This window comes from Pseudomonas imrae (genome assembly GCF_046352735.2).
GTDB classification, from domain to species: domain Bacteria; phylum Pseudomonadota; class Gammaproteobacteria; order Pseudomonadales; family Pseudomonadaceae; genus Aquipseudomonas; species Aquipseudomonas imrae.
In genome coordinates this window covers 4,693,578-4,749,734 of sequence record NZ_CP110853.2, presented here as the reverse complement: position 1 = coordinate 4,749,734, position 56,157 = coordinate 4,693,578, and the positions used below count along the sequence as shown (strand labels likewise).

The following is a 56,157-nucleotide window of genomic DNA, read 5'->3' as shown; positions in this document are numbered from 1 at the left end:
TTTCGATCTTGTCCAGGAGCATGTTGACGGCGCTCAAGCCCAGCTCATAAGTGTTATGGCTGATGCAGGGGATAGGGTCGCCGAAGACGCCGGCATAGGGCACTTGGTCGATGCTGAAGAGTTCGATATCCGATCGGCTCAAGCCGTGCTGGCGCATGGCTTCGAGGGAGCCCAGGGTGATCAGTATGTTGAGCCCGAAGATCGCGTCGGGGCGCTTGCCGCTCTTGAGGTAGGCGTTTACCGCTTCTCTGGCGGGTGCCTGGGTGTAATCACCGTGCAGAACCTCCAGGGTCGTTGGTTCGCGGTTCTCATCCAGCGCACGCCGGATACCTTCGATTCGGGACAGGGTGATATTGGACCTTTGTGGCCCACCAACGACCAGGAAGCGCCGATGCCCTTGCGCCAGAAGCGCACGTGCGCCCTGATATCCGCTTTCCTGATTGTCCAGGTAGACCCCGGCAAAGGGCGCGCCAGCCAACTTTCGGTCGATCTGGACCACAGGAATATCAGCCATTTCCAGTTTTGGCAGGTACGCGGGGTGGTAATCATCGTCATCGGAAATCACCGACAAAATGATCCCGGCCACCTGATAGCTCAACAGCGTATCGACCGCCCGTGCCTCAAGCTCCGGCGACCCATCCGTGTCGAACAGCAGGAGCGAATAGTCCCTTTTCTTCGCTTCACGGGTGATTGCCTTGATGGTCTCGCCGTAAAAGGGGTTATCCAGGCTGGCGGTGATCAGGCCAAAGAGGCGGCTCTCGCGGCTTTTGAGATTGCGCGCAAAAGCGTTGGGCACGTAGTTAAGTTCACGTGCCACTTTCAAGATTTGCGCCAGCGTCTCTTTTTTCACTTTTTCTGGCTGATTGAGCGCACGGGAAACGGTCACGGTCGTCATATTGACGCGTCTGGCTATGTCCGTAATGGTGGCCTTGCCTGGTTTTGTCATAACGCTTCCTGTCGACGCTGGCGAGAGCCCTGTATCAGTTTGTTTTTCTTGGTCAGGGCCGCCCAAAACTGAATGTGCGGTTATTGTAAAGGCAAAATCGGTGTGCTAGCTTGAAATAAATGTACACGTTAACATTCTGTCCTGCATCGATTGAAAGCGGAGTATCGATTCCCCTTTCTGCCCAAGCGGGAAGTTGTCGCAGAGAAAAATGTTAACGTATACATTTGGTGCCTTATAAAAATAATCAAAGGTAAACGCCATGAATCCATTCAAGAAAAGCAACCTCGCTGGCCTCGTCGCAGGCATCTTCTGCAGCTCGATGTTCGCCGCCTCGGCACAGGCCGATGCGCTGAAAATCGGCATGTCTTTTCAAGAGCTGAACAACCCCTACTTTGTAACCATGAAGCAAGCACTGGAAGAGGCCGCGAAAACGCTCGGCGCTGAGGTGATCATCACCGACGCTCGCCATGATGTTTCAAAGCAGATCAGCGATGTCGAGGACATGATCCAGCGTGACATCGATATTTTGCTGCTCAACCCTACTGACTCCGTCGGCGTCCAGTCCGCAGTTGTTTCGGCACATGAGGCGGGAGTGGTGGTGATCGCTGTCGATGCCCAGGCACAGGGCCCGCTGGATTCGTTCGTCGGGTCCAAGAACTACGATGCTGGCTATCAGGCGTGCAAATACCTTGCAGAAAAAGTCGGTGGCAAAGGTGACATTGCAATTCTCGACGGCATTCCGGTCGTCCCGATCCTTGAGCGAGTGCGTGGCTGTGAAGCAGCGGTCAAGGAGTCCAAGGGGCTGACTATCGTGGCCAAGCAAAACGGCAAGCAGGAACGGGATACAGCACTCAGCGTGACCGAGAACATCCTGCAGGCCAACCCCGCGCTGGTGGGGATTTTCAGCGTCAATGACACCGGTGCCCTCGGCGCACTGACGGCGATTGAATCAAGCGGCCTGGACGTCAAGCTGGTGAGCGTCGACGGCGCTCCAGAAGCGATCAAGGCTATCCAGATGGCAGACTCCAAATTCCTCGCAACCTCTGCCCAGTACCCACGTGATCAGGTCCGGTTGGCCCTGGGTATTGCATTGGCCAGGCACTGGGGCGCGAATGTCCCGGCGTCCGTTCCCGTGGACGTCACTTTGATCGACAGGGCCAAGGCTGCCAGCTTCAGCTGGTAAGCGGTTTTCCGTTGGCTCCATGGGAACCCCGGGTTCCTGTGGAGCAGGTCTCTCGATCGTTGAGGTCATGCGTCATGTCCAGTCTCCTTGCACTTGATCACATTTCAAAAAGCTTTCCGGGTGTCAAAGCGCTGACCGATATCAGCTTCCAGCTTCGGGAAGGTGAAATTCATGCGCTGCTCGGTGAAAACGGCGCAGGCAAGTCGACCTTGATGAAGATCCTGTGCGGCATTTACGCGCCGGATGCCGGTTCGATCACCATTGATGGCCGGCCAATGCAGTTTCATAACTACCACGATGCGATCGGTGCCGGTGTCGGCATCATTTTCCAGGAATTCAGCCTGATTCCCTATCTCACGGCCACCGAGAACATCTTCCTTGGCCGGGAGCGCACCAACTGTTTCGGCATGCTCGACAAGCGCAGCATGGGCGAGCAAACGCTGGCGATTTTTCAGCGCCTGGGGGTGCGGATTGATCTGACAGTGCCTGTGGAAAACCTGAGTGTCGCCGAACAGCAGTTTGTGGAAATTGCCAAGGCGTTGTCCCTCAATGCCCGCATCTTGGTCCTCGATGAACCCACGGCAACCCTGACACCCGGTGAAGCGGATCATTTGTTCAGGATCATGCGCGAGCTGAAAGCCCAGGGCGTGGGGATGATTTTCATCTCCCATCACATGGATGAGATTTATGAGATCTGTGACCGCATCACCGTATTGCGTGATGGGTGCATGGTGGGGGAGTGCGAGGTCAGCACCACCGCAATCGATGATCTGGTAGAGATGATGGTCGGCCGTAAGATCGACCAGAACTTCCCGCGCAAATCGAGCCATGGCGACTGCCAGGAAGTCGTTATTGACGCGCGCGCAATTCAGCTGAACCCAAGTGCTCCAGTCAATAGCTTCAAGTTGTACAAAGGCGAAATTCTCGGCTTTGCCGGGCTGGTAGGTTCTGGCCGTACCGAGTTGGTCATGGGGTTGTTGGGAGCCAGGTCAGTCCATCATAAAGACGTGCTGGTCAATGGCCGGCCCGAATGCCTCAAGTCGCCAGCGGACGCACTTAATTGCGGGATCGGACTGCTCCCGGAAAGCCGCAAGACCGAGGGTTTGATCCTGCCCTTTTCGATCCGTGAAAACATCACCCTCAACAACCTCGGCAAACACTGCGGCAAATTCGGGCTCATCGATCGCGGCGACGAGGGCCGGGTCGTGGATGAGTTGATGCGCAAGGTGCGCGTCAAGGCCCCTGACCACAACTGCCCGGTAGGCAATCTCAGCGGTGGCAACCAGCAAAAAGTGGTGATCGCCCGCTGGCTCAATCATGAGTGCAAGGTCCTCATCTTCGACGAGCCCACACGCGGGATTGATGTCGGGGCCAAGGCCGAGATTTATCGTTTGATGCGCGCACTTACTGAGCTGGGTGTGTCGATCATCATGGTCTCTTCCGAGCTGCCGGAAGTCGTCGGCGTCAGTGATCGCGTTGCAGTGTTTCGCCAGGGCCGGATTGTCACCACGCTCTCGGGCGATGCGGTGAATTCCAACGAAATCATGCTGCATGCCACAGGAGGGAGCGTCGATGAGCAACGTCACTGAAACCAATGTTCAGAACCAGGAGCATTCGAAGATGAATGTGCAACTGAACAAGTGGCGCAAGTCACCTGTTTTTTACCCTTTGATCGGCTTCGTCGTGATTTTCGTCGCGATGGCCTTGGCCAATGACAACTTTCTCACCGCCAGCAACTTGAGCAACGTGCTGCGCCAGGTTTCGATCATCGCGATCATTGCCGTGGGAATGACGTGCGCAATCCTGACGGGCGGGATCGATCTTTCCGTGGGGCCGGTCATGGCGTTGTCGGGGACCCTGACGGCGGGCTTGATGGTCGCAGGCTTGCCGCCTGAGCTGGCCATATTGGCAGGCTTGGCCGTCGGCACCTTGTTCGGGGCCGGTAATGGTGTGTTTGTGGCGTACGCCAAGATGCCGCCAATCATCGTGACGTTGGCGACCATGGGCATCGCTCGAGGCCTTGCATTGATCTACACCGGCGGCTACCCCGTCTCCGGTCTGCCACAAGGCTTCTCCTTTTTGGGCCGGGGCGAAGTACTTGGCTTGCAGATACCGATTTTGGTGATGGCCGTGGTGTACATCCTGGCGTACGTGCTGCTGAACAAGACGCCCATTGGCCGCTACATCTATGCCATCGGTGGCAATGAAGAGGCGGCGCGTCTGAGTGGCGTGCGCGTGGCGCGTTACAAACTCCTGGTTTATATGCTCAGCGGGCTGACTGCCGCGATAGCGGGCATCGTTCTGACCTCGCGCTTGATGAGTGGGCAACCCAACGCAGGCGTCGGCTTCGAGCTGGATGCCATCGCCGCCGTAGTCTTGGGTGGCGCTGCCATTGCCGGTGGGCGCGGGGCAATCATTGGCACTCTGATTGGCGCCATGATGCTCGGCGTGCTCAACAACGGGCTCAATCTGATGGGTGTGTCGCCCTACATTCAGAACATCATCAAGGGCGCGATCATCCTGCTGGCAATCTATATCGGTCGCAGCCGCGGCAAGTAAATTTGCACGGCCATCCGTTGTCCCCGGTCGAGCTGCGCCCATACAGGGCGCAGCGCGGGAAGGTTTGGCTCAAAAACAAGGTCAGCACGGCGAGGAGCAGGATCATGAGTTACGTGATCGGAGTTGATATCGGTACCCAAAGCACCAAGGCGCTGTTGATGTCCACTCAGGGCGCCATCATCGCCCAGGCTTCGGTGAGCTACAAAGTCGAGCAGCCGCGCCCCCTCTGGGCGCAGCAGTGGCCCGACGTCTGGCTTGAGGCTGTGTATGCATCGGTGGCGGCGGCGGTCGCGCAAGGCCAGGTGCCGGCCAGCGAAATCAAGGCCATCTGTGTCAGCAGCTTGTACGGTGGCTCGGGTATCCCGGTCGACGCCGATATCAAGCCTCTGCACCCGTGCCTGATCTGGATGGACCGTAGGGCCAACAACGAGGTGGAGTGGGTACGCCAGCATGTCGATCTCGACCTGCTCAAGCAAATCAGCGGCAACGGTGTCGACAGTTACTACGGCTACACCAAGATGCTGTGGATCCAGCGCAACAGGCCAGAGGTCTGGGCCAGGACTCGCTATCTGCTGCCGCCCAACAGCTATGTGCAGTATCACCTCACCGGTGAATTGACCGTTGACCACAGTTCGGCCGGCAACATTGGCGGTGTCTACGATATCCAGGCACGCAGTTGGTCGGTACCGTTGCTCCAGGCGCTGGGCATTGCCCCTGATCTGATGCCGCAGCGTCTGGTGGAATCCAGTGACATCGTCGGCCATCTGCTGCCGGATGCAGCCCGGAGACTTGGGCTTGATCCTGGCACGCCTGTCGTCGCCGGCGGTGTCGACGCGGCAATGGCCACCCTCGCCGCTGGTGTCATTGAGCCTGGCAATCATGTGGCGATGATTGGCACCAGCATGTGCTGGGGCTATATCAACCAAAGTACCGATGCCGGCCATGGCCTGATCAGCATGCCCTACGTGCACAACGGCGCTAGAGACCTCTACATCTTTGGGGGGGCTATCACGGCTGGCGCCTCGGTCAGCTGGTTTCGCGACCAGTTCTGCGCCCAGGAAAAACAAGCAGCAGGCCTGCTGCAAGGGGTCGACGTTCACGAGCTGATGGAACTTGAGGCCGCAAAAACCCCGGCTGGAGCGCAGGCCCTGGTGTTCCTGCCATACCTGATGGGCGAGCGCAGCCCGGTCTGGGATGCGAAAGCGTCCGGTGCCTATGTCGGCCTGTCGTTATTCCATACCAAGGCCCACATGTACCGCGCAGTGCTCGAAGGTCTTGCCTTTGCCTTGCGCCACAACATGGAGTGTGGCCAGCAAGGCGCTGTGCGACTGGACCCTGAGCTGATCGTGGTCGGTGGCGCCGCCGCATCCGATCTGTGGATGCAAATCATCGCCGACGTCACCGGTTATCCGGTGCTGACGATCGAGCAGGAAGTCGAGGCGCCTTTGGGCGGCGCCATGTTGGCCGCGTTGGCCATCGGCGCAATCGACAACCTGGCACAAGTGCGCGACTGGCGAACCCTGCGCCCGCGTGCGCAACCTGATGCACGGAACAAGGCCACCTATGACCTGATGTTCGAGCAGTACTGCAACATCTACCAGGCGTTGAAACCCAGCATGCATGCGTTGGCCCAGCTCAGCCAGTAACCAGGGTTTTATTGGCCCACGTCCACACGAAAAACCGGGAGACACCATGTCCACTTTGCTTGCGCAACTGAGAACGCTGAGTACCGTAGTCGCCGACACGGGCGACCTCGATGCTATCCGCCGCTTCGCCCCCCAGGATGCCACCACCAACCCATCCTTGATTCTCAAGGCGGCGCAGTCTGGCCAGTACGACGCACTTGTCGAGCAAACCGTCGCGGCCGTAAAAGACCTTGAAGGTACGCTCGACGAGGCCATCGACGAAGCCAGTGATCGTCTGGTGGTGGCCATGGGTTGCCTGATTTTGCAGCACGTGCCGGGGCGCGTATCAACGGAGGTCAACGCGCGGCTGTCTTTCGACACGCAAGCCAGCCTCACCAAGGCGCGCAAGCTCGTATCGCTGTATCAGGCGTGCGGCATCGGTCGTGATCGAATCCTGATCAAACTGGCCGCTACCTGGGAGGGTATTCGCGCTGCGCAGGTGCTGGAGCGTGAAGGTATCCAGTGCAACCTGACGTTGATCTTCAGCTTCGCCCAGGCGCGTGCCTGTGCAGAGGCCGGGGTGTTTCTGATCTCGCCTTTTGTCGGCCGTATTCTGGACTGGCACCGCAAAGCCAATCCTGAAATTGACTACCCAGCGGCGCTTGAACCCGGCGTACTGCAGGTTCAGGAAATTCATCGTTATTACCGTAGGCACAATTATCCGACGGTGGTCATGGGCGCCAGCTTTCGCAACAGCGGTGAAATCCTCGCCCTGGCCGGTTGTGACCGCCTGACCATCAGCCCCGGGTTGCTTGAACAATTGGCCGTTAGCGAAGGTGTCCTGACGCACAGCATGGTCGAGTCCCTGGAGCGAGCAGAGCGGCCTGAGCCGCTGACCGAAAGCCAGTTTCGCTGGCAGCTTAACGACGACGCGATGGCCACGGAAAAATTGGCCGAAGGTATCCGAGGCTTTGATGCCGACCAGTGCAAGCTTGAGGCCCTGCTGCGCGAGAAGCTTGAGCGGAGCGCGTCATGAACAATTACGACGCGTCAACGCTGTAAGTCGCCCACCCGTACAGGAACGATGAAATGTTCAGCGATCTCAAAAATAAAGTAATCCTGGTCACCGGAGCCAGCAGCGGTATTGGTCGATACTGCGTGCGAGAACTGTGCGTGGAAGGCGCCCACGTAGTGGCTGTCGGCCGCAATGCCGAGCAGTTGCGCCTACTGCGTGAAGAAACGGCCTGCGACATTATCATCGCGGATCTGGAGCAGCAGGCAGGCCTGGACAAGGTCGACAGCGAACTACGGGAAGTAGACGGGCTGATCAACTGCGCAGGACTCGCGCTGCTGGATCCGCTCACTGACATGATGGGTGCAGACTTCGACAGAATGATGGCGGTCAACGCCCGCGCGACGGCCTTGGTGAGCCAGCTCGTGGCCCGTCGGATGATCCAGCAGGGCCGCGGCGGGTCGATTGTGAATGTGTCCAGCCAGGCAGCATTGGCTTCGCTTCATGACCACCTTGGATACTCGGCCTCAAAAGCTGCCATGGATGCGATGACGCGGGTCATGTGCGCTGAACTCGGGCCCTTTGCGATCAGGGTGAACAGCGTGAACCCAACCGTAACCCTGACACCTATGTCAAAAGTAGGCTGGAGTGACCCGGACAAGGCGCAACGAATGATCGACCGGATCCCCCTGGGACGATTCGCCGAACCGGAGGAGGTTGTATGGCCGATCCTGTTTTTACTCAGCAAGGCGTCATCCATGGTTTCTGGAGTCGTACTGCCGATTGATGGAGGTTTCACGGCTGGTTGAGCGGCATGAACGACAAAAAGCCTGCGTTCAAGGCAGGCTTTTCATCAAGGAGACAGGCTTAGTTCTGACGCGCGGTCAGTGCCGAGTAGCCATTCATCAAGTTGCGGTAGTTGGGGATGCGCTGGGACAACAGATTGCCCAGGCCTTCGATATCGTTACGCCAGTCGCGGTGCAGCTCACAGGCCACCGAGAACCAGTTCATCATCTGCGCGCCCGCCTGCGTCATACGGCTCCAGGCCGCCTGCTGTACCGTGGTGTTGAAGGTGCCGGAAGCATCGGTCACCACGAACACTTCAAACCCTTCCGCCAGCGCCGACAGGGTCGGGAACGCTACGCACACATCGGTCACCACACCGGCAATGATGATCTGCTTGCGCCCGGTGGCTTTGATCGCCTTGACGAAGTCTTCGTTATCCCAGGCGTTGATCTGGCCAGGGCGAGCGATATACGGCGCATCCGGGAACATTTCCTGCAACTCCGGAACCAATGGACCGTTGGGCCCTTGCTCGAAACTGGTGGTGAGGATGGTCGGCAGTTCGAAGAACTTGGCCAGGTCGGCCAGTGCCAGCACGTTGTTCTTGAACTCGTTGGGCGAGAAGTCCTGAACCAGGGAAATCAGGCCGGTCTGGTGGTCGACCAGCAGCACAATGGCGTCGTCTTTGTTCAAGCGGTTGTAGGTTGCAGTGCTCATGGTTGAATCCTTTTTTGTTTAGGTTGGTAGGACGTTGCGTTCAACATGAGCACAGATTAATGGGCGGCCTCTGCGGGATAAATGGGCTGAAATGCGTAATATAGTCAACCTGAAAGAGACAATTCCGCGAGCCTGTAGCTTCAGGATTTGCCTGCAGCCCCTGCGTCGAGCAGCCGCTCGAACGAGCATTGGCCCTGAGCCTCTTCCAGGCTGGATTCAAACGCAACCAGCCCAGAATGCACAGCCTGCAGTGCTTCTATCTGCGTCACCAGCGCGTGTTTTTTCTGCGCAATCGCCTGACTTGCCCGCTGCCACGGCAACTCATCGCCCCGGTACCCGTGCAAAATTCCCTGCAACTCCTTGAGCTTGAACCCCAACTGCTGCGCGCACTTGATAAACGTCAGCAGCTCAACACTTTGTGCCGAATAAACCCGATACCGGCCCTCTCGCTGAGGCGCTGGCAACAGGCCGATTTCTTCGTAATGACGAATTGCCTTGATCGTTGTGCCCGATAGCTGGGCGGCTTTACCGATGTACATGCATATCCTTGTCTAAAAGAGCGTGCCCACTGTTTTCAACCACTTGTCGCGCTGCGCTGCGCTGGATCCCAATACCGGCCCGAACATCAACGTCTTGATCGGCTTGACCCCACAAAACTCAAGAGTGGTCTTGCGCACCTGATGCACCGCGGGCATGCGGTAAAACCAACGGTAATACCACGGCGGTGTATCCAGAACCACCAGCAAATGCGCGGTTCGACCCAGCAGGAGCTTGTCAGGAAATGCCTTTCCTTTGCGGTATTTAAAGGCAAAGTCGGGAAGGAAAATTCGGTCGAAAAAACCCTTCATCAACGCCGGAACGCCACCCCACCAGACAGGGAAAACAAATGTCAGATGCGTAGCCCACAGAATGTCGGATTGCGCGCTGAGCAAGTCGGGTTCCAGGGGTTGGTGCTGTGTGTAGCCGTGGCGCAGAACGGGGTCGAAAGCCAGATCACCCAAACGCAGAACGCGAACGTCATGACCGGCGCGATTGGCGCTGGTGACGCAGGCTTCGGCGAGGGCGGCGCAGAGGCTGGTGCTGGAAGGATGGCCGAGGATGACAAGGATACGTTGGCGCATGGGGGAGGGGCCTGAAAAGAGGGTTTCAGGGTGGGGGGTGACCTTAGGGGGAGAGTCAAGGGAGGAATCCCCCCCAGTCGATTTGTCAGGGCCTCCGCCCAAATATTGTGAGGTGGTCCTCACTAATCCTCAAAATAATCGCGGTCCAGCGCCGGTAACTTCAATAGTTGCGATGTAACGCCCACCTCGTGATCCATCATTAAATTGACCAGTCGGTGACCATCCACCAGCACAATGCCCTCCACAGATTTGGAAAATTCGATGGCATGGGCGGTGAAGCCGGAGGTCGTAATGAACACTCCGCGTTTGGCTTTTTGCCCCGCCAGTGCCCCATAAAATGCCTGCAACTCAGGCCGGCCCACAGTGTTCTGCCAACGTTTAGCTTGAACATAAACCTTCTCAAGACCCAGCATGTCGAGAGAGATCACGCCATCAATACCGGCGTCGCCCGAGCCACCGACACGCTGTAGGTCATCCCGACTCGTGCCATAACCCAAGCGATGGAGGACATCCAAAACAATCACTTCAAATCGGGTTGGTGTAACTTGTAGTAGGTTATCCAGAAGATCAACAGCTGTCGCCTCTCGAAGCTCCTGCAGAGCTTGCGCCAAGCGATCATCAGGGCTGGCAGTGGCTGATGTTAGATCTGTACTAACGTGTGGAAAGTTATCTAGCGGTGAAGCATCAGGTGCAGGCTTGAGCTTCACATTCATGTAACTGATAGCTAGCCGTTTCACCTCTGCATCTGGTAGTGGCGCGGGATTCTGTTCGGAGTAGGTCATACCTGCGTCTGTCAATTCCCAATATCCACGCTTCGCACTGCTGGAAAACCCTGCGCGCTTGAGCCTGTCGTGAGCCCAGCCAGCCCGATTTCTATAGATAGCTTGCCCGCTGGCGATCAATTCCGAGCGTTGATCATCGCTCAGATGCAACGCTGCTGCCGCTGCTTCTTGAGCGTCTCGTGCGCGGGCGCCCGCCGGTTGTTTGGCCAGAAAACGCAAAATGGGTTCGATAAACTGATCGTAAGTTGGAACGGGCATGGATGCTTTCCTTTAGCGGCCATTTGGAAAAGATAGTGATGGCAGTAACTTTGGGAGGGAGCATTGGCTATTGTGATGGGTTTCGCAACTGCGGTGAGGTGGTGGTAGGTCGCCGATACTGGGTGGAGGGTTACCCGTTGGATTTGGGCGCTATTTGTTGCGGCGTTAAAAAGCCGGCTTGTGGCCGGCTTCTCGGGGACTTGCTCAGCTTATTTTTGGTAAGCCTCACCAGCCTTCAATCGTTCACCCAGGCTTTCGCCTGGTTGATTAGTGGGGCATCGGCGGGAACTCCTCCGCGTTGCCGGGCAGGGTGGTTCGGCGTTGCGCCGTCCCCTGCCAAATGTGCGGCGCATGATACCGATGTTCGTCTCAGTTTCCCACCTCCGGATCTGATTTAGAGCTGTCCCAGCCCAGTAAGTGGTCATCCAGCGGGACTGGTGGGCGGCGGTTGTTGAGGGTGGACCACCAGAATACCCAGCCGAGGATCTGCAGGTTTTGCTCGAAGCGTTGTTCGTATGTCAGGAGTTCGTCGGGATGTTCGCTGCTGTTATGGCTGCGCAGGCGCAAGCCTCCGCCGGGACGGTTGTAGAGGTATTTGATGCGCAGCATGCCGTCGTGTTCGAGGGCGTAGATCTCGCCGTCGATGACTTGGGTGCGGCCGCGGTCGATGGCCAGGGTGGCGCCGTCCTGGATGATGTCGATCATGCTGTTACCGACCATGTAGGCACCGAGGGCGCGTTCAGGGGCGACGTTGAGGGTTTCCAGGGTTTGCAGTGACAGGCGAATGTTGGGTTGTGAGGTGAACGAAGTATGAAGGGGGATTTCTACGTCGATTTTTGGGCCGGCCAGATAGTTGCCGCTGTCTTCGCGGCTGATCGGGCTTGTGCTGCCCGAGTTCTGGGCTTCTATTTGGAAGTTTGCGGGTGGATGTTTGGGGCCTTCGCCGCTGCGCAGCCAGCGGCTGTTGACGCACAGTAGTTCTGCGATTTCGTTGAGTCGGGCCATGGGTACACCGCGCTTGAACCAATTGTTCACGTGCTGGGGCGTGACGTTGCGGTTCTTGGCGAAGTCGGAAGCGGAAAGATTAACTTCCCGAAGTAATACTCTTAAACGATCACCTGATGTATTCATAAACGCAGAGTTTACTGGCCGGAAAAATAGAACAAATAAACGATGCGTTGAGTCGGTGTATGTAGGTGTTTCCTTATTGAGGGGCGGGTCCTGATGATCTTTTTGTTGGTTAAACGTTGGTGCGTGTTTTGTTTATTTTTTGAACTAAGCGTTTATGTTTTTCCCGCAAAAATCTATGGTCCCACCCCATCTTTGCAATACTGATTAACGGGTGGTGTGGTTGGCTTGCTTAAATCTATCCGGCGTCTGTTTGGGGCATGCCCCAGCACCACGATGAGAGTCGCGCCTGGCGATCCTTAAAAGCCCATCGGCTTCTGAAGCCGATTTTTGTGTCAGGATCTTCGCCTGGCCGGTGTGCCGTTCACATCATCTGTTGTTCAGCTATCGCCCAAGCGATACGCGTCAGCTCTTTGTCCAACTGTTTGATTTGTTCATCCAAATAGACGAAGTGATCGTGCAGGCGCTGTAACAATACCGTCAGACGAACGGGAAGCTCATGCTCAGCCAAAACAACCGCCAGACGCTTCATGATGGCCAAGTCTTTGGGCAAGCTGACGCCAAACTTCAGTAGGAAACCGTGCATCTGATTAGCGGTTTTGGTGCGCTCATGCACCAACGACTCGTGCATCCGGTACAGCACAGACAGGGTTTGCAGGGGGGCAGTTTTAGGTGTAACGAAGCGCATCGATGGGCGTGAAGCGGCTTCGAAAGTCGCTTCAGCATCGACGGAATTATTTTTGTTGCCCTTGACGAAGAGCTTAACGAACTGTGGAGAAATCAGCTTTGCGACATGTCCCATTGCCGCCAACTGACGAGCAACATAGTGCGGCCCGGCACAGGCTTCCATCACCACGTCACGGCTCGGTAAGTTGCCGAAAAACTGCATCATCTGCGCCCGTGAGCATTTTTTGCGAAACACCTCGCAGCCCGACTTATCCTGGCTGTGCAGGTGGAAAGTATGTTTGCCGAGATCGATACCGATCAGTGTTGGCTCACTCATGATGATGGTCTGCGAAAACAAAACACCCTGCGAAAGCGTAGCCCTCGCAGGGTGTGGGGGTGACCATCTCATTAGCCCCGAGTGATCGGGGCTTTTTTGGGTTGCCGAAGCAATCGGGCGCGGTTATCAGCCTTTGTAGGCTGCTACCGACTTCATGATCTCGGCGCGGGCGGCGTCTGCGTTGCCCCAACCGTCGATCTTCACCCATTTGCCTTTTTCGAGGTCTTTGTAGTTCTCGAAGAAGTGCTTGATCTGTTCCAGCAGCAGTGGCGGCAGGTCGGTGTATTCTTTCACGTCGACATACAGCTGGGACAACTTGTCGTGTGGAACTGCGATGACTTTGGCATCGCCGCCGCCGTCGTCGGTCATGTTCAGGATGCCAACTGGGCGGGCGCGGATGACCGAGCCTGGGGTGACCGGGTAAGGGGTCACGACCAGCACGTCGAGGGGATCACCGTCGTCGGCCAGGGTGTTGGGGATGAAACCGTAGTTGGCCGGGTAGAACATCGGGGTGGCCATGAAACGGTCAACGAACAGGCAGTCGCTGTCTTTGTCGATTTCGTATTTGATCGGCGCGTGGTTGGCCGGAATCTCGATGGCGACGTAGATGTCGTTCGGCAGGTCTTTGCCAGCCGGAATCTTGCTGTAGCTCATTGGGCGTTGCCCCCGTAGTTGGCCAAAAAATTTGGCCGGATTGGCCTAAAAGTGGCGGCGATTATAGGCATATTCCTGCGTCGATGCCACGCGCCAGACGTCGTACGGTCGTTAGCCTTCAGTCTGATAGCGTGGGTCGCTGGCCTGCAGCTGCAGGAGGCGCGCCTGAGGGTCCTGGCGATAGAACAGGCTCAGTTGCCGATACACCTGTGGATAAGTAGCGGCCAGCAAGTCCGGTGCGCTGAAGAAATATTCGCTGGTGACGGCGAAGAATTCGGCGGGGTTTTCCGCGGCGTACGGATCGATGGCTGTTTCGGTATCGGGGTTGTGGTCGAGCTGCCGGTTTAGGTCGTCGAAGGCGCTCTGCATCTCGTGTGCCCAGGTCTTTACATCCATGTTGCCATGCAGTGGAGGCAGGCCGTTGGCGTCGCCGTTGAGCATGTCGAGTTTGTGCGCCAATTCGTGGATGACCAGGTTGTAGCCTTCCCAATTACCACTGGCCAGCACGCCAGGCCAGGCAAGGATGACCGGGCCTTGTTGCCAGGCCTCGCCGCTGTGTTCTCCGTCCCATTCATGCTCCACGCCGCTGGCGTCGCGATGGCGCTGGGGGCTGAGGAAGTCGTCGGGGTACAGGACAATTTCATGGAAGCCCTGATACCACTCCAGGTCGCCGAGGTTCATCAGCGGCAGTTGTGACTGGGCGGCAAGGAGCAGGCGTTGCTCCTGATGCAAGTCGACGCCGGGTAGGGCGGTAAGGTGTTTTTCGGCGAGGAACAGTACGCAGGCTTCACGCAGCCACTGATCCTGTTCGGCGGTGATGCCGTCGAGAAAGGTCAGGTGACGGCGCACCCGTTGCCAGGTGTCATCGGCAACCGGGTGCTTGGCCAGGATGCGCCGACGACGCCAGGCGCTGAGGGACCACATCGCGATCAGTGCGTGTTGGCTTCGGAGGAGGTGCGGCCCATGCGGCTGCGGACCACGCTGATGATCATCGGCACCAGGGACAGCAGGATGATGAACACCACCAGCAACGACAGGTTCTTCTTGATAAACGGTACGTTGCCGAAAAAGTAACCCAAGGTCACGAGGCCGCCGACCCAGAGAATGGTGCCCAGCACGCTGAAACCAAAGAAGCGTGGGTAAGGCATTTTGGCAACGCCGGCGACGAATGGGGCGAAGGTCCGCAGGATCGGCAGGAAGCGCGCCAGAGTCACGGTTTTACCGCCGTGCTTGTCGTAAAAGTCGTGGGTTTTCTGCAGGTAATCGCGGCGGAAAATTTTCGAATTCGGATTATTGAACAGGCGCTCGCCAACGGTTCGTCCGATCACATAGTTGGTGCTGTCGCCAAGGATCGCCGCGAGCATCAGCAAGCCGCCCAGCAGAATCGGGTCCATGCCGCCGCCAGCGGCCACGGCGCCTGCGATGAACAGCAGCGAGTCACCCGGAAGGAATGGCATGACGACCAAGCCGGTTTCGCAAAAAATTACCAGAAACAGGATGGCGTAGATCCACGGACCGTAGTTGGTTACCAGCAGGTCGAGGTAAACGTCGAGATGCAGGATAAGGTCGAGCGGGTTGAAATCCATGGGTGGCACCTGTGTGAATGGCCCGACTCGGCGGGCCTGTGCGGAAGCGTGGGCAATAAGGCTACATCGGTATGCCGTATTTCTTACAACCCTGAAAGGCCGGCATTATACGGGTTGAATGTTGCAATGCGTGGCGGTTTTGTAGCGGGGGATGTCGCACATTCCCGTAGTCTTTGTCGAGCGCCCGCGAGGCTAAGTAGACCCTACGCCGATTTGAACCAGGCTTGAACCCCCGATCGCTCCCCACGCGACCGGGCTGGTCCAAGGCACTATCTGCGGGGGTCAGTCTGACTGTGGGCCGAGCAGGAAGTTACCCTTCATCAGATCAGGATCGTCTGATTCGAGGGTCTGAAGCTGTGCCTCGTCCTTGAGGTTGACCCCTGACAACTGCCGCCGGCAGGCCTCGCGCATCAGATACAACAGGCGATGCGCCGCCATGCCGTAGCTCAAGCCTTCCAGGCGCACATTGGAGATGCAGTTGCGGTAGGCATCGGTCAGGCCAACCTTGGGGTTGTAGGTAAAATACAGCCCCAGGCTGTCCGGCGAACTGAGCCCTGGCCGTTCGCCGATCAGGATCACCACCATTTTTGCCCCCAACAAGTGGCCGATTTCATCGGCCACTGCCACGCGGCCTTGTTCCACCAGGATCACCGGCGATAATGACCAGCCTTCGGCGTGGGTTTGTTCTTCCATGCGTGTGAGAAACGGCACACTGTGTTTATGCACGGCCAGTGCCGATAAACCATCGGCCACTACCACCGCCAGGTCTACGCCTCCGGGGTTGGCCTCGGCGTATTCGCGCAGGGTCTGGGCCGATTCATCGCTCAGACGCCGCCCCAGGTCCGGGCGTTGCAGGTAGCTGTGACGGTCGGCGGCGGCACTGTGCAATAACAGGCTGTCGCGCCCGCGCTCGGAGATCTGGCGGCTTAAGCCTGCATGATCGAAGGGCAGGTGTACCGCGTCCCGGGCTTGTGCGTGAGCGAACTGAAAGTCCAGCTGCGCCCCCGTAGGAATACTGGTGCCGGTGCGCCCCAGGGCAATGCGCGCGGGAGTGAGTCGGCGCAGTTCCAGCCAGGGGTTGTCGGGAAGATCTACTTGCACGGGTGGCTCCCTCATCCCAATTGCGCCAAGGCGTGGCGGAAGGCGGGTGGCAGGTTGTTGCCAAACCGTACCTTGCCATCGGCCTGTGTGAAGATGCCCATTTTCGCCAGCCACTGTTCAAACTCCGGTGCCGGTTTCAAACCGAGTGTTTGCCGGGCATAAAGCGCGTCGTGGAAGGACGTGGTCTGGTAATTGAGCATGATGTCGTCTGAGCCCGGGATTCCCATGATGAAGTTGATCCCGGCCACGCCGAGCAGGGTCAGCAGGGTATCCATGTCGTCCTGGTCGGCTTCGGCATGGTTGGTGTAGCAGATGTCGCACCCCATGGGCACGCCCAGCAGCTTGCCGCAGAAGTGATCCTCGAGGCCGGCGCGGATGATCTGCTTGCCGTTGTACAGGTATTCCGGGCCGATAAAGCCCACCACGGTGTTGACCAGAAATGGCTTGAAGTGCCGCGCCACCGCATAAGCGCGGGTTTCGCAGGTCTGTTGGTCTACGCCGAAGTGCGCATTGGCCGACAGCGCGCTGCCTTGGCCGGTCTCGAAATACATCAGGTTTTGTCCGAGCTTGCCGCGATTGAGGCTCAAGCCTGCGTCATAACCTTCCTGCAGTACGTTCAGGTTGATGCCAAAACTGGCGTTGGCCGCCTCGGTGCCGGCAATCGATTGAAACACCAGGTCCAGAGGTACGCCGCGGTTGATGGCTTCGATGGAGGTGGTGACGTGGGTCAGCACGCAGGCTTGGGTCGGGATCTCATAGCGCTGGATGATGGCGTCGAGCATTTCCAGCATGGCGCAGATCGAGGCGATGCTGTCGGTGGCCGGGTTGATACCGATCATGGCGTCGCCATTGCCATAGAGCAGGCCATCGAGAATGCTCGCGGCGATCCCCGCTGGTTCATCCGTTGGATGGTTAGGTTGCAGTCGGGTCGACAGGCGCCCGCGCAGGCCCATGGTGCCGCGAAATTGGGTGACCACGCGAATCTTCTGCGCCACCAGTACCAGGTCCTGCACGCGCATGATCTTCGACACGGCGGCGGCCATTTCCGGAGTCAGGCCGGGGGCCAGTGCCCGCAGGCTGTGTTCGTCGGCCGCGTCACTGAGCAGCCAGTCCCGCAAGCCGCCGACAGTCAGGTGGCTGACCGTGGCAAACGCCTGCTTGTCGTGGGTGTCGATGATCAGCCGGGTGACTTCATCACTTTCGTAGGGAATCAGTACTTCTTCAAGAAAGTACTTCAAGGGAATGTTGGCCAGGGCCATTTGTGCCGCGACGCGCTCGCCATCATTGTGCGCGGCGACGCCTGCGAGGAAGTCTCCGGAGCGGGCGGGACTGGCTTTGGCCATCACGTCCTTGAGACTGTCAAAGCGGTAGGTCAATGCACCGATCGCGTGGGAAAAGCTTGCCATACAGACTCTCCATGACGACGCGGGCGTCGGCCCGCGCCGTGGTTGACGGCGTTTAGTGCAAGGCGGCCTCTGCGGCCTGGATCGCCGCGAACTCTTCTTCCGGCGTGCCTGCTACCAAGTGATGCCGACTGTAGAAAGCAAAGTAAGCAATTAATACTCCATAGATGATCGCCGCGCCAATCACCACTCGCGGATCCACCAGAAAGCCCGCTACTACAGCAATGCAGGCCAGCACCAAGGCAAGACCCGAGGTGAAGATGCCGCCCGGCGTGCGGTACGGGCGCTCCATTTTGGGGCGGCGGATGCGCAGGGTGATGTGCGCAGCCATCATCAGCACGTAGGAAATCGTCGCGCCAAACACGGCCACCAGAATCAACAGGTCGCCCTGGCCGGTCAGTGACAGGCCGAAACCAATGATGCCCGGGATAACCAGCGCGAGTACCGGAGCCTTGCTTTTATTGGTCTGCGAGAGTCTGCGCGGCAGGTAACCTGCGCGGGACAAGGCAAAAATCTGCCGCGAATACGCGTAGATGATCGAGAAGAAACTCGCGATCAACCCAGCCAGGCCCACCAGGTTGACGAAGCTGCCCATCCAGGTCGAACCGCCGTAGGCCAGGGCCAGGGATTCCACCAGCGGGTTGCCGGACTTGACCAGCGCCAGTGTGCCAGCGCCGCCCGGTGCAATCACCAGGATCAGCAAGGCAAAACTGGTCAACACCACAATCGCTCCGATCAGACCGCGCGGCAGGTCGCGTTTCGGGTTTTTGGTTTCTTCGGCTGCCAGCGGCACGCCTTCGACGGCGAGGAAGAACCAGATCGCATAGGGGATCGCGGCCCACACCCCGACATAGCCAAATGGCAGGAAGCTGCTCGCGCCCTTGGCTTCGGTTACCGGGATATCCAGCAGGTTGGCGACGTTGAAGTGCGGCACCATCGCCACCAGGAACACACCCAGGGCAATTGCGGCGACGGCGGTGATGACAAACATCAGCTTCAACGCTTCACCGACACCAAAGATGTGGATGCCAATAAAGATGATGTAGAACGCCAGGTAGATCATCCAGCCGCCGATTCCGAACAGCGATTCGCAATAGGCACCGATAAACACGGCGATGGCGGCGGGGGCGATAGCGTATTCGATCAGGATCGCGGTGCCGGTGAGAAATCCGCCCCAGGGCCCGAATGCACTGCGGGCGAAGCCGTAGCCACCGCCTGCAGTAGGAATCATGGAAGACAGTTCGGCCAGGGAGAAACACATGCACAAGTACATGGTGGCCATCAGCAATGTAGCCAGGAACATCCCGCCCCAGCCGCCCTGGGCGAGGCCGAAGTTCCAGCCGGCGTAGTCGCCGGAGATTACGTACGCAACGCCCAGGCCTACTAAAAGTACCCAGCCGGCTGCGCCTTTTTTCAGTTCACGTTGTTGGAAGTATTCGGAGCCGACTTTTTCGAAGTCGACAGAAGAGCCAGTGGGTTCGCTAGGCATGGAAGTACCCTTCATTGTTATTGTTTTAACTCGGCACCAGCGCGCCGAATGCACGTCGCAACTACTGATGAAGATCAAAATGTGGGAGCGGGCTTGCTCGCGATAGCGGTATAACAGCCAGTACATTCATCGACTGATCCACCGCTACCGTGAGCAAGCCCGCTCCCACATTTAATTGCAGTTCAAATGTGAGAGCGGTGTATTTGTTGGTGGGTTAGAAGAACCCCAGCGGATTAATGTCATAGCTCACCAGCAGGTTCTTGGTTTGCTGGTAGTGATCCAACATCATCTTGTGGGTTTCACGACCGACACCGGACTTCTTGTAACCACCAAACGCCGCATGTGCTGGGTAGAGGTGATAGCAGTTGGTCCACACGCGCCCGGCCTTGATCGCCCGGCCCATGCGGTAGGCACGGTTGATATCGCGGGTCCATAAGCCGGCACCCAGACCGAACTCGGTATCGTTGGCAATTGCCAGGGCCTCGGCTTCATCCTTGAAGGTGGTGATGCTGACCACCGGGCCGAAGATTTCCTCCTGGAACACACGCATGTCGTTGGTACCCTTGAGCAGGGTTGGCTGGATGTAATAGCCAGTGGCCAAGTCACCGCTCAGTTTTTCGACCTTGCCGCCGGTCAGCAACTCGGCGCCTTCGCCCTTGGCGATTTCCAGGTACGACAGGATCTTGTCGAATTGTTGCTCGGACGCCTGGGCGCCGACCATGGTATCGGTGTCCAGCGGGTCGCCACGCTTGATCGACTCCACCTTCTTCATTACCACTTTCATGAAATCGTCGTAGATCGACTCTTCCACCAGCGCCCGTGAAGGGCAGGTGCAGACTTCACCCTGGTTGAAGAACGCGAGTACCAGGCCTTCGGCAGCTTTTTCGATGAACTGCGGTTCGGCTTTCATGATGTCGGCGAAGAAGATGTTAGGCGACTTGCCACCCAGCTCGACCGTCGACGGAATAATGTTCTCGGCCGCCGCGTGCATGATGTGCGAGCCCACCGGCGTGGAGCCGGTGAAGGCAATCTTGGCGATGCGTTTGCTGGTGGCCAGTGCTTCGCCAGCTTCCTTGCCGAACCCGTGAACCACGTTCAGCACGCCTGGTGGCAGCAGGTCGCCAATCAGTTCCATCAGCACGTTAATACCCAGCGGGGTTTGCTCGGCAGGCTTGAGCACGACGCAGTTGCCGGCGGCCAGGGCCGGGGCGAGTTTCCAGGCGGCCATCAGCAGAGGGAAGTTCCACGGGATGATTTGCCCGACCACGCCCAGCGGCTCGTGGAAGTGATACGCGGCGGTGTGTTCATTGATCTCGGCGCTACTGCCTTCTTGCGCACGGATGCAACCGGCGAAGTAACGGAAGTGGTCGGCGGCCAGGGGAATGTCGGCGTTGAGTGTCTCGCGTACAGCCTTGCCGTTGTCCCAGGTTTCGGTGATGGCCAGCAGTTCGAGGTTTTGCTCGATACGGTCGGCGATCTTCAGCAGTACCAGCGAGCGGTCCTGGGCCGAGGTCTTGCCCCAGGCATCAGCGGCGGCATGGGCAGCGTCCAGCGCTTTTTCGATGTCTTCGGCGGTTGAGCGCGGGAATTCGGCGATCGGCTTGCCGTTTACTGGCGAGGAGTTGGTGAAATAGTTGCCTTTGACCGGTGCAACGAATTCGCCGCCGATAAAGTTGCCGTATTTGGCCTTGAACGAAACGATAGCGCCTTCAGTGCCGGGGTGTGCGTAACGCATGGTGGGTATCTCCTGGCTTTTTATGTTTATTGGAGTGCAGCGCTGCTGCGCTTGATAAAGCGTAGAGCAAAGGTCGGGCCAGTGCCCTGCAGGGCAAGTAAATCAAGGGTTTTGCGATTGTTGCGAAGGTCGGCTGTGACAGGCTCGATACAGTCAGGGTGACACTTTGTGCCATAAACGATACGACCTGTGACCCATGGGTCGAGTCGGGATTGCAATGCGGCAAAGCCTGGAGGATGCTGGGCGTCCCGGTCAGCGGTGTGTCTCACGCAACAGGAGAACAATAAAAACATGCACAACGATCATTTCAGTCGCCATGCCCAGCAAGTACTGACCGTGACCCGCGGCCAGGATCCGCTGCACGGGCCCGGCAGCGACCCTTCGATTGCCCGTTCCTGGCTGCGTTGCCTTGAGGACTACCACCTCGACCCGGCGCTGACCATCGCGCCTACGGTGCTGGAGCACGGTCGTCTGCTGGAAAGCCGCGAGCGCCTGCAACAGGTGCTGCACATTGCCGGCAATGAAATGAACAGCCTGCATCAACAGCTCTCGGGCGCCGGTCACGCGGTACTGCTGACCGATGCCCGAGGGGTGATCCTCAATTGCGTCACCGCCCCCAGCGAGCGCAAGATTTTCGAGCGCGCCGGACTGTGGCTCGGCGCCGACTGGAGCGAGGCCTGCGAAGGTACCAACGGTATCGGCACCTGCCTGGTGGAGCGCCAGGCCCTGACTATTCATCGTGACGAACACTTTCGCGGTCGACATACCGGGCTGACCTGCTCCGCGAGCCCGGTGTTCGATCCTCATGGCGAACTGCTGGCGGTGCTGGACGTGTCCTCGGCCCGCGAAGCTGTTTCCCGGCAGAGCCAGTTCCATACCATGGCATTGGTCAACCTTTCGGCGAAGATGATCGAAAGTTGCTATTTCCTGCGTCACTTCGAACACCACTGGCTGCTGCGTTTTCACCTGCAGGCCGAGTCTGTGGGGCTGTTCAGCGAAGGGCTGCTGGCGTTCGACGGTGAAGGGCGGATTTGCGCCCTCAATCAAAGTGCGCAGAACCTGCTGGGCCAGCCACGCGGACGTCTGCTCGGGCTGGCGGTGGAGATGTTTTTCGATTGCACTCTCGATGAGCTGCTCGGGCGTGCCAGTGCAAATGCCAGCGCCAGTTGGCCGCTGCGCACGCGTGATGGGCGCAACCTGTTTGCGGTGTTGCGCGGCGAGCAGCGTCGGACGCCGAGCCCGACTGTGCCTGCGCCGGCGAAGGTGCTGCGGCCACGCTGGCCGGGTATCTGTCTGGGTGACACGGCGCTGCAAGACGATTTTCGCAAGGCCTTGCGGGTGTTTGAGCGCGACGTGCCGCTGCTGATCAATGGCGAAACCGGCTCCGGCAAGGAAGCCTTTGCCAAAGCCGTGCATCATGCCAGCCAGCGCGCTGAGCACGCGTTCGTCGCCCTGAACTGCGCGGCGATCCCGGAAAGCCTGATCGAGAGCGAGCTGTTCGGTTATCGCGGCGGCAGTTTCACCGGGGCGCGCAAGGAAGGCATGCGCGGCAAGTTGCAACAGGCCGACGGTGGCACTTTGTTCCTTGATGAAATCGGCGATATGCCGCTGGCCTTGCAGACCCGTCTTTTAAGGGTATTGGAAGACCGTCTTGTGGTGCCCATAGGCGGCGAGCCGCAGGCGGTCAATGTCAGGGTGGTCAGCGCGACTCACCGTAACTTGCTTGAGCGAGTCAAGGGCGGCAGCTTTCGCGAAGATTTGTACTACCGGCTCAACGGTCTGGAAATCGCCTTGCCACCTCTGCGCGAGCGCAGCGACAAATCGCAGTTGCTCGATTTTATCCTCGCGGAGGAAGCGGGCGAGCAAGTGGTGCAACTGGATCGCGCGGCGCGCCAGGCCCTACTGACCTTTAACTGGCCGGGCAACGTGCGGCAGTTGCGCACGGTTCTGCGTACCCTGGCCGCCCTGTGTGACGAAGGCCAGGTCGGCCTCGAGGATTTGCCGGTGATGATTCGCCAGGCCCGGCCCACGCCGACAGCCGTCGATGAACCGACGGACTCGCCGCTGCATGATGCCGAGCGCCTGGCGCTGCTCAACGCCCTGGAGCAACAGCGTTGGCACATGAGCCATACAGCGGAGCAACTCGGGGTCAGTCGCAATACGCTGTATCGCAAGCTGCGTAAACATGGGATTGCCCGCTGACCCCTGTCAGCTAAAGAGTGCGAATTTTCCCGCCCTACGCTAACCTGCCTCGATGTTTTACGAGGTTGACCATGCACATTCATATTCTCGGTATTTGCGGCACATTCATGGGTTCGATGGCAGTCCTGGCCAAAGAACTGGGGCACCATGTCACTGGCTCCGATGCCAATGTCTATCCACCCATGAGCACACAGTTGCAGGCTCAGGGTATTGAGTTGACCCAAGGTTACGACCCGGCGCAATTCGACCCGGTGCCGGATCTGGTGGTGATCGGCAATGCCATGTCTCGCGGCAATCCCGCTGTCGAATACGTGTTGAACAAAGGCTTGCCCTACGTTTCCGGCCCGCAATGGCTGGCAGATCACGTATTGCAGGGGCGCTGGGTGTTGGCGGTCGCCGGAACCCACGGCAAGACCACCACCAGCAGCATGCTGGCCTGGGTGTTGGAGCATGCAGGCATGAGCCCTGGCTTCCTGATCGGCGGTGTACCGCAGAACTTCTCGGTATCGGCGCGCCTGGGCGACACGCCGTTCTTTGTCATCGAAGCCGATGAATATGACAGTGCCTTTTTCGACAAGCGCTCCAAGTTTGTCCACTACCGCCCACGCACGGCGATCCTGAACAATCTTGAGTTTGATCACGCAGACATTTTCCCCGATTTGCCGGCCATTGAGCGCCAGTTCCATCATTTGGTGCGCACCATTCCCAGCGAAGGCCTGGTGATTCACCCCACCACCGAGCGGGCCTTGCAGCGTGTGGTCGAGATGGGCTGCTGGACCCCGGTGCAAACTACAGGTGAGGGCGGGCAATGGCAGGCAAGGTTGCTGAGCGAAGACGGCTCCCGGTTTGAAGTGCTGTTCGAAGGCGTGGCCCAAGGCGTGGTGGATTGGGACATGACCGGCCAGCACAACGTCGCCAATGCCCTGGTGACCCTGGCGGCAGCACGTCACGTCGGGGTGGTACCGTCCATGGGCATCGCCGGTTTGAGCGCGTTCAAGAGCGTCAAGCGGCGGATGGAACTGGTCGCACAAGTGAACGGGATTACCATCTACGACGACTTTGCCCACCACCCGACGGCGATTGCTACCACGCTTGATGGCCTGCGCAAGCGGGTCGGTGATGCGCCGATAATCGCCATTATCGAACCGCGCTCCAACTCCATGAAGCTGGGCGCGCACCGGGACGGTTTGCCGCAAAGCGTCAATGATGCAGACCAGGTGGCGTGGTACGCGCCGGCCAACCTGGGTTGGGATCTGGCGGCCGTCGCGGGACTGTGTAGCGTACCGTCGATAGTCAGCGACTCCCTGGAAGGCATCATTGAGCGGGTCAAGAGCCAGGCCAAGCCGGGGACTCACGTCGTGATCATGAGCAATGGCGGCTTCGGCGGCCTGCACGGCAAACTTGCCGAGGCGCTGCAATGAGTGGGCCGGAGCGCATCACGCTGGCGATGACTGGCGCATCAGGTGCGCCTTATGGCCTGCGTCTGCTCGATTGCCTGGTACGCGAAGACCGCGAGGTGCACTTTCTGATCTCCAAGGCCGCGCAACTGGTGATGGCGACCGAGACCGACGTCTCGCTGCCGCCCAAGGTGCAGATGATGCAAGCCTTCCTTACCGAGTACACCGGTGCGGCGGCGGGGCAGATCAAGGTCTACGGCAAGGAGGACTGGATGTCACCGGTAGCCTCCGGCTCTGGCGCACCGGCGGCAATGGTGGTGGTGCCCTGTTCTACCGGAACGCTGTCGGCCATCGCCACGGGGGCGTGCAACAATCTTATCGAACGCGCGGCGGATGTGACCTTGAAGGAGCGTCGGCAGTTGATCCTGGTGCCGCGCGAGGCGCCTTATTCGAGCATTCACCTGGAGCACATGCTCAAGTTGTCGAATATGGGCGTGACCATTTTGCCGGCATCGCCAGGTTTTTATCACCAGCCGCAGACCATCGATGATCTGGTGGATTTTGTGGTGGCGCGGATCCTCAACCTGCTGAATATCCCTCAGGACATGCTGCCGCGTTGGGGGGAGCATCATTTGAGCAGCGATGAATAAAGCATTGCTGGTGTTACTGGCGCTGCATCTGACCGGCTGCGCCAGCGTTCGAACCCTGGATGCGGCGAAACCCGGCGCGCCGGTGGTCTATGCGGGAACGCGCCTGGATCTGTATGCGATGCAGGGCGGCTGCTGTGCCATGGATCGTTTTGGGGCCCAGGCGCCAAGCTATCCCGGACTCGACCTGCCGGCCAGCGCATTGCTCGATACCCTGTTGTTGCCGTTGTCGGTGTTGACGGTGTTAGGGGTTGGGTTTAATGCCACAGGTGGGCTCTAGACAAGATCTTCAAGACAACACAAAACAATGTGGGAGGGAGCAGGCCCCTCCCACAATTTGGATCATTTCCAGGCCTTTGAGTCAGGTCACTTGCCGAGCTTGCGCAATTCATCCGATTCCACAATCCGAACCCCATCCTGCTCTTCCAGCGCCAGGCGCCACATGGCCCGGGCTAGTTCACAGACTTCTATGCCGCGGTATTTGCCTGGAATCAACCGCGATAACGGCCCGGCCAGTTGCTCGGCCAAGCGCGGTTCCAGGCGTTCGCCCAGCAGCAATGAAGGGCGGACGATGGTCAGTTGCGGCCAATCCTGGGCTTTCAACGCCTGCTCCATTTCCCCTTTGACCCGATTGTAGAAGACCGAGGATTTTGGGTCGGCGCCAATCGCGCTGATGACGATCAGATGCCGTGCGCCCATCTCCCGCGCGCGTTTGCCGAACGCCACTACCATATCCAGGTCGACCGCGCGGAAGGCTTGCTCCGAACCGGCCTTTTTCAGGGTGGTGCCCAGGCAACAGAAAGCGATGTCGACCTGGCCGCACAGTTGCGCCAGGAGCGTCGGCGGGTCGCCCACGGGGTTTTCCAGATGTGGGTGCTCGGCCAACGGCTTGCGGCTGGGAGCCAGTACGCGGGTGACGGTGGGCTCGTTGAGCAGACGGTCCAGCAGATGTTCCCCGGTCAGGCCCGAGGCTCCGGCAAGCAAAATATGCTGAGGTGTCAAGTACATGGTGTTTCCCCCTTGATACAGTTTCAGCTTAGTTGCTCTTGGCTTCCTTGCTATTTATAGAGACGCTTTCCAGCGCCTTTCGTGCCTGCTGTTTGCGCAATAATTGCCAGCGGGCGATAACGCCCTTGGGGGCCCAGATCTGTGGTTCGGAGGCCTCGAAGTTGTCAGCCATCTCGCGTTCGGTCACATGCCGTTGTGCCAACTTGAAGGCTTGCTGCAGGTTGTCGGTCTGATTGAAGGCCTGGGCGAACAGTGCGTCGCCAAAGTAGGTGAAGTCGGCTTCTTCAGAACAGCCGAACGACACGCGATCAGCGCGTGAAGCCGTCATGATCAGGGTGCGCTCGTCTTTCAAAGCGGGGATGAAACCACCGGAATAACACGCGGAAATCACGATGATTTTGTCGCGGTCCTTAAGCGGTGCCATCACGCTCGCCAGTTCGTCCGCCGGCAAGTCAGCCAGCTCCATGCGTGGTTGTTCGAGTACCAACTCATGCTCATGGGTGCCGTGGCTGGTCATGTAGATGAACACCAAGTCTTCGGGGCCCGTACGCTCGGCCAGGGTCTGCACTGCCTGACGCAAGCTTTCGCGAGTGGCCATGGGGCGATCGGCGATGTGGTCGCGGTGGTTGACCAGGCGAATCTGGCCGCGGGCTCCAAAACGGGTATTGAGCAGGTTGCTGACATAATCGGCTTCGCGCAGAAACACGCTTTGCTTGCCGTCGCCAGCCAGTGCCAGGGTGTACAGCTCCACGGCCGGGGTCGAGGCGGGAACGGACGCGAGGGCGGCGTCAAGCAGGCGACCCTGGGCGAGTACCCCGACTTCCAGGGCGTCGGGCAACAGTTTGCCGTCGGCGTCACGCACGCGCATGCCACTGGCCCAGGTCCCGGCCTGCACCGTGCCATCGGTGAGCACCAGGGTGCCCTGGCCGTGATAGCTGTCATTGTCAAAGCCGCCGACGTAGAAACTACCGTCGGTGAGGTTCAAGCGACCGTCCCCGCTGAAGCGCCAGTCGCTGAAGTTGCCGACATAATGGCTGCCGTCGCTGCCGATCAACTCACCTTTGCCACTCAGGCTCCCTTCCTTGAACTCACCGATCCAGACATCGCCGTCAGCGTTTTCATAGCGACCCTTGCCGTTAAGCTGGTTCTGCTTGAAGTGGCCGACGTAAATGTCGCCCTCGGCGCTGTTGAAGGTGCCGTTGCCTTCCAACTGGCCGTCGACGAACAGGCCACTGAACAGGTTGCCGCTGTCGTCATTGCGCTGGCCTTCGCCATTGGGTTTGCCGTGGGCGAACTGGCCCTGGTATTGGCTGCCATCGGCCAGTTCCAGGCGACCGAGCCCGGAATACTGGTCATTCTTGAATTCGCCGCGATAGGTCATCTGGCCCTCTTTGAGAGTGCCCTCGCCGTTGCGCCGGCCTTGCTTGAAACCACCGATGTAACTGTTCGCCGCCGTGGTCAGGCTGCCCTGCCCATCGAACAGGCCATGTTGGAACTGGCCTTTATAGACCTCGCCATTACTGCCATGCCATTCACCCTGGCCGTGCCACTGGCCCTTGTCGAACTGCCCGGCGTACCAGCTGCCGTTGGGGTAATCGATACGGCCCACGCCTTGCAGCAAGCCGTTGACCAGGTCCCCACGGTAACGCCCGCCGTCTGGCAGTTGCGCGTCAGGCGGCAACAGGGATTCACCGTCGCCGCAAGCGGTGAGCAACAAAGCGAGAGCAAGGGGGGCGAGTGAGCGCATAGCGGGATCCGGATAATTGAACGCCGAGTATGCCGCAGCGGGGGAAGCTATACCTAGTGGTCTGTGAGTGATGAGCCCGTAGGAACGAGCTTTCTCGCGAAAATCGTCAACGATAACGCGGGCCTCCACACGGCACGCGGTGACATTGGGTTTTACGCGAGCAAGCCAGCGCCTGCGGTGAGCGGCTGCGCTTCACACGAAGCAGAGCGACAACGACTCGGCAATATAGGCCGGTTTTTCCTGCCCTTCGATTTCCAGGGTGGCCGTGGCCTTGAACAGCCACTGGCCGGGCTTTTTCTCGGCGACGTCGGTGAGGGTGACGGCCAGGCGCACCTTGGAATCAACTTTGACCGGCTGGATGAAGCGCACGCTATCGAGGCCATAATTGATGGCCATTTTCAGGCCTTCGGGCATGATCAGCAGGCCTTCCATCAACTTGGGCATCAGCGACAGCGACAGAAAACCGTGGGCGATGGTGCAGCCGAACGGGGTCTGGGCGGCTTTCACCGGGTCGACATGGATGAACTGATAGTCGCCGGTGGCTTCGGCGAACAGGTTGATGCGCGCCTGGTCGATCTTGAACCACTCGGAACGTCCCAGTTCCTTGCCGACATAATCTTTGAGTTGCGTTACGGGAACTGAGGGCATTGCGACTCTCCTTGGCTCATCAATTCACTGCCCTCGCTCCTACAGGGGAGGGTGTTGTTGTTTTAACCCCTGTAGATCATCACGGGCAACTGACCCGGTCAACCAACCATGCCTTTGGCGAATGCCGGTTCATAGCGAGTGCATGCTTATAATGTGGGCTTGCTTTCGCGGAGAAGACGGATGCTATTACGTGGCCTGACATGGCTGGTGCTGTTTCAATTGGCCGGCACCGCCATCAATCACATGTTCCTGCCAGTTATGCCCGGGCCGATTGTCGGCCTGCTGCTGTTGCTGGTCTATCTGGTGTGGCGCGGTGAAGTCGCAGAGCCCATGAGCCTGGCGGCGGGCAGTCTGCTGCGTTATTTACCGTTGCTGCTGGTGCCCCCGGCTGTGGGCGTGATGGTGTACGCCAAGGACATTGCTGCCGATTTCTGGGCCATAGTCGGTGCGCTGGTGTTGTCGCTGGTGATTGCCATGGGTTTTGCCGGGGTATTGATGCAACAACTGGTCAAGCGCCATGCACACAAGGAGGAAGGGCAATGACCTTCGATTGGCAAGGTGCCTGGGCGGCAGTGATCCATCATCCATTGTTTGGCATCGGCGTTACCTTGGGCGCCTATCAACTGGTGCTGGCGGGGTATGAGAAAACCCGTTGGATCTTCTTGCAGCCGGTATTGGTCTCGATGCTACTGGTGATCGGCGTGTTGCTGGGCTGTGGCCTGACCTATGCCGAGTATCGCGAAAGCACCGAGATCATGGGCATCCTGTTGGGCCCGGCAACCGTGGCGCTGGCGGTTCCGTTGTATTTGAACCTGCGTCGTATTCGCCAGCTGTTCTGGCCGATTTTTACTACGCTGGTGGTGGGAGGCGTCTTGGCTACCGGCCTGTGCGTGTGGTTGGGCTGGTGGTTTGGTGCCGAGCACATGGTGTTGATGACCATGGCGCCCAAGTCCGTGACTTCACCCATCGCGATGCTGGTGGCCGAGCAGATCGGTGGCGTGGCTGCGTTGGCAGCGGTGTTTGTGTTGATCACCGGGGTGGTCGGGGCTATGGCCGGGCCGGCGCTGCTGTCGAGCCTGGGAGTTCACAGCCCTGAGGCACGTGGCATGGCCCTGGGCATGACCGCCCACGCAGTCGGCACCTCGGTGGCCCTGCAGGAAAGTGAAGAGTGTGGCGCCTTCGCGGCGTTGGCGATGAGCTTGATGGGTGTCGCGACGGCGGTGTTCCTGCCGTTGGCGGTCTCAATAGTTGCTTAAGTCGGGGTTGAGGAAACCATGATGAGTCTGGCGATGTTCCCCCTTAATACGGTGCTGTTTCCCGGTTGCACCCTTGATTTGCAACTGTTCGAGGCGCGCTACCTGGACATGATCAGTCGCTGCATGAAAAAGGGCGAAAACTTCGGCGTGGTGTGTATTCTGGAGGGCGCTGAAGTGGGGCTGGCGCCAGAAGGCTACGCGGTGGTTGGTTGCGAGGCGCTGATTCGAGATTTCAAACTGCAGGACAACGGCCTGCTGGGGATCCGCGTCGAGGGTGGCCGCAGGTTTCGCATCCTTGAGGCCGAAGTTCGGCATGACCAGTTGCTGGTGGCTGATGTGCAATGGCTGGAGGACCTGCCGGAACACCCCCTTGAGGCGCAAGACGCCGACCTGCTTGCCTTGCTTGAGGCCCTGGCCGAACACCCGATGGTCGCCTCGCTCGACATGGGTTCCGAGGCGCAGGGGCAGCAAGCGCTGGGCAACAAACTGGCGTATCTGTTGCCTTTCACCGAAACCAATAAAGTCGCCCTGCTGCAACTCGACGATCCGCAGCAGCGCTTGGATGCGATTCAAGAGTTGCTGGATCAAATGCAGGGCGAGTGAAGGTTCCATCAGGTGAAGGATTTATCCTTCGGTACTTTCGGACTTTCCGTCGTTGCTTCGATCCCGTTGCCTGAAATAGTTGGTCTTCAACCAACCGTTTCAGGAAATGCAGATGATTCGTCTATCACCCTCGGAGCAAGCTGTGTGGGATGCGATCCTTATCAGCGTCACCGCACAAGTGATTCAACTGGCCGACCAGCGCAGCGCGGAATATATCGCCGAGCGAGCGGCTGAAATCGCTGATGAAATGTTGCTGGAGCGAAGGGAGCGCTGCAGTGAACGGCGAGCTTCTCCCCTCGACTGGGTAGGGCCGGCTTAGGCTAGTACGCGTACCTGAGCAGGGCGTGGGATGTACCGGTCAGCGCAAAGAAACCGAGTACGGCCACACAGGCCGGCAATAACAGCCACCAGACCCTGGGTGCCATCGGCGGCAACAGGGTCTGGCGCTGGCTCAGATGAAGGCTGAACGCACAGACCGTCATCGCCAGCAAGGTGCCTGCCAGGATGTCGGTTGGCCAGTGAACACCCAGGTACACCCGTGACAGAGCGATGGCAGCGGCGGGAATGGCGCCCAGCAACAGCCATGTCAGGCGCATGCGGGTAGGCTGGCCGCGTCCGGCGAGCACCGCCAACGCCAGGAAAAACGCAAACGAGCCGGACGCATGGCCGCTGGGCATGCTGAAGCTGGTCAGCGGGTCGCTGAGGACTTCCGGACGGCCACGGGCAAAAAACAGCTTGGTGCCGGTGTTGATCAGCGCCGCGCCCGCCAGTGTGGCGCCGACAAAGATCGCTTGGCGCCATTGTCGCGCCAGCAACAGCAAGCCTGTCAGGATCGCACTGGCGACGAACATCTTCTTGAACTCGCCCAACTGGGTGATCATCACCATGGCCTGGTCCATGGCCGGGCCGCGGTGCTCCTGGACCAGAGCGATCAAACCTTGGTCAAAGTGGTTCAAATGGGGATAGCCGATAAACATGGCGATCAACAACACCAGGCTGGCGCAGCCCATCCATAGCGTGGCCCGACGATGTCCGCGCAGGCTGCTGTTGAGGGTCACGCCCAGCAGCACAGCCAGGCAGGCGGCGACGACGCCGGCTTCGGGCCAGAATCCTTCGGGCAACGGCAGGCGGAATGCCGCGCCGGCGGCCCAGCCCGGCAGCAAGTAGGCCACCGACCAGCCGGCGGCGGCCAGCACGCTGACGGCGGCAAAGCGCGGGAATGGCATGTCGCACATCCCGGCCACCATCGGCAGCATCGGTCGCAGCGGGCCGATGAAACGGCCCACCAGCAGGCTGGCGATGCCGTACTTCTGAAAGTAAACCTCGGCACCGCTCATCCACTCGGGATGGTGACGCAGGCCGGGTAGGCGTCGGATGTTCTGGTGGAAATGTCGCCCTAGATAGTAGGAAACCCCATCGCCCAGCAAGCCGCCGAGCAAGCCCAGTAGCAGCGTCTCGCTCAGGGACAATGCGCCGCTGCCGGCCAGTGCGGCGACGGCAAACATCAGCACCGTGCCCGGCACGATGATTCCGGCGATGGCCAGGCATTCCACAAATGCGATGATAAACACCGCCGCCGCCAGCCATTGGGGGTTAAGGGTCAGCCAGCCAGTAATGCCATCGAGCCATGGGCCCATACAATCAACTCCATCAATTAATCGCTCCCGGCTTGGCAATGCGTCTTTCAAAACACTGGCGCCCTTCTGTGGGAGCGAAGGTATTGCCGATGCCATTTCCAGCAGGAGCGGTTGTTTCAGATATTCAAATCAAAACATAATCGCGGCCTTCGACCTGCCCCCGCCGCAGCGGGTTCCGTGTGCAATACGCCGCGAATCCTGCATCGACGAAGCGATACATCAGGTGTTCATCCCGTCCGCCGGGGATGCCCAGGCGTGTGGTCTGGATAATCTGTTCGGGCGCCAGGCCCACGTCGTCGACGTAAAATCGCTGTAGATCGAAGCGTTGGGCATCCCACATCGGTACCTTCAGGCCCAGCGCCTTGCACAGCAGCGTCTGCCCGGCGCAGAGCTTGTGGAGCGTGCGTGGGCGACCGTTGGCGTGCGGATTGTTCAGCAGCATTTGCGCCAGGCCGGCCGGGCCGGAACGCTCGTCCTGCCATGGGTAGGCCGACTTGATCAGCACCGCATTGCCCGGCCCCTGTGCGCTGAAGTTCAACGAATCGCCGCCACGGGCGTAATACATGTAGATATGCCCGCCATCCAGAAACAAAGCCTTACGCTTTTCTGTGTAGCCGAGGGATGCGTGGCTGCCTTTTTCGGCCAGAAAGTACGCTTCGGTTTCGATAATTCGCGCGGACAGCCACAAATCGCCGACACGATGGCGAATGATTTTACCCAGCAAATCCTGTGCGAGCTGTTGGGCGTCGCGATTGAAAAAGCTGTCGGGCAAGGCTCCGGCGGGGGGTGGAGGCGAAAAACGGGTCATGACGATCAACGTTCAGGGCAGCCAAATGTGCCAGGATCATATCAACTCCAGTCTTAATCACCGCTGAACATCGAGTTTTTACAGTTCATTTCGACCATCCGCCCCTCACCGCTGTCCGTAGGGCGACGCGACAGCTATAATCTGCCGCTTTCCTCTTTGCCAAGACCCCACCAGACCATGACTGAGTCCGTTCTTGACTACATAACCCGCCTGGGTCGCGCTGCCCGTCAGGCATCGCGATTGATCGCCCGTGCGAGCACCGCGCAGAAGAACCGTGCCCTGATGGCCGCTGCCGATGCCTTGGATGCTTCGCGGGCAGAACTTGCAGCCGCCAACGAGCAGGACCTGGCCAATGGTCGGGCCAATGGTCTGGAGCCTGCATTGCTCGATCGCCTGGCGCTGACGCCTGCACGTATCGACGACATGATCGAAGGTTTGCGTCAGGTGGCCAAGTTGCCTGACCCCATCGGTGAGATCCGCGACATGCGCTTTCTGCCCTCGGGTATCCAGGTGGGCAAGATGCGTGTGCCGCTGGGGGTGATCGGCATCATTTATGAGTCGCGGCCAAACGTGACCATTGATGCGGCGAGCCTGTGCCTGAAGTCTGGCAACGCGACCATCCTGCGTGGCGGTTCCGAGGCAATCAATTCCAATCGTGCCATCGCCGCGTGCATTCAACAGGGCCTAGCCGTGGCCGAGTTGCCGGCTGAAGTGGTCCAGGTCGTGCAGACCACTGATCGTGCCGCCGTTGGCGCGTTGATCACCATGCCTGAATTTGTCGATGTGATCGTGCCGCGCGGCGGCAAAAGCCTGATCGAGCGTGTCAGCCGCGATGCCAAGGTGCCGGTGATCAAGCACCTGGACGGCGTCTGCCACGTGTTTATCGACGTTGCGGCCGATCTCGACAAGGCGATTCGCATCGCCGATAACGCCAAGACTCACCGCTATGCGCCGTGCAACACCATGGAAACCCTGTTGGTGCATGCAGCCATTGCCGGGCGTGTACTGCCGCCGCTGTCAGCCATCTACCGTGACAAGGGTGTTGAACTGCGCGGTTGCGAGCGTACCCGGGCGTTGCTCGGTGCCGACGTGATCGAAGCCACCGAGCAGGACTGGTACACCGAATACACGGCGCCGATCCTGTCGATCCGTATCGTCGACGATCTGGATCAGGCCATTGAGCACATCAACACTTACGGCTCCAAACACACCGACGCGATCGTTACCGAGCATTTCAGCGATGCGCGGCGTTTCCTGGCCGAAGTGGATTCCGCTTCAGTGATGGTCAACGCCTCGACGCGCTTTGCCGACGGCTTTGAGTATGGCCTGGGGGCGGAGATCGGTATTTCCACCGACAAGCTTCACGCTCGCGGCCCGGTTGGTCTGGAGGGCTTGACCAGCGAGAAGTACGTGGTCTTCGGTGACGGTCATGTGCGCACTTGATGGATAAACGCATCGGGCTGCTTGGCGGCACCTTCGATCCCGTACACATCGGTCATTTACGCAGTGCCCTGGAAGTGGCGGACGCCCTTGGACTCGATGAGCTGCGCCTGATACCCAATGCCAGGCCGCCTCATCGGGATACGCCCCAGGTGTCGGCGCCTGATCGGTTGGCGATGGTCGAATGTGCCGTTGCCGGTATATCGCCGCTGGTGGTGGACGACCGCGAACTCAAGCGCGACAAACCGTCCTACACTATCGACACCCTGGAACAGACGCGCGCCGAGTTGGCCGCAGACGACCAATTGTTTCTGCTTTTGGGCTGGGACGCATTTTGCGGCCTGCCCACTTGGCATCGCTGGGAAGAGTTGCTCCAGCATTGCCACATCCTGGTGTTGCAACGCCCGGATGCCGACAGCGAACCGCCGGATGCCTTGCGCAACCTGCTGGCCGCGCGGTCGGTAAGTGACCCCTTGGCCCTGACCGGGCCGAACGGGAATATTGCATTCGTCTGGCAGACCCCGCTTGCGGTGTCTGCCACCCAGATCCGTCAACTGCTGGCCAGCGGGAAGTCGGTACGTTTCCTGGTGCCTGACGCGGTCCTGGCCTACATCGATGCGCACGGGCTTTACCGTGCGTCGAACTGAAAAGGCGCGCTTGAACGCACGAACAGTCGTGCAGCGAGCGCCCGAACATACGAGCAAAACGAGTTTTTTATGACGAACAAAGACGTAAGCAAAGTTAAACGCAAAGGCACGTTCAAAAGCGCGCCACTGCCGGTCGAGGCCCACGTTGGCCCGGAACTGGCTGGCGAAGAACTGGTGAAAGTGGCCGTTGCCGCTCTGGAAGACGTGAAGGCCCAGGACATCCAGGTCCTGGACGTGCGCGACAAGCAGAGCATCACCGACTTCATGATCATCGCCACGGGTACCTCCAACCGCCAGATCGGCGCGATGCTGGACAAGGTTCGCGAAGCCGTCAAAGCCCAAGGCGTCAAGCCGCTGGGTGAGGAAGGCAAGGGTGACAGCGACTGGGTCCTGCTGGACATGGACGACGTGATCGTGCACATGATGACCTCCAACGCCCGTCAGTTCTACGACCTGGAGCGTCTGTGGAAAGGTGCCGAGCAGAGCCGTGCCGCCGATGGCAAGCACCACAGCCCTGAAGTCGGTCACGCACACTTCGACAAGCTCAACAAAGACCAGGAATAAGGAACGGCTGTGCGCCTGCGTCTGATTGCTGTCGGTTCACGCATGCCCAAGTGGGTGGAGGAAGGTTGGCATGAATATGCCAAGCGCCTGCCATCCGAGCTTGCGCTGGAACTGGTGGAAATACCGCTCAATACCCGGGGCAAGAATGCCGACGTGGCGCGCTTTATCCGTCAGGAGGGCGAGGCCATGCTGGCCAAGGTCGGCCCCAATGAGCGGATTGTCACCCTCGAGGTGCATGGCAAGCCCTGGAGCACCGAGCAGTTGGCGGTGGAACTGGATCGTTGGCGCCTGGATTCACGCACGGTGAACTTCATGGTCGGCGGCCCCGAGGGGCTGGCACCGCAAGTGTGCGCGCGGGCCGACCAGCGCTGGTCGCTGTCGCCCCTGACATTGCCACATCCACTGGTGCGGATTTTGATCGGTGAACAGCTGTATCGCGCCTGGACAGTTCTGTCCGGGCACCCTTATCACAAATAATCTGCGCCCTGCCCGATGACCCAACCGATCCGGATCAAGGACCACGAGAAAGATGCACGCCTGGTGCGCGGTCGGGTCGTGTTCGGTGCGATCGCGGTGGTCGTGCTGATGTGCGTGTTGATTGCCCGCCTGTATTTCCTGCAGGTGATCCAGTATGACTATCACTCCACGCTGTCGGAAAACAATCGGGTGCATGTGCAGCCGATTTCGCCGACCCGCGGCTTGATATTCGACCGTAATGGCGTAGTGATCGCGGACAACCGGCCCAGTTTCAGCCTGAGCATGACTCGCGAGCGCTCCGGCGACTGGAGGCAAACCCTCGATGTCATTGTCGAGGTGCTGCAACTGACCCCGGATGACCGGGCGATCTTCGAAAAACGCATGAAGCAGGGGCGCCGACCTTTTGAGCCGGTGCCGATGCTGTTTGAGTTGACCGAAGAGCAAATCGCCAGGATCGCGGTGAATCAGTTCCGCCTGCCGGGCGTGGAAGTCGTGGCGCAGTTGGTGCGTCATTACCCCCAAGGTGCGCACTTTGCCCATTCCGTCGGCTACATGGGGCGGATCAACGAGAAAGAGCTGAAAACCCTCGACCCGGTCAATTACCGCGGCACCCACCATATCGGCAAGACCGGCATTGAGCGTTTCTACGAAGCCGAACTGCATGGGCAGGTGGGTTACGAGGAGGTCGAGACCAACGCTCGCGGGCGTGTGTTGCGTGTGCTCAAGCGCACCGATCCGATTCCCGGCAAGGATATCGTCCTGAGCCTCGACATCAAGCTGCAAGAGGCTGCGGAAATGGCCCTGGGCGGTCGTCGTGGTGCGGTGGTCGCGCTCGATCCCAATACCGGCGAAGTGCTGGCGATGGTCAGTCAACCGAGTTTCGATCCCAACCTGTTTGTCACCGGGATCAGCTTCAAGGCCTATGCCGAGTTGCGCGACTCGATCGATCGACCGCTGTTCAACCGGGTATTACGCGGCCTCTATCCTCCGGGCTCGACCATCAAGCCTGCGGTAGCGATTGCCGGCCTCGATGCAGGCGTCGTGACCGCCTCCAGCCGGGTCTACGATCCCGGTTACTACATGTTGCCCAACTACGACCACAAATACCGCAACTGGAATCGCTCCGGCGACGGCTACGTGGACTTGGACACGGCGATCATGCGCTCCAATGACACCTACTTTTATGACCTGGCGCATAAGCTGGGGATTGATCGCTTGTCGATCTACATGGGCAAGTTCGGCCTGGGTCAGAAAGTCTCCCTGGACATGTTCGAAGAATCGTCTGGCTTGATGCCGTCCAGGGAGTGGAAGCGCGCTACCCGTCGCCAGGCCTGGTTCCCCGGTGAAACGCTGATCCTGGGGATCGGCCAGGGCTACATGCAGGCCACGCCGCTGCAACTGGCCCAGGCTACCGCGCTGGTGGCCAGCAAGGGTAAGTGGATCCGCCCGCGCCTGGCCAAGACCATCGAGGGTGAGCCGCCGGTGGATGAAAATCCGATCCCGGACATCGTCCTGCGCGATCCGTCCGACTGGAACAAGGTCAACCACGGTATGCAGCAAGTGATGCATGGTGCCCGGGGCACCGCGCGCAAGGCGGCAGTCGGTGCGCAGTACCGGATTGCCGGCAAGAGCGGTACGGCGCAGGTGGTTGCGATCAAGCAGGGTGAGAAATACGACCGCTCCAAGGTCCAGGAGCGCCACCGCGACCACGCCTTGTTCGTAGGTTTTGCCCCAGCCGATAACCCGAAGATCACGGTGGCGGTGATGGTCGAGAACGGCGAATCCGGTTCCGGCGTGGCGGCCCCGGTGGTGCGCCAGATCATGGATGCCTGGTTACTGGACGAGGAGGGCAAGCTCAAGCCTGAGTTCGCCAACCCTTCAAGCGCGGAGGCTACGGCCCGTGAAGAGTAATTTTGACCGCATCCTCTCCAGCGAAGATGTGATGCGTCGTCGCGCGACATTGCTGCAGCGCCTGCATATCGATGGTCCGTTGCTGATCCTGCTGCTGATCCTGGCCGCCGGTAGCCTGTTCGTGTTGTATTCGGCCAGTGGCAAGAATTGGGACTTGCTGATCAAGCAGGCCTCCTCGTTCGGCCTGGGCCTGTTGTCGATGGTGGTGATCGCCCAGCTGGAGCCGCGCTTCATGGCGCGGTGGGTGCCTGTTGGCTATGTTGCTGGTGTCCTGTTGCTGGTGGTGGTGGATGTCATAGGCCACAACGCCATGGGGGCTACGCGCTGGATCAACATCCCGGGGGTCATTCGCTTCCAGCCATCGGAATTCATGAAGATCCTGATGCCTGCGATGATTGCCTGGTACCTGTCCAAGCGCACATTGCCGCCGCAGCTCAAGCATGTGGCGGTCAGTCTGGTGCTGATCGGCATTCCCTTTATTCTTATCGTGCGCCAGCCGGACCTCGGTACCGGCCTGCTGATCCTCGCGGGCGGCGCGTTCGTGCTGTTCATGGGCGGCTTGCGTTGGCGCTGGATCCTCAGCGTGCTGGTTGCTGCGATACCGCTGGCTATCGCCATGTGGTTCTTTTTCATGCACGACTATCAGAAGCAGCGAGTCCTGACGTTCCTCGATCCGGAAAGTGATCCGCTGGGGACCGGCTGGAACATCATTCAGTCCAAGGCAGCCATCGGTTCGGGTGGTGTATTCGGAAAAGGTTGGCTGCTGGGTACTCAGTCCCACCTGGACTTTCTTCCGGAAAGCCACACTGACTTCATTATTGCGGTGATGGGCGAAGAGTTTGGCCTGGTGGGCATTTGTGCGTTGCTGTTGATCTATTTGCTGTTGATCGGGCGCGGCCTGGTCATCACCGCGCAGGCACAGACGCTATTCGGGAAACTGCTTGCCGGTTCCCTCACAATGACTTTTTTTGTTTACGTTTTCGTCAACATCGGTATGGTCAGTGGCCTGTTGCCGGTAGTTGGGGTGCCGTTGCCGTTCATTAGCTACGGCGGAACTTCGCTGGTGACATTGCTGTCAGCGTTTGGGGTTTTGATGTCGATCCATACCCATCGCAAGTGGATCGCGCAGGTTTGAATAAGGTGAAGATGTCAATGCAATCAATGCGCGGCTGGGCGACCCGGTATGCGTCCTGCCTGGGCTTGCTGGGTGCTTTTGGCGCTTGCCAGCAAGCGTCGGCCGGCGACTACGACGGCTCGCCCCAGGTTGCCGAATTCGTCGGTGAGATGACGCGTGACTACGGTTTCGCCGGCGAACAGCTGATGGGGGTTTTTCGTGAAGCCCAGCGCAAGCAGTCGATCCTCGATGCGATTTCCCGTCCCGCCGAACGCGTCAAGCAGTGGAAGGAATACCGTCCGATGTTCCTTACCGACGCCCGTGTGGCGCGGGGTGTGGATTTCTGGCGGGAGCACGAAGTGGCGCTGGCCCGCGCCGAGCAGGAATACGGTGTGCCGGCCCAGGTGATCGTCTCGATCATTGGTGTTGAAACCTTTTATGGGCGTAACACCGGTAATTTCCGGGTGATCGATGCCTTGTCGACCCTGGGTTTCGATTACCCGCCTCGTGCCGAGTTTTTCCGCAAGGAGCTGCGTGAGTTCCTGTTGCTGGCCCGCGAAGAACAGGTCGACCCGATGACCCTCAAGGGCTCCTATGCGGGGGCCATGGGCTTGCCACAGTTTATGCCCAGCAGCTTTCGCGCTTATGCGGTGGATTTTGACGGTGATGGCCATATCAATATCTGGAGCAACCCCGATGACGCCATCGGTAGCGTTGCCAGCTATTTCAAACGCCATGGCTGGGTCGGTGGCGAGCCGGTGGTGATACGCGCCGATGTCACCGGGGATCGTGCCGATGAGGGGCTGACGCAAGGGATCGAACCGGTCAAGACCGTTGGGGAGTTGCGGGCGCTGGGCTGGTCAAGTCATGATGCGCTGCGCGATGATATGCCGGTTACCGCTTTCCGCCTGGAAGGCGCAGACGGCCCGGAATACTGGATGGGTTTGAAGAATTTCTACGCAATTACGCGTTATAACCGCAGTGTGATGTACGCCATGGCCGTACATCAACTGTCAGACAAGTTGGTTCAAGCACGAGGCGTCAAGTAATGCTAATGCGGGTATCGCCGTTCAATAAACCGCTCAAGCTGGTGGCACTTGCCGCATTGTCCTTGCTGGTTGTCAGTTGTTCCACCAGTCGACCACCTGCCTCGAAGGCCGGTGGTACCGTCGTGCGTTCGACGCCGGGCCTGGATATCAACCGTGCCCACAAGGACGGCGCGCCATGGTGGGATGTCGATGTATCGCGCATCCCGGATGCCACGCCAACCCTGCATACCGGTGCCTACAAGGCTAACCCCTATACCGTGTTGGGCAAGACCTACTTCCCGCTGCAAGAGTCCAAGAACTATGTCCAGTCGGGCACCGCGTCCTGGTATGGCACCAAGTTCCATGGCCAGAACACCGCCAACGGTGAGGTCTATGACCTGTACGGCATGAGTGCTGCCCACAAGACCTTGCCACTGCCCGCCTACGTGCGTGTAACCAACCTGGACAACAACCGGGTGGTGATCCTGCGAGTCAACGACCGTGGGCCGTTTTATTCGGATCGCATTATCGACTTGTCCTACGCTGCGGCGAAGAAGCTCGGTTATGCCGAAAGCGGCACCGCGCGGGTCAAGGTCGAAGGTATCGATCCAGCCCAGTACTGGGCCCAGCGTGGCAAACCGGCACCGCTGATGCTCAACGAGCCGAAAGCCGCGCAACCGCAGATCACCGCTTCGGCGGGCAAGGTCGAGCAATGGACGCCACCGCCACAGCAACACGCTGCGCCGGTAGTGGCCGTGCCGCAGGCCGCGCCGGGTAGCGCGCCGGGTGGTCAGTACCTGCAAGTTGGGGCTTTCGCCAACCCGGATGCGGCAGAACTGTTAAGGTCCAAGCTCAGCGGGATGGTCAGCGCACCGGTATTTATCAGCTCCATCGTGCGTAACCAGCAGACTTTGCATCGTGTACGTCTTGGGCCGATTGGCTCGCCGGGCGAGATTGCCCAGGTACAGGACAGCGTTCGGTTGGCCAATCTGGGCCAGCCCAGCGTGGTCAGCGCCGAGTAATAAGCAGTAGCGGATTGATGGTTCAGGCTCGTTCGCGAGCCGGGGCTCTGGTTGCAGGCTATCGAATAATAAAAGCCCGAAGGCAAGGGTGAGCTGGCAACTGAACACGCGACAGCCTGGCAACGGGCTGTCTCAATAGTTTTGCCCGCAAGGGCAAGTTTCCATAAGCAATTTCGAGAGACGGATGAACATCACCACCTTAGCCAAACGCCTGTGCCTGCTTGTCCCGCTGATCATCGCGCCTGCTGCCTGGGCTGTCGACATGGTGCCAGCGGCGCCGCAACTGGCTGCAAAGTCCTACGTGCTCATGGATGCCGCCAGCGGCAACGTGCTGGTCGAGAACAATGGTGACCAGCGCCTGCCGCCGGCCAGCTTGACCAAGCTGATGACCGCCTACATCGCGACCCTGGAAATCCGTCGCGGCCAGATCGGTGAAAACGATCCGGTGACCGTCAGCGAAAACGCCTGGCGCACCGGCGGTTCGCGGATGTTCATCCAGGTCGGTTCGCAGGTCACCGTCAGCGACTTGCTGCACGGCATCATCATTCAGTCCGGTAACGACGCCAGCGTCGCTTTGGCCGAACACATTGCCGGCAGCGAAGATGCGTTCGCCGACATGATGAACAAAACCGCCACCGATCTGGGCATGACCAACAGTCATTTCATGAACCCGACCGGTCTGCCGAACCCCGAGCACTACTCGTCGGCCCATGATATGGCGATCCTGGCGCGCGCGATCATTCGTGTCGACCCGGTTCACTACGCGATCTACTCCCAGAAGGAGTTCTTCTGGAACAACATCAAGCAGCCTAACCGCAACCTGCTGTTGTGGCGTGACAAGACCGTCGACGGCCTGAAAACCGGCCACACCGACGAAGCCGGCTATTGCATGGTGTCTTCGGCGGTACGTGACGGCCAGCGTCTGATTGCCGTGGTCTTTGGCACCAACAGCGAGCAGTCTCGTGCGGCTGAAACCCAGAAGCTGCTGACCTACGGTTTCCGCTTCTTCGAAACCCAGACCTTCTACCAGAAGGGCGCTGAGCTGGCTCAAGCCCCGGTTTGGAAGGGTATCGAGCGTCAAATCAAGGCCGGCCTGGCTGAAGACCTGACCTTGACCATGCCTAAAGGCCAGCTCAAAAAGCTTGCGGCCAGCATGACCATGAACCCGCAACTGATTGCGCCTATCGCCAAGGGCGACGTAATCGGCAAAGTGGAAGTGAAGCTGGACGACAAGGTTGTTCACAGCTCCGACCTGATCGCGCTGGACGCTGTCGAGGAAGGTGGTATCTTCCGCCGCGTGTGGGATAGCATCCGTCTATTCTTCTACGGTTTGTTCAACTGATTGTGTGCACCTGCAAAGCCCCGCGTTGATCCGACGCGGGGCTTTGCCCGTCGCCACGGCTTACCGCTTACGAGGCCGTTCTGCCATGACCGATAAAGAAGTAAAGGCGCCAAAAATCGAATTTCCTGTGGTGGATTACCCCATCAAGGTGATCAGCGATACCGGTGTAGGCCGTAAAGACACGATCCTTGGAATCGTGCGTAAACACGCGACAATCAACGACAACCGTGTGGATGAGCGATCCAGCTCCACAGGTAAGTACACCACGATTCAGTTGCACATCGTTGCGACCGATCAAGACCAGCTCTACAACATCAACAGCGAGCTGCGAGCCACCGGCTTCGTACATATGGTGCTGTGATGTCGCAGGTTCTGGGCTTTCGCGAGCTCGGCCAGATGGAGTACGAGCCTGTCTGGCATGCCATGCAGCGTTTCACCAACGAGCGTGGCAGCTCGGCTGCCGACGAAGTCTGGCTGGTGGAACATCCATCGGTATTCACCCAGGGCCAGGCCGGCAAGGCCGAGCATTTGCTGTTGCCGGGGGATATTCCGGTGGTGCAGGTCGACCGAGGTGGCCAAGTGACTTACCATGGGCCCGGACAACTGGTGGCGTATTTGCTGCTGGATGTACGCAAGCTGGGGTTTGGCGTGCGCGAGCTGGTCAGTCGCATGGAAGCCTGCCTGATCGAGCTGTTGGCCAGCTACGGCGTGACCGCCGTGGCCAAGCCTGACGCACCGGGTGTGTACGTCGAGGGCGCGAAAATCGCCTCCCTGGGCCTGCGTATCCGCCATGGCTGCTCGTTTCATGGCCTGGCCCTGAATGTGGACATGGACCTGGCACCGTTCAAGCGGATCAACCCCTGTGGTTACGCCGGCTTGCCGATGACCCAGTTGCGCGATCACGCAACACCGATAGAATTTGCCGAGGTAAGTGCCCGGCTGCGCGCGCAGCTCGTCAAACACCTCGACTATGCTGAGCAGACGACCCTGACGGGCGGAATCGACTGATATGACTACTGATGTTGTGCAAACCATGATCCCGACGCTGGACATCACCGAGCGTCCGGCCCCGGCCCCGCGTGCCAAGGTGGAAGCCGGCGTCAAGCTGCGCGGCGCCGAGAAGGTTGCACGCATCCCGGTAAAGATCATTCCGACCACCGAACTGCCGAAAAAGCCTGACTGGATTCGCGTGCGCATCCCGGTCTCGCCGGAAGTCGACCGCATCAAGTCGCTGCTGCGTAAACACAAGCTGCACAGCGTGTGCGAAGAAGCCTCCTGCCCGAACCTGGGCGAGTGTTTCTCCGGTGGTACCGCGACCTTCATGATCATGGGCGACATCTGCACCCGTCGTTGCCCGTTCTGCGACGTTGGCCATGGCCGACCGAAGCCATTGGACATCAACGAGCCGCAAAGCCTGGCCATTGCCATTGCCGACCTGCGCCTCAAGTATGTGGTGATCACCTCGGTAGACCGTGATGACCTGCGTGACGGCGGTGCCCAGCACTTCGCCGATTGCATCCGCGAGATCCGCAAGCTGTCGCCGAACGTGATGCTCGAAACCCTGGTTCCGGATTACCGTGGCCGGATGGACGTCGCCCTGCAAATCACCGCCGCCGAGCCGCCAGATGTGTTCAACCACAACCTGGAAACCGTGCCGCGCCTGTACAAGGCTGCACGTCCGGGTTCGGACTATCAGTGGTCGCTGACCCTGCTGCAGAAGTTCAAGCAGATGATGCCGCATATTCCTACCAAATCCGGTCTGATGCTGGGTCTTGGCGAAACCGACGAAGAAGTCATCGAAGTCATGCAGCGTATGCGTGAACACGACATCGATATGCTGACCCTTGGCCAGTATCTGCAACCGTCCCGTAGCCACTTGCCAGTCCAGCGTTTCGTACACCCGGACACCTTTGCCTGGTTTGCCGAAGAAGGCTACAAGATGGGCTTCAAGAACGTGGCATCCGGCCCGTTGGTGCGCTCCTCGTACCATGCGGACGAACAGGCGAAACTGGTCAAGGCCAGCCTGGTTTCGTAATAAAGATCTGCGCAACTCTGCAGATCCAGTGTGGGAGGGGGCTTGCTCCCGATTGCGGTGTGCCAGTCACTATAGGTGCTGGCTGGGCCAACGCTATCGGGAGCAAGCCCCCTCCCACATTTCGTTGCGTGTTATATCGGGAGTTCCAGGGATGACCACTCAATTTGCCGCCGCCGTACCCGCCCTGCGCCCCGAGGGCGTGATCGGCCTGATCGCCCCAGCCGGCCCTGCTGCGCTGGATGTTGAAAAAGCCGGGCAATGGATGCGTGCCCGTGGCTACGAGCTGCGCATTTATCCCGGTGTTTACGAGCGCGACGGCTACCTGGCCGGCAGCGATGAAATGCGCCTGCGCGACTTGCATGCGGCCTTCGCCAACCCTGAAATCGATGCGATCCTCTGCCTGCGCGGCGGCTACGGCACGCCACGTTTGCTCGAGGCGCTGGATTTCGACCTGCTGCGTGCCAACCCCAAGCCATTTGTGGGTTACAGCGATATCACCGCGTTGCACCTGGCGATCAATCGGTATGCCGGCTTTGTGACGTTTCACGGGCCGATGCTTAATGCCGACCTGCTGGGCGAGAAGCAACAACCCACTGAGTCGTCGCTGTTCAACCTGTTGCGCGGAAAACTGAGGGTCGGCAGCCGGCTGGCGCAGCCGGTGGCTTTCCCCTTGACCACGCTTGAACCAGGTATCGCCAGCGGGCGCCTGTTGGGCGGCAACCTCTCAATGATCGCGGCCACCATGGGGACCGCCTACGAGATCGATGCCGAGGGCATCATCCTGTTTATCGAAGACGTCAATGAGCCGCTGTACCGCATTGACCGTTTGCTCACCCATCTGCGTCTGGCCGGCAAGCTGGACCAGTTGGCAGGTGTGTTGGTGGGGGATGTGGCGGGTGTGGATAACGTTGCGCTGGAAAGCTTGCTCAAGCAGACCTTTGCGCCGTTGTGCATTCCGGTGCTGGCTGGCTGGCGCAGCGGACACTGCGATCCCAACCTGACGTTGCCGATGGGTGCTCAGGTGCGCCTGGATGCGGGGGACAAGGTCTTGGTCCTGGAGCAGGACGTGGTGTTCAAGTCTTGAAATTGTCGGCGCCGGTCGTGGCGCTATCGGGAGCAAGCCCCCTCCCACATTTTTGACTGCATTCCAAAGGATGTACGCGGTCCAAATGTGGGAGGGGGCTTGCTCCCGATAGCGGTAGTTGCCGTAAGCAGATCTAGCGGCTCTGCAACGACTCCAGCAACTTCACCGTCGGATAACCATCTGCCGGCCGGCCCAGCGCCTGCTGTGCTGCGCGAATCGCCTTGCGTGTGTTGGCCCCGATAATTGCGTCCGGGTTGCCGGCGTCATAACCCTTGGCATTGAGCGCCGTCTGCAGCTCAATCCGCTGGGAGCGGGTCAGAGGCAGCTCATCCTTGGGCCATTGCCCACGAATCAAGCCCTCGCTCCCAAACCGCTGCGACAGCAAGCCAACAGCCAGCGCGTAGGATGACGAGTTGTTGTACTTGAGAATCGCGCGAAAGTTATCCAATACCAGGAACGCAGGGCCGCGATGGCCGGCGGGCAGCAGCAAGGCGGCGGACAGGTGCTCGACATTGTCCGGGACGCTGGCCCCGGGCGGTACCTGTAGACCCAGCTTCAACCATTCGCCCACAGGTTTGCGCACCACGCCATCGGCCAGGGAGTAGTCGAAGCTGGCAGGCAGTTGCTGTACTTCAAAACCCCATGGCTGGCCTTTCTGCCAGCCGGAGCTTTGCAGGTAGTGCGCGGTCGAGGCGAGGGCATCGGCGGAGCTGTTCCAGATATCGCGGCGACCGTCTCCATCGAAGTCCACCGCGTGGGTGTTGTAGGTCGTCGGAATGAACTGGGTCTGACCCATTGCGCCGGCCCAGGAACCTTTCATCTGTTCGGCCTGGATATCACCATGCTGGATGATTTGCAGCGCGGCCAGCAATTGCGCATGGGCAAACGCAGGGCGCCGGCCTTCGTAGGCCAGGGTCGCCAGGGAGCGGATCACCGAGTTGTTGCCCTGATACTGACCGAAATTGCTTTCCATGCCCCACACGGAGACCAGCATCTGGCGATCGACGCCGTAGCGTTGTTCGATACTTTGCAGGATGGCGGCGTGCCTGATCAGCAGGATTTTGCCATTGCGCACTCGCACAGGCGACAGCGCGCCATCGAGGTATTCCCACACCGGGCGGGAGAACTCGGGCTGGCTGCGGTCTGCGCGGATCACGGCCATGTCGGGGCTGACGTCGGCAAACGCGGTATCGAACACGGCTGCAGTGATGCCGGCTTTCAGGGCCTCGACGCGAAACCCGGCTTGCCATTCGGCAAAGGTTTGGGTTGGCTGGATATCCAGGTTGTTTACGGCCAGGGGCGCAACCACGGCCGGTGCAGTAACCGGTGCAGTTTTCAGCGCAGGCAGGGGCTGAGCGTCTGCGGCGGTAGGTTTTTCGGCGCAGGCGACTAACAGAATAAGGCTGGAGGCAGCGATCAATTGGCGTAGGTGCCAACGATGGGGAAGACTAGAGGGCATGCACAGGTCCAGGAAATACGAATCAGGTGCAAACCTTATCATGCCAGAGGGGCGCTTGCCTTCAGGCAGCCAGAAAGTAAGAAGCCTCCCAGCTATTAGACTGGAAGGCTTCGCGGCGGTAGCTGCCTTTGCCCTTGCCGGAACGTTCCTGGCGGCTGCGGAACAATGGCTGGGCGATGATTGATTTGGCCTTGTTGGGGCCATGCTTGGATGGCTTTTTGCTCATGATGGGTACTCTCGTGGGGTGGGTGGAACGGCGCAAATGATCTGCCGAAGTTCTGCCGCTGTAAAGCCCTGCGATGTGTAGGAAATATAAAAAATCTGGATGTGTACACAGTCAAAATGTGGGTGCGGGCTTCATGGTGTTTTTGAGAGAGGATTATTCGGCGGGGAGTGCCAGGCGTTGGCCGGACATCAGCAGCGACAAGCGACTGAGGCCCATCCACGGCGATCCTGCCGCCTGACCCTTGATCTGCGCATCGATACGCTGGGCTTCCAGCAGCAATTGCGCCCAGCGTTGCGCCGAGTGTCGTTGTAGGGCTTTGCTCATCAGCGGTTTACGCTTGTCCCACACCGGCGGTCGGGCCAGGCTGAAGGCCTTGTCCAGCGGGATGCCCTGGCTGTATTGCAAGGACAAGTTGGCCAGCAGACGCAATTCCCGGGCCAGGGCCCAGAGAATCACTGGCGGTTCCACTCCTTCGCCGCGCAGCCCTTCGAGCATGCGCAAGGCGTGGGCGGCTTCGCCATTGAGGATCGCGTCCACCAGCCCGAATACGTCAAAACGCGCGCTGTCGGCCACGGCGCCTTGCACGGTTTCAAGTGTGATCTGCCCACCTTCGGCCATCAGCTTGAGCTTTTCGATTTCCTGGGCCGCTGCCAGTAAATTGCCTTCGACCCGGGCCGCGATCAGCTCTACGGCATCCTGGCTGGCAGTAAGACCGGCTTGTGACAGGCGCTGGCGAATCCACTGTGGAAGTTGACTGCCATCCACCGGCCAGATCTGGATGAACTGGGTTTGTGGTCCGTCCACCAGGGCCTTGCCCCATTTGGTTTTCTGCGCGCTGCCATCCAGCTTGGGCAGGCTGATCAACAGCAGCGTGTCTTCGGCTGGGCGTGCACAGTATTCCATCAAGGCTGCCGCGCCTTTGTCGCCGGGCTTGCCTGAAGGCAGGCGCAGTTCCAGCAGGCGCTTTTGCGCAAACAGCGACATGCTCGCGCCGGCTTGCAGCAGTGTGCCCCAGTCGAAGCTGGCGTCGGCGCTGAACACCTGGCGCTCATCATAGCCCTGCTGGCGAGCAGCCTGGCGAATGGCGTCGGCGGCCTCCTGACATAACAGCGGATCATCACCGCTGATAATGTAGACGGGTGCGAGGCCACCTTGCAGGTGTTTGGCGAGTTGGGCGGGAGCTAGTTTCATAGGCGGGTCGAACAGGGCGCTTGACGCGCCCTGTCTGGTTTACTCGACAGGTACTTCGACAGGTGATTGCTTCGGCACGCTGTTTTCGTACTCTTGCGCGGCTTTCAGTGCATCGGCCTCTGCCTTGGCCTTGGCGTCGGCGGTTTGCTGAAGCGCGTCCAACTGGGCCGGGCTCAGCATCTGCAGGCGCAGGACCATGCGCTGTACTAGGTCGCGGCGCATTTCATTGCGCACCTGGGTGCTTTCCGAGTCGGAACCGACCAGGTTGTTGCCGTCGCGGCTTACGACTTTCTGTACCTGCAATTTGTCGCTGAGCAGCGGCAGTTGGTCGTGGCCCTGGATCTCGAAGTCGAGCACGCTGCTTAATTCGACGTCCGAAGCACGACCGGCGCTGGCGTAACTGATATTGCGCTGGGTTTCTTTCTCGCTGACCAGGACCAGCTTGTAAGGCGCGCCGCTGTAGACGTTGACGCCGCTGTCCTCGAGAACCTGACGCAGTTGGGTCACGGTCTCGCCGTAGGCGTTACGGGCACTGACGTCCAGTTCCTTGATCGCCAGTTCGGTGGTGCCGGTGCCGCGCAGCTGGAAGCCGCAAGCGCTCAGCAATACAGCAAGGCCCATTACCAGCAGATTGCGTTTGATCATTTTGTTGCTCCCCTTGAAACCATATGGGCCTTATCGAGGCCCTGGAGGTTTTGTTCGGCGCCCGGGTTGGTGGCCCGGCGCCCGATCCGATTAGCTAGCGACGATATTGACCAGTTTGCCGGGCACCACGATCACTTTGCGGATCGTCAGGCCTTCGGTGAAGCGCAGTACATTCTCGTTGATACGAGCGGCGGCCTCGACCTCTTCGCGGCTGGCGCTGGCGGGCATGTCGATCTGGCCGCGCAGCTTGCCGTTGACCTGGATCACCAGTTGCAAGGTGTCCTGTACCAGTGCGCTGTCATCCACTGTCGGCCAGGCAGCGTCGATCACGGCACCACTGTGGCCCAACTGTGCCCACAGTTCATGGCTGATGTGCGGGGTGATCGGTGCCAGCAACAGGGTGACGGTTTCCAGGCCTTCCTGAATCAGGGCGCGATCCTGCTCTGTGGCGTGCGGGGCTTTTTCCAGTACGTTCATCAGTGTCATCACCTGGGCGATGGCAGTGTTGAACTTGTGGTGCTGGCCCACGTCCTGGCTGGCTTGCTTGATGGCCAGGTGGGTGCTGCGACGAACGAGTTTCTGCTCGTCGGTCAATGAGCCCACGTCCAGCTTGCCTGGCAGACCTTGGCCAACATGGCTGTGTGCCAGGCGCCAGACACGCTTGAGGAAACGGTGCGAACCTTCAACGCCGGAGTCGGACCATTCGGCGCTCATGTCAGGTGGCGAGGCGAACATCATGAACAGGCGGCAGGTATCGGCGCCGAACTGGTCAATCATCGATTGTGGGTCAACGCCGTTGTTCTTCGACTTGGCCATCTTCTCGGTGCCACCGATTTCCACCGGCAGGCCATCGGCGATCAGCTTGGCGCTGATGACCTTGGCTTTGCTGTCACGCTCAAGCTCGACGTCCGCCGGGTTGAACCAGGTGTAGGCACCATTGGCTTCGCGACGATAGTAAGTCTCGGCGATCACCATGCCCTGGGTCAGTAGGTTCTTGAACGGCTCGTTGGAGCTGACCAGGCCTTCGTCGCGCATCAGCTTGTGGAAGAAGCGTGCGTAAAGCAGGTGAAGAATGGCGTGTTCGATACCGCCGATGTACTGATCCACCGGCAACCAGTGGTCGGCCGCCGATTTCTCGACCAGGCCGCCTTCATAGTGTGGCGAAGCGTAGCGGGCGTAGTACCAGGAGGACTCGACGAAGGTGTCCATGGTGTCGGTTTCACGCTTGGCCGGTGCGCCACATTTCGGGCAACTGCACTCGTAGAACTCGGGCATGCGTGCCAGCGGCGAACCGGCACCGTCCGGCACCACGTCTTCGGGCAGTACCACCGGCAGTTGATCTTCCGGCACAGGCACGTCACCGCAGGTTTCACAGTGGATGATCGGGATCGGGCAGCCCCAGTAGCGCTGGCGGCTGATGCCCCAGTCGCGCAGGCGGAACTGGGTGCGCGAGGCACCAAGGTTTTTCTTGATCAGCGCCACTTCCATGGCGTCGAAGGCACCCACGAAGTCCAGGCCGTCGAACTCGCCGGAGTTGATCAGGGTGCCATGTTCGCCGTAGGCGTCCTGCCACGGGGCAGGGTTGGTGTCACCGGAGCTGGTGCGCACCACGGACTTGATCGGCAGGTTGTACTTGGTGGCAAACTCGAAATCGCGTTCGTCATGGGCCGGCACAGCCATTACTGCGCCATCCCCGTAGTGCATCAGCACATAGTTGGCGACCCATACCGGCAGCTTTTCACCGGTCAGGGGGTGCTCGACGAACAGGGAGGTCGGCAGGCCTTTTTTCTCCTGGGTGGCGACGTCGGCTTCGGCAACGCTGCCGCCTTTGCATTCGGCGATGAACGCCTGCAGCTCAGGGTTATTCTGTGCGGCTTGGGTAGCCAGCGGGTGTTCGGCGGCCACGGCGACGTAGGTCGCGCCCATCAGGGTGTCCGGACGGGTGGTGAAAACCTTCAGGGTGCCCGCTTCGCCGATCGAGTCGACGTTGTACGGAAACTGTACTTCCATGCCACGGGATTTGCCGATCCAGTTGCGTTGCATGGTCTTGACTTGCTCGGGCCAGCCCGGCAGATCGTCGAGGCTCGACAAGAGTTCATCTGCATAAGCAGTGATCTTGAAGTAGTACATCGGGATTTCGCGCTTTTCGATCAGCGCGCCGGAACGCCAGCCGCGTCCGTCGATCACCTGTTCGTTGGCCAGTACGGTCTGGTCGACCGGGTCCCAGTTCACGGTACCGTTCTTGCGGTAGATCACGCCTTTTTCGAACAGGCGGGTAAACAGCCATTGTTCCCAGCGGTAGTAATCGGGCTTGCAGGTGGTCACTTCGCGTGACCAGTCCACCGCCAGGCCCAGGCTGCGCAGTTGGGTCTTCATGTAGGCGATGTTTTCGTAGGTCCACTTGGCCGGCGCTACGTTATTTTTCATCGCGGCGTTTTCCGCCGGCATGCCGAACGCGTCCCAACCCATGGGTTGCAGGACGTTCTTGCCGAGCATGCGCTGGTAGCGGGAAATCACGTCGCCGATGGTGTAGTTACGCACGTGCCCCATGTGTAGCTTGCCGCTGGGGTAAGGGAACATCGACAGGCAATAGAAAGTTTCCTTGCCTGGCTGCTCACTGACTTCAAAGGACTTTTGCTCGTCCCAGAACGACTGGGCGGCATTTTCTATTTCACGGGGCTGATATTGTTCGTGCATGGCTACTTTTGAACTGAATAGGGGTGGCCTAATCCTCTTCAATGCAACGCTTGGGGAGATCGCCGTCAGAAACAGCGCGTCCATGCCCAAACCCTGCTGGAAGTGGAGTTACAGGAAGCGCCGTAGCATACATGACCCCACTCTATCGAGGGAAACCCTGATTGCGCAGCGCAGGCCGTTGGTCGCGGCGTCTGGTCGGTTTCGCCAGCACAGCTACGCTGTTTATTGGGGAGTGAGTCTTATCTTCAATGAGGTGAGGGATGGTCGATACGCAGCGAATGTTAACGAAACCGGAAATCTACGAAGGGCTGATCGACCGTCTCGGTCGAGCACTGGACGTGGCAAGAACTGCGGGCCGATTGCGTGATGAGCGGCCCGATGAGCTGGAACTGCGAGGCTTGAGCCCTGCGGAGTTTGAAGTGATCAAGGCTTATCTGGACTTGAACGAACGTACGGCGCCGCAATGGTTGGCACCACCGCCAATCAAGGAGCCTGCACGCTCGGCCAAGGTTGTATGGCTCAAGGACGTGTCGACTGGTCGTGGCCCGGAAAAACGCCGGTCCGCAAGATTCAAGTAGCACTTGTCGCCTGATCATCGTTATCCAGTACCTCTTTCAATCTTCCAAAGATTGTCGCTGAACCCCGTTACACCTTAGGCTTCGGGCATCTTTGGAGATGCTCGATGCCTATTCGTTATTTCATTAAACAATTGTTGTTGCCGCCCGGCATTCTGTTGCTGTTGCTGGCATTTGCCTGGTGGTTTCGCCGCAGTCGTCCGCGCCTCGCTGCGGTGTGCTTTGCCCTGGGATTGGGCGGGATGTGGCTGATGAGCCTGCCAGTGGTAGTGCAATGGTGCGCCAACGCCCTGGAGACGGAGCCGCCCTTGGCGCTTGACGAATGGGCGACCCTGGCTCAGCGGGCCGATGCGATTGTGGTATTGGGCTCGGGGCGTGAGCGGGGCGACCCGGCATGGGGTTCGGATCAGCCCACCGGAATTGGTCTCGAGCGCCAGCGTTACGCCGCCAGGCTGGCCAAGGCTTCGGGCTTGCCGGTATTGACCACAGGCGGCCAGCACTATGGCACGCCGCCCAGCGAGGCAGAATTGATGGCGGTATCGCTGCGTGATGACTTTGGCGTCAGCGTGCGCTGGAAGGAGGAGCGCAGCCGTACCACCTGGGAGAACGCGCAAATGAGTGCGCAGATTTTACTGCCTCAAGGCATTAAGCGTGTGGTGGTCGTGACCCAGGCTTGGCACATGCCACGTTCGGTCTGGAGTTTTGAAAAGGCCGGATTTACCGTGGTGCCGGCGCCCGTCGGGTTTCTGGGTGTCGATAATGCGCGACCGCTGGGCGGCTGGATGCCAGAGTTCAAGTCGGTGTGGCAGAGCGGGCAGTTGCTGAACGAGGCGGTGGGGCAGGTGGGATATCGGTTGTTTTACAGGTAACACCGCAGGATAAATGTGGGAGCGAGCAAGCCCGCTCCCACATTGGGTTTTGTGTTTGTCTGCTAGACGGTTTTTGCCATCCTGCCCGCCAGCAACGCCCAACCGAACAGCAGCAGGCACGCAATGATCAACGGCCATGAGCGCCATTGCAGGTACGGCGTCAGGTTATGCATCGGCACAACTTCGCCGTAGAGAATGCCGCGCTCGAATTGCGGGATCTGTGCGGTGATCTGGCCGAAAGGGTTGATCAGGCCGGTAACCCCGTTGTTGGTGGCGCGAATCATCCAGCGGCCGGCTTCAAGGGCGCGCATCTGAGCCATTTGCAAATGCTGCAAGGGGCCGATGGAGGTGCCGAACCACGTGTCATTGCTGATGGTCAGCAGCAGGTCGCTGCGGGCGGCCAGGCTGGCGGCGAATTCGGGATAGACCACTTCGTAACAGATGTACGGCGCAATCTGGTAACCCTTGGCTTGCAGCAGCGCCTGGTCAGAAGGACCGCGGGCAAAGTCGGACATCGGCAAGTCAAAGAAGGCAATCAGTCCGCGTAACACATCTTGCAGTGGCACGTATTCGCCAAACGGCACCAGTTTCTGTTTCAGGTACGTACCATCACCTTCGCCGGCTACGGTGATGCCATTGAAATAGCGTTTCTGCTGATGAAGTTCCTGGCGGATTGGCACGCCAGTAATCAACGCTGAATCCCGATCGGCAGCAAACTTGCCCATCATCCCGAGGTAGCCCTCCACGGACTCCTTGAGCACCGGCACGGCGGTTTCCGGCCAGACCAGCAGGTCGACACGCTTGGAGGCAAAGCTCATGTCTCGGTACAGCGCCAGTTGTGCGCTGAGTTGTTCCGGGTCCCACTTCATGCTTTGTTCGACGTTGCCCTGAATCGCCGCCACCGTCAGCGGTGCGCCGGCGGGGCTGGTCCAGGCATGGTGCTTGAGTGCCAGCCCAATCCCCCATGGAGCGACCAATAACAGCAGGCCGGCGCCGATAAACAGATTAGATTTTGTGGCCAGCAAGCGCGGCAGGTTGCAGAGTAATGCGGCGGTCAGTGCCAAGGCGAAGGAGATCAGCCAGATGCCGCCCAGCGGCGCCAATCCTGCAAGAGGTCCGTCAAGCTGACTGTAGCCGGAGTAGAGCCAAGGGAAACCAGTGAGGAACCAGCCGCGAAACGCTTCCTGGCCCACCCACAATGCGGCAAACGCCAAGGCATCGGCCAACGGCGCTTCATTGCGCCGGATCCAGCGGGTCCAGAGCCAGGCCGGTAGTGCGAAGAACAAGGCAATGGCTGCGGTGAACGCGAGCATCAACAGCCCGGCCAGCAACACCGACGCGCCGCCGAAATGATGGATGCTGTAGTAGATCCAGCTGGTACCGGCGCCGAACAGGCCGAAACCGAAACACCAGCCACGCCCGAAGGCCTGGCGCGGTGTCAGCTCACGCAGCCCGACATAGAAAAACCCGACCGCCACCAGTGCCAGCGGCCAGATATCGAAAGGCGCCAACGCCAGGGTGGTGATGGCGCCGGCCACCACGGCCAGCAGATTACCGGGCCAGCCGGGTGTGGTGAGACGGCGCATGTCAGTCCTTAGCGGGCAATAGGTGTAAGGCGGATCAGGTGAATCCTGCGACTATCGGCATTCAGGATGCGAAAGCGATAGGCGCCGATTTCCGTGGTTTCGTTGCGCTTGGGCAAATGGCCGAATGCACTCATCACCAGGCCGCCGACGGTGTCGAATTCATCGTCGGAGAACTCGCTGTCGAAGAACTCGTTGAAGTTCTCGATAGGCGTCAGCGCCTTGATCAGGAAGTCACCGCTGGGCAGTGGCTTGATGTAGCTGTCTTCTTCGACGTCGTGCTCGTCTTCGATGTCGCCGACGATTTGTTCCAGCACGTCTTCGATGGTGACCAGGCCTGCAACACCGCCGTATTCGTCAATCACGATGGCCATGTGATTGTGGTTGGCGCGGAACTCGCGCAGCAGCACATTCAGGCGCTTGGATTCAGGTACGAAGGTTGCCGGGCGCAGCAAGTCCTTGATGTTGAAGTTGTCGCCGTTCTCCTTGAGGATCAGCGGCAGCAGATCCTTGGCCAGCAGAACGCCCATGACATCGTCATGGCTTTCACCGATCACCGGGTAGCGCGAGTGCGCCGAGTCGATGACGGCCGGGAGGAACTCCCGTGGGGTCTGGGTCGCCTTGATGCTGATCATCTGCGAGCGTGGGACCATGATGTCCCGAACCTGCAGGTCAGCGACCTGGATGGCGCCTTCGACGATGGCCAGCGCTTCGCTGTCCAGCAATTTGTTCTGATGGGCCTCGCGCAGCAGCTCCAGCAGCTCCTGGCGGTTTTTCGGCTCGTGGGCAAAAGCCTGGGTGATCTTACCCAGCCATGACTTTTGCCCGTTGCTCGATCGGTCTTCGCTCATAGCGATTACTCTAAATCCTTGATTGTTTCAGTTGAGTGTCGATTAGTGTTCGTCGTCTGCATACGGATCAGGATGACCCAACTCTGCAAGCAACGTTCGTTCCAGTGTTTCCATTTCCTCGGCTTCTTCGTCATCTATATGGTCGTAACCCAACAGATGCAAGCAGCCGTGCATGACCAAGTGGGCCCAGTGGGCCTCAAGTGCCTTGCCTTGTTCCTTCGCTTCGCGCTCCACCACCTCGACGCAGATCACCAGATCACCCAGCAGCGGGATATCCAGCAGCTCGTCGGGTACGTCGGCGGGGAATGACAGCACGTTGGTCGCGTAGTCTTTCTGGCGCCAGGTGTGATTTAGTTCGC

General features: G+C 59.4%; 54 protein-coding genes and 2 pseudogenes (2 of these 56 running past the window's edge). 29 read left to right on the top strand and 27 right to left on the bottom strand.

Features of this window, described 5'->3' with window-relative positions; all coding sequences use genetic code 11:
- Positions 1-946: the 5' portion of a LacI family DNA-binding transcriptional regulator gene (locus OQ460_RS21585; protein WP_410019353.1), read on the bottom strand. It extends 53 nt beyond the left edge of the window; only the first 946 of its 999 coding nucleotides appear in the window; the start codon lies at positions 944-946; its stop codon lies off the left edge, out of view.
- A gap of 319 nt (positions 947-1,265) precedes the next feature.
- On the opposite strand from OQ460_RS21585, the gene OQ460_RS21580 reads away from it, so the two are divergent.
- The 6 genes from OQ460_RS21580 to OQ460_RS21555 all read left to right on the top strand — a co-directional run bounded on the left by OQ460_RS21580 (position 1,266) and on the right by OQ460_RS21555 (position 8,134).
- Positions 1,266-2,129 (top strand): ABC transporter substrate-binding protein, encoded by an 864-nt coding sequence (locus tag OQ460_RS21580; RefSeq protein WP_410022083.1) that lies wholly within the window; start codon positions 1,266-1,268, stop codon positions 2,127-2,129.
- A gap of 74 nt (positions 2,130-2,203) precedes the next feature.
- On the top strand, positions 2,204-3,718 hold the full coding sequence (locus tag OQ460_RS21575) for a sugar ABC transporter ATP-binding protein (RefSeq protein WP_410019352.1): 1,515 nt from the start codon (positions 2,204-2,206) through the stop codon (positions 3,716-3,718).
- A gap of 31 nt (positions 3,719-3,749) precedes the next feature.
- A complete protein-coding gene (locus tag OQ460_RS21570; protein WP_410022082.1) occupies positions 3,750-4,688 on the top strand; it encodes an ABC transporter permease in 939 nt (312 codons plus the stop codon).
- 104 nt (positions 4,689-4,792) lie between these two features.
- Entirely contained in the window at positions 4,793-6,334 is a 1,542-nt protein-coding gene (locus OQ460_RS21565) for an FGGY-family carbohydrate kinase (RefSeq protein ID WP_410019351.1), read from the top strand.
- A gap of 46 nt (positions 6,335-6,380) precedes the next feature.
- Positions 6,381-7,349 carry a transaldolase gene (gene tal / locus OQ460_RS21560; RefSeq protein WP_410019350.1) on the top strand — a complete coding sequence of 323 codons (969 nt, stop codon included), beginning with the start codon at positions 6,381-6,383 and terminating at the stop codon, positions 7,347-7,349.
- Positions 7,350-7,402: 53 nt separating this feature from the next.
- The gene (locus tag OQ460_RS21555; RefSeq protein ID WP_410019349.1) at positions 7,403-8,134 is read left to right on the top strand and encodes an SDR family oxidoreductase; all 732 of its coding nucleotides are present in this window, start codon (positions 7,403-7,405) and stop codon (positions 8,132-8,134) included.
- 58 nt (positions 8,135-8,192) lie between these two features.
- Here OQ460_RS21555 and ycaC read toward each other — a convergent pair whose 3' ends face one another.
- The 13 genes and pseudogenes from ycaC to OQ460_RS21490 all read right to left on the bottom strand — a co-directional run bounded on the left by ycaC (position 8,193) and on the right by OQ460_RS21490 (position 21,085).
- Positions 8,193-8,825, bottom strand: a complete 633-nt coding sequence (gene ycaC, locus OQ460_RS21550) for an isochorismate family cysteine hydrolase YcaC (protein ID WP_410019348.1) — start codon at positions 8,823-8,825, stop codon at positions 8,193-8,195.
- Positions 8,826-8,965: 140 nt separating this feature from the next.
- A complete protein-coding gene (locus tag OQ460_RS21545) occupies positions 8,966-9,364 on the bottom strand; it encodes a MerR family transcriptional regulator (protein WP_410019347.1) in 399 nt (132 codons plus the stop codon).
- A pseudogene (locus tag OQ460_RS21540) lies at positions 9,351-9,946 on the bottom strand (NAD(P)H-dependent oxidoreductase). Before OQ460_RS21540 ends, OQ460_RS21545 begins: the two are co-directional and overlap by 14 nt.
- A 122-nt stretch (positions 9,947-10,068) precedes the next feature.
- On the bottom strand, positions 10,069-10,986 hold the full coding sequence (locus OQ460_RS21535; protein WP_410019346.1) for a restriction endonuclease: 918 nt from the start codon (positions 10,984-10,986) through the stop codon (positions 10,069-10,071).
- Positions 10,987-11,355: 369 nt separating this feature from the next.
- Positions 11,356-12,117 (bottom strand): S24 family peptidase, encoded by a 762-nt coding sequence (locus tag OQ460_RS21530; protein WP_410019345.1) that lies wholly within the window; start codon positions 12,115-12,117, stop codon positions 11,356-11,358.
- Between the two features lie 397 nt (positions 12,118-12,514).
- A pseudogene (locus OQ460_RS21525) lies at positions 12,515-13,117 on the bottom strand (IS110 family transposase); the annotation flags it as partial.
- A gap of 126 nt (positions 13,118-13,243) precedes the next feature.
- Positions 13,244-13,771, bottom strand: a complete 528-nt coding sequence (ppa, locus tag OQ460_RS21520) for an inorganic diphosphatase (protein WP_003176323.1) — start codon at positions 13,769-13,771, stop codon at positions 13,244-13,246.
- 111 nt (positions 13,772-13,882) lie between these two features.
- On the bottom strand, positions 13,883-14,695 hold the full coding sequence (locus OQ460_RS21515; RefSeq protein WP_410019344.1) for a zinc-dependent peptidase: 813 nt from the start codon (positions 14,693-14,695) through the stop codon (positions 13,883-13,885).
- Between the two features lie 5 nt (positions 14,696-14,700).
- On the bottom strand, positions 14,701-15,357 hold the full coding sequence (locus OQ460_RS21510) for a DedA family protein (protein ID WP_410019343.1): 657 nt from the start codon (positions 15,355-15,357) through the stop codon (positions 14,701-14,703).
- A gap of 282 nt (positions 15,358-15,639) precedes the next feature.
- Positions 15,640-16,473 (bottom strand): ethanolamine ammonia-lyase subunit EutC, encoded by an 834-nt coding sequence (eutC, locus tag OQ460_RS21505; protein WP_410019342.1) that lies wholly within the window; start codon positions 16,471-16,473, stop codon positions 15,640-15,642.
- A complete protein-coding gene (locus OQ460_RS21500) occupies positions 16,470-17,864 on the bottom strand; it encodes an ethanolamine ammonia-lyase subunit EutB (RefSeq protein ID WP_410019341.1) in 1,395 nt (464 codons plus the stop codon). Before OQ460_RS21500 ends, eutC begins: the two co-directional genes overlap by 4 nt.
- Positions 17,865-17,916: 52 nt before the next feature.
- A complete protein-coding gene (eat, locus tag OQ460_RS21495; protein WP_410019340.1) occupies positions 17,917-19,350 on the bottom strand; it encodes an ethanolamine permease in 1,434 nt (477 codons plus the stop codon).
- A gap of 214 nt (positions 19,351-19,564) precedes the next feature.
- Positions 19,565-21,085 carry an aldehyde dehydrogenase family protein gene (locus OQ460_RS21490; RefSeq protein ID WP_410019339.1) on the bottom strand — a complete coding sequence of 507 codons (1,521 nt, stop codon included), beginning with the start codon at positions 21,083-21,085 and terminating at the stop codon, positions 19,565-19,567.
- A 291-nt stretch (positions 21,086-21,376) separates the two neighbouring features.
- On the opposite strand from OQ460_RS21490, the gene OQ460_RS21485 reads away from it, so the two are divergent.
- From OQ460_RS21485 to OQ460_RS21470, 4 genes are all read left to right on the top strand, one after another.
- Positions 21,377-23,287, top strand: a complete 1,911-nt coding sequence (locus tag OQ460_RS21485) for a sigma-54-dependent Fis family transcriptional regulator (RefSeq protein ID WP_410019338.1) — start codon at positions 21,377-21,379, stop codon at positions 23,285-23,287.
- Positions 23,288-23,358: 71 nt separating this feature from the next.
- Entirely contained in the window at positions 23,359-24,708 is a 1,350-nt protein-coding gene (gene mpl, locus OQ460_RS21480; RefSeq protein WP_410019337.1) for a UDP-N-acetylmuramate:L-alanyl-gamma-D-glutamyl-meso-diaminopimelate ligase, read from the top strand.
- A complete protein-coding gene (ubiX, locus tag OQ460_RS21475; protein ID WP_038443595.1) occupies positions 24,705-25,334 on the top strand; it encodes a flavin prenyltransferase UbiX in 630 nt (209 codons plus the stop codon). Before mpl ends, ubiX begins: the two co-directional genes overlap by 4 nt.
- Complete coding sequence (locus OQ460_RS21470; protein WP_410019336.1) at positions 25,327-25,611, top strand: YceK/YidQ family lipoprotein; 285 nt, start codon at positions 25,327-25,329, stop codon at positions 25,609-25,611. Before ubiX ends, OQ460_RS21470 begins: the two co-directional genes overlap by 8 nt.
- Before the next feature lie 86 nt (positions 25,612-25,697).
- Here OQ460_RS21470 and OQ460_RS21465 read toward each other — a convergent pair whose 3' ends face one another.
- The 3 genes from OQ460_RS21465 to OQ460_RS21455 all read right to left on the bottom strand — a co-directional run bounded on the left by OQ460_RS21465 (position 25,698) and on the right by OQ460_RS21455 (position 28,734).
- Positions 25,698-26,339, bottom strand: a complete 642-nt coding sequence (locus OQ460_RS21465; RefSeq protein WP_410019335.1) for an oxidoreductase — start codon at positions 26,337-26,339, stop codon at positions 25,698-25,700.
- 28 nt (positions 26,340-26,367) lie between these two features.
- Positions 26,368-28,086, bottom strand: coding sequence for a C13 family peptidase (locus OQ460_RS21460; RefSeq protein WP_410019334.1), 1,719 nt, complete (start codon positions 28,084-28,086; stop codon positions 26,368-26,370).
- A gap of 192 nt (positions 28,087-28,278) precedes the next feature.
- Positions 28,279-28,734, bottom strand: a complete 456-nt coding sequence (locus OQ460_RS21455; protein WP_410019333.1) for a MaoC family dehydratase — start codon at positions 28,732-28,734, stop codon at positions 28,279-28,281.
- 180 nt (positions 28,735-28,914) lie between these two features.
- On the opposite strand from OQ460_RS21455, the gene OQ460_RS21450 reads away from it, so the two are divergent.
- The 4 genes from OQ460_RS21450 to OQ460_RS21435 all read left to right on the top strand — a co-directional run bounded on the left by OQ460_RS21450 (position 28,915) and on the right by OQ460_RS21435 (position 30,912).
- Positions 28,915-29,277, top strand: a complete 363-nt coding sequence (locus OQ460_RS21450; protein ID WP_410019332.1) for a CidA/LrgA family protein — start codon at positions 28,915-28,917, stop codon at positions 29,275-29,277.
- On the top strand, positions 29,274-29,990 hold the full coding sequence (locus OQ460_RS21445; protein WP_410019331.1) for an LrgB family protein: 717 nt from the start codon (positions 29,274-29,276) through the stop codon (positions 29,988-29,990). Before OQ460_RS21450 ends, OQ460_RS21445 begins: the two co-directional genes overlap by 4 nt.
- 21 nt (positions 29,991-30,011) lie before the next feature.
- Entirely contained in the window at positions 30,012-30,593 is a 582-nt protein-coding gene (locus OQ460_RS21440) for an LON peptidase substrate-binding domain-containing protein (RefSeq protein WP_410022081.1), read from the top strand.
- Positions 30,594-30,705: 112 nt separating this feature from the next.
- Positions 30,706-30,912 carry a hypothetical protein gene (locus OQ460_RS21435; RefSeq protein WP_410019330.1) on the top strand — a complete coding sequence of 69 codons (207 nt, stop codon included), beginning with the start codon at positions 30,706-30,708 and terminating at the stop codon, positions 30,910-30,912.
- A 1-nt stretch (position 30,913) separates the two neighbouring features.
- Here OQ460_RS21435 and OQ460_RS21430 read toward each other — a convergent pair whose 3' ends face one another.
- Entirely contained in the window at positions 30,914-32,230 is a 1,317-nt protein-coding gene (locus tag OQ460_RS21430) for a bifunctional DedA family/phosphatase PAP2 family protein (RefSeq protein WP_410019329.1), read from the bottom strand.
- A 124-nt stretch (positions 32,231-32,354) separates the two neighbouring features.
- Positions 32,355-33,038 (bottom strand): DNA-3-methyladenine glycosylase, encoded by a 684-nt coding sequence (locus tag OQ460_RS21425; protein ID WP_410019328.1) that lies wholly within the window; start codon positions 33,036-33,038, stop codon positions 32,355-32,357.
- A gap of 177 nt (positions 33,039-33,215) precedes the next feature.
- Here OQ460_RS21425 and OQ460_RS21420 point away from each other — a divergent pair, with 177 nt between their 5' ends.
- The 13 genes from OQ460_RS21420 to OQ460_RS21360 all read left to right on the top strand — a co-directional run bounded on the left by OQ460_RS21420 (position 33,216) and on the right by OQ460_RS21360 (position 45,702).
- Complete coding sequence (locus OQ460_RS21420; protein WP_410019327.1) at positions 33,216-34,481, top strand: glutamate-5-semialdehyde dehydrogenase; 1,266 nt, start codon at positions 33,216-33,218, stop codon at positions 34,479-34,481.
- Positions 34,481-35,125 (top strand): nicotinate-nucleotide adenylyltransferase, encoded by a 645-nt coding sequence (nadD, locus tag OQ460_RS21415; RefSeq protein WP_410019326.1) that lies wholly within the window; start codon positions 34,481-34,483, stop codon positions 35,123-35,125. The genes OQ460_RS21420 and nadD overlap by 1 nt, the downstream gene beginning before the upstream one ends.
- Before the next feature lie 69 nt (positions 35,126-35,194).
- Entirely contained in the window at positions 35,195-35,689 is a 495-nt protein-coding gene (gene rsfS / locus OQ460_RS21410) for a ribosome silencing factor (RefSeq protein ID WP_003176298.1), read from the top strand.
- Positions 35,690-35,698: 9 nt separating this feature from the next.
- Positions 35,699-36,166, top strand: a complete 468-nt coding sequence (rlmH, locus tag OQ460_RS21405; protein ID WP_410019325.1) for a 23S rRNA (pseudouridine(1915)-N(3))-methyltransferase RlmH — start codon at positions 35,699-35,701, stop codon at positions 36,164-36,166.
- Positions 36,167-36,181: 15 nt separating this feature from the next.
- Complete coding sequence (gene mrdA / locus OQ460_RS21400) at positions 36,182-38,077, top strand: penicillin-binding protein 2 (RefSeq protein WP_410019324.1); 1,896 nt, start codon at positions 36,182-36,184, stop codon at positions 38,075-38,077.
- Between the two features lie 31 nt (positions 38,078-38,108).
- Entirely contained in the window at positions 38,109-39,212 is a 1,104-nt protein-coding gene (gene rodA, locus OQ460_RS21395) for a rod shape-determining protein RodA (RefSeq protein ID WP_410022080.1), read from the top strand.
- Positions 39,213-39,229: 17 nt separating this feature from the next.
- Complete coding sequence (gene mltB, locus OQ460_RS21390) at positions 39,230-40,240, top strand: lytic murein transglycosylase B (protein WP_410019323.1); 1,011 nt, start codon at positions 39,230-39,232, stop codon at positions 40,238-40,240.
- A gap of 5 nt (positions 40,241-40,245) precedes the next feature.
- A complete protein-coding gene (locus OQ460_RS21385; protein ID WP_410022079.1) occupies positions 40,246-41,241 on the top strand; it encodes a septal ring lytic transglycosylase RlpA family protein in 996 nt (331 codons plus the stop codon).
- Positions 41,242-41,425: 184 nt separating this feature from the next.
- Positions 41,426-42,583 (top strand): D-alanyl-D-alanine carboxypeptidase family protein, encoded by a 1,158-nt coding sequence (locus OQ460_RS21380; RefSeq protein WP_410019322.1) that lies wholly within the window; start codon positions 41,426-41,428, stop codon positions 42,581-42,583.
- An 85-nt stretch (positions 42,584-42,668) separates the two neighbouring features.
- Positions 42,669-42,944, top strand: coding sequence for a DUF493 domain-containing protein (locus OQ460_RS21375; RefSeq protein WP_410019321.1), 276 nt, complete (start codon positions 42,669-42,671; stop codon positions 42,942-42,944).
- Positions 42,944-43,591: a lipoyl(octanoyl) transferase LipB gene (lipB, locus tag OQ460_RS21370; protein ID WP_410019320.1), complete on the top strand. Its 648-nt coding sequence runs from the start codon at positions 42,944-42,946 to the stop codon at positions 43,589-43,591. The genes OQ460_RS21375 and lipB overlap by 1 nt, the downstream gene beginning before the upstream one ends.
- A gap of 25 nt (positions 43,592-43,616) precedes the next feature.
- The gene (lipA, locus tag OQ460_RS21365) at positions 43,617-44,618 is read left to right on the top strand and encodes a lipoyl synthase (RefSeq protein WP_410022078.1); all 1,002 of its coding nucleotides are present in this window, start codon (positions 43,617-43,619) and stop codon (positions 44,616-44,618) included.
- Between the two features lie 151 nt (positions 44,619-44,769).
- Positions 44,770-45,702 carry a S66 peptidase family protein gene (locus OQ460_RS21360; RefSeq protein WP_410019319.1) on the top strand — a complete coding sequence of 311 codons (933 nt, stop codon included), beginning with the start codon at positions 44,770-44,772 and terminating at the stop codon, positions 45,700-45,702.
- Positions 45,703-45,835: 133 nt separating this feature from the next.
- Here the strand turns inward: OQ460_RS21360 and OQ460_RS21355 are convergent, their stop codons facing one another.
- From OQ460_RS21355 to leuS, 5 genes are all read right to left on the bottom strand, one after another.
- On the bottom strand, positions 45,836-47,161 hold the full coding sequence (locus tag OQ460_RS21355) for a lytic murein transglycosylase (protein WP_410019318.1): 1,326 nt from the start codon (positions 47,159-47,161) through the stop codon (positions 45,836-45,838).
- 61 nt (positions 47,162-47,222) lie between these two features.
- A complete protein-coding gene (gene arfA / locus OQ460_RS21350; protein WP_321863949.1) occupies positions 47,223-47,387 on the bottom strand; it encodes an alternative ribosome rescue factor ArfA in 165 nt (54 codons plus the stop codon).
- Between the two features lie 153 nt (positions 47,388-47,540).
- Entirely contained in the window at positions 47,541-48,578 is a 1,038-nt protein-coding gene (gene holA / locus OQ460_RS21345; protein WP_410019317.1) for a DNA polymerase III subunit delta, read from the bottom strand.
- A 39-nt stretch (positions 48,579-48,617) separates the two neighbouring features.
- Positions 48,618-49,223 (bottom strand): LPS assembly lipoprotein LptE, encoded by a 606-nt coding sequence (lptE, locus tag OQ460_RS21340; RefSeq protein WP_410019316.1) that lies wholly within the window; start codon positions 49,221-49,223, stop codon positions 48,618-48,620.
- A 90-nt stretch (positions 49,224-49,313) separates the two neighbouring features.
- Positions 49,314-51,920 (bottom strand): leucine--tRNA ligase, encoded by a 2,607-nt coding sequence (gene leuS / locus OQ460_RS21335; protein ID WP_410019315.1) that lies wholly within the window; start codon positions 51,918-51,920, stop codon positions 49,314-49,316.
- A gap of 260 nt (positions 51,921-52,180) precedes the next feature.
- Here leuS and OQ460_RS21330 point away from each other — a divergent pair, with 260 nt between their 5' ends.
- Complete coding sequence (locus tag OQ460_RS21330; RefSeq protein ID WP_410019314.1) at positions 52,181-52,498, top strand: hypothetical protein; 318 nt, start codon at positions 52,181-52,183, stop codon at positions 52,496-52,498.
- Between the two features lie 104 nt (positions 52,499-52,602).
- Complete coding sequence (locus OQ460_RS21325) at positions 52,603-53,364, top strand: YdcF family protein (protein WP_410019313.1); 762 nt, start codon at positions 52,603-52,605, stop codon at positions 53,362-53,364.
- Positions 53,365-53,426: 62 nt separating this feature from the next.
- Here OQ460_RS21325 and lnt read toward each other — a convergent pair whose 3' ends face one another.
- The 3 genes in view from lnt to ybeY are tightly spaced (at most 42 nt apart) and all read right to left on the bottom strand, a layout consistent with a single transcriptional unit that may run on beyond the window.
- Positions 53,427-54,950, bottom strand: coding sequence for an apolipoprotein N-acyltransferase (lnt, locus tag OQ460_RS21320; RefSeq protein WP_410019312.1), 1,524 nt, complete (start codon positions 54,948-54,950; stop codon positions 53,427-53,429).
- Between the two features lie 8 nt (positions 54,951-54,958).
- Positions 54,959-55,798, bottom strand: a complete 840-nt coding sequence (locus OQ460_RS21315; protein WP_049711385.1) for an HlyC/CorC family transporter — start codon at positions 55,796-55,798, stop codon at positions 54,959-54,961.
- A gap of 42 nt (positions 55,799-55,840) precedes the next feature.
- Positions 55,841-56,157, bottom strand: the 3' portion of a protein-coding gene (gene ybeY, locus OQ460_RS21310) for an rRNA maturation RNase YbeY (RefSeq protein WP_410019311.1). It continues 142 nt past the right edge of the window; the window shows 317 of its 459 coding nt (coding positions 143-459); its start codon lies beyond the right edge, outside the window — the gene reads right to left on this strand; it ends in the stop codon at positions 55,841-55,843.

Bases quoted from the DNA above. Each gene is read 5' to 3' on its own strand.
- OQ460_RS21580 (WP_410022083.1), top strand. From the start codon at position 1,266: ATGTTCGCCGCCTCGGCACAGGCCGATGCGCTGAAAATCGGCATGTCT.
- OQ460_RS21575 (WP_410019352.1), top strand. From the start codon at position 2,204: ATGTCCAGTCTCCTTGCACTTGATCACATTTCAAAAAGCTTTCCGGGT.
- OQ460_RS21570 (WP_410022082.1), top strand. From the start codon at position 3,750: ATGAATGTGCAACTGAACAAGTGGCGCAAGTCACCTGTTTTTTACCCT.
- OQ460_RS21565 (WP_410019351.1), top strand. From the start codon at position 4,793: ATGAGTTACGTGATCGGAGTTGATATCGGTACCCAAAGCACCAAGGCG.
- tal (WP_410019350.1), top strand. From the start codon at position 6,381: ATGTCCACTTTGCTTGCGCAACTGAGAACGCTGAGTACCGTAGTCGCC.
- OQ460_RS21555 (WP_410019349.1), top strand. From the start codon at position 7,403: ATGTTCAGCGATCTCAAAAATAAAGTAATCCTGGTCACCGGAGCCAGC.
- ycaC (WP_410019348.1), bottom strand. From the start codon at position 8,825: ATGAGCACTGCAACCTACAACCGCTTGAACAAAGACGACGCCATTGTG.
- OQ460_RS21545 (WP_410019347.1), bottom strand. From the start codon at position 9,364: ATGTACATCGGTAAAGCCGCCCAGCTATCGGGCACAACGATCAAGGCA.
- OQ460_RS21535 (WP_410019346.1), bottom strand. From the start codon at position 10,986: ATGCCCGTTCCAACTTACGATCAGTTTATCGAACCCATTTTGCGTTTT.
- OQ460_RS21530 (WP_410019345.1), bottom strand. From the start codon at position 12,117: ATGAATACATCAGGTGATCGTTTAAGAGTATTACTTCGGGAAGTTAAT.
- ppa (WP_003176323.1), bottom strand. From the start codon at position 13,771: ATGAGCTACAGCAAGATTCCGGCTGGCAAAGACCTGCCGAACGACATC.
- OQ460_RS21515 (WP_410019344.1), bottom strand. From the start codon at position 14,695: ATGTGGTCCCTCAGCGCCTGGCGTCGTCGGCGCATCCTGGCCAAGCAC.
- OQ460_RS21510 (WP_410019343.1), bottom strand. From the start codon at position 15,357: ATGGATTTCAACCCGCTCGACCTTATCCTGCATCTCGACGTTTACCTC.
- eutC (WP_410019342.1), bottom strand. From the start codon at position 16,473: ATGAGGGAGCCACCCGTGCAAGTAGATCTTCCCGACAACCCCTGGCTG.
- OQ460_RS21500 (WP_410019341.1), bottom strand. From the start codon at position 17,864: ATGGCAAGCTTTTCCCACGCGATCGGTGCATTGACCTACCGCTTTGAC.
- eat (WP_410019340.1), bottom strand. From the start codon at position 19,350: ATGCCTAGCGAACCCACTGGCTCTTCTGTCGACTTCGAAAAAGTCGGC.
- OQ460_RS21490 (WP_410019339.1), bottom strand. From the start codon at position 21,085: ATGCGTTACGCACACCCCGGCACTGAAGGCGCTATCGTTTCGTTCAAG.
- OQ460_RS21485 (WP_410019338.1), top strand. From the start codon at position 21,377: ATGCACAACGATCATTTCAGTCGCCATGCCCAGCAAGTACTGACCGTG.
- mpl (WP_410019337.1), top strand. From the start codon at position 23,359: ATGCACATTCATATTCTCGGTATTTGCGGCACATTCATGGGTTCGATG.
- ubiX (WP_038443595.1), top strand. From the start codon at position 24,705: ATGAGTGGGCCGGAGCGCATCACGCTGGCGATGACTGGCGCATCAGGT.
- OQ460_RS21470 (WP_410019336.1), top strand. From the start codon at position 25,327: ATGAATAAAGCATTGCTGGTGTTACTGGCGCTGCATCTGACCGGCTGC.
- OQ460_RS21465 (WP_410019335.1), bottom strand. From the start codon at position 26,339: ATGTACTTGACACCTCAGCATATTTTGCTTGCCGGAGCCTCGGGCCTG.
- OQ460_RS21460 (WP_410019334.1), bottom strand. From the start codon at position 28,086: ATGCGCTCACTCGCCCCCCTTGCTCTCGCTTTGTTGCTCACCGCTTGC.
- OQ460_RS21455 (WP_410019333.1), bottom strand. From the start codon at position 28,734: ATGCCCTCAGTTCCCGTAACGCAACTCAAAGATTATGTCGGCAAGGAA.
- OQ460_RS21450 (WP_410019332.1), top strand. From the start codon at position 28,915: ATGCTATTACGTGGCCTGACATGGCTGGTGCTGTTTCAATTGGCCGGC.
- OQ460_RS21445 (WP_410019331.1), top strand. From the start codon at position 29,274: ATGACCTTCGATTGGCAAGGTGCCTGGGCGGCAGTGATCCATCATCCA.
- OQ460_RS21440 (WP_410022081.1), top strand. From the start codon at position 30,012: ATGAGTCTGGCGATGTTCCCCCTTAATACGGTGCTGTTTCCCGGTTGC.
- OQ460_RS21435 (WP_410019330.1), top strand. From the start codon at position 30,706: ATGATTCGTCTATCACCCTCGGAGCAAGCTGTGTGGGATGCGATCCTT.
- OQ460_RS21430 (WP_410019329.1), bottom strand. From the start codon at position 32,230: ATGGGCCCATGGCTCGATGGCATTACTGGCTGGCTGACCCTTAACCCC.
- OQ460_RS21425 (WP_410019328.1), bottom strand. From the start codon at position 33,038: ATGACCCGTTTTTCGCCTCCACCCCCCGCCGGAGCCTTGCCCGACAGC.
- OQ460_RS21420 (WP_410019327.1), top strand. From the start codon at position 33,216: ATGACTGAGTCCGTTCTTGACTACATAACCCGCCTGGGTCGCGCTGCC.
- nadD (WP_410019326.1), top strand. From the start codon at position 34,481: ATGGATAAACGCATCGGGCTGCTTGGCGGCACCTTCGATCCCGTACAC.
- rsfS (WP_003176298.1), top strand. From the start codon at position 35,195: ATGACGAACAAAGACGTAAGCAAAGTTAAACGCAAAGGCACGTTCAAA.
- mrdA (WP_410019324.1), top strand. From the start codon at position 36,182: ATGACCCAACCGATCCGGATCAAGGACCACGAGAAAGATGCACGCCTG.
- rodA (WP_410022080.1), top strand. From the start codon at position 38,109: ATGCGTCGTCGCGCGACATTGCTGCAGCGCCTGCATATCGATGGTCCG.
- mltB (WP_410019323.1), top strand. From the start codon at position 39,230: ATGCAATCAATGCGCGGCTGGGCGACCCGGTATGCGTCCTGCCTGGGC.
- OQ460_RS21385 (WP_410022079.1), top strand. From the start codon at position 40,246: ATGCGGGTATCGCCGTTCAATAAACCGCTCAAGCTGGTGGCACTTGCC.
- OQ460_RS21380 (WP_410019322.1), top strand. From the start codon at position 41,426: ATGAACATCACCACCTTAGCCAAACGCCTGTGCCTGCTTGTCCCGCTG.
- OQ460_RS21375 (WP_410019321.1), top strand. From the start codon at position 42,669: ATGACCGATAAAGAAGTAAAGGCGCCAAAAATCGAATTTCCTGTGGTG.
- lipB (WP_410019320.1), top strand. From the start codon at position 42,944: ATGTCGCAGGTTCTGGGCTTTCGCGAGCTCGGCCAGATGGAGTACGAG.
- lipA (WP_410022078.1), top strand. From the start codon at position 43,617: ATGATCCCGACGCTGGACATCACCGAGCGTCCGGCCCCGGCCCCGCGT.
- OQ460_RS21360 (WP_410019319.1), top strand. From the start codon at position 44,770: ATGACCACTCAATTTGCCGCCGCCGTACCCGCCCTGCGCCCCGAGGGC.
- OQ460_RS21355 (WP_410019318.1), bottom strand. From the start codon at position 47,161: ATGCCCTCTAGTCTTCCCCATCGTTGGCACCTACGCCAATTGATCGCT.
- arfA (WP_321863949.1), bottom strand. From the start codon at position 47,387: ATGAGCAAAAAGCCATCCAAGCATGGCCCCAACAAGGCCAAATCAATC.
- holA (WP_410019317.1), bottom strand. From the start codon at position 48,578: ATGAAACTAGCTCCCGCCCAACTCGCCAAACACCTGCAAGGTGGCCTC.
- lptE (WP_410019316.1), bottom strand. From the start codon at position 49,223: ATGATCAAACGCAATCTGCTGGTAATGGGCCTTGCTGTATTGCTGAGC.
- leuS (WP_410019315.1), bottom strand. From the start codon at position 51,920: ATGCACGAACAATATCAGCCCCGTGAAATAGAAAATGCCGCCCAGTCG.
- OQ460_RS21330 (WP_410019314.1), top strand. From the start codon at position 52,181: ATGGTCGATACGCAGCGAATGTTAACGAAACCGGAAATCTACGAAGGG.
- OQ460_RS21325 (WP_410019313.1), top strand. From the start codon at position 52,603: ATGCCTATTCGTTATTTCATTAAACAATTGTTGTTGCCGCCCGGCATT.
- lnt (WP_410019312.1), bottom strand. From the start codon at position 54,950: ATGCGCCGTCTCACCACACCCGGCTGGCCCGGTAATCTGCTGGCCGTG.
- OQ460_RS21315 (WP_049711385.1), bottom strand. From the start codon at position 55,798: ATGAGCGAAGACCGATCGAGCAACGGGCAAAAGTCATGGCTGGGTAAG.